Annotated in this window: 52 protein-coding genes (1 of these 52 running past the window's edge); 39 read left to right on the top strand and 13 right to left on the bottom strand. The window is 71.7% G+C overall.

All coding sequences use genetic code 11. The features are described from left to right. A protein-coding gene (locus ACIRQ7_RS00685) for an Lrp/AsnC ligand binding domain-containing protein (protein ID WP_401463423.1) crosses the window boundary here: on the bottom strand, nucleotides 1-180 show its 5' portion. The gene continues 54 nt to the left of window position 1, outside the view; the window shows 180 of its 234 coding nt (coding positions 1-180); the start codon lies at nucleotides 178-180; its stop codon lies off the left edge, out of view. 164 nt (nucleotides 181-344) lie between these two features. Here ACIRQ7_RS00685 and ACIRQ7_RS00680 point away from each other — a divergent pair, with 164 nt between their 5' ends. Beyond that, nucleotides 345-1313 carry a thiamine-phosphate kinase gene (locus ACIRQ7_RS00680; RefSeq protein ID WP_403666457.1) on the top strand — a complete coding sequence of 323 codons (969 nt, stop codon included), beginning with the start codon at nucleotides 345-347 and terminating at the stop codon, nucleotides 1311-1313. A 50-nt stretch (nucleotides 1314-1363) separates the two neighbouring features. Next, the gene (gene thiD, locus ACIRQ7_RS00675; protein ID WP_404258875.1) at nucleotides 1364-2173 is read left to right on the top strand and encodes a bifunctional hydroxymethylpyrimidine kinase/phosphomethylpyrimidine kinase; all 810 of its coding nucleotides are present in this window, start codon (nucleotides 1364-1366) and stop codon (nucleotides 2171-2173) included. A gap of 157 nt (nucleotides 2174-2330) precedes the next feature. Here thiD and rpmB read toward each other — a convergent pair whose 3' ends face one another. Continuing rightward, nucleotides 2331-2516, bottom strand: coding sequence for a 50S ribosomal protein L28 (rpmB, locus tag ACIRQ7_RS00670; RefSeq protein ID WP_018087178.1), 186 nt, complete (start codon nucleotides 2514-2516; stop codon nucleotides 2331-2333). A 232-nt stretch (nucleotides 2517-2748) separates the two neighbouring features. On the opposite strand from rpmB, the gene ACIRQ7_RS00665 reads away from it, so the two are divergent. From ACIRQ7_RS00665 to ACIRQ7_RS00620, 10 genes are all read left to right on the top strand, one after another. Further along, complete coding sequence (locus ACIRQ7_RS00665; RefSeq protein WP_404260032.1) at nucleotides 2749-4416, top strand: DAK2 domain-containing protein; 1668 nt, start codon at nucleotides 2749-2751, stop codon at nucleotides 4414-4416. A gap of 212 nt (nucleotides 4417-4628) precedes the next feature. Beyond that, complete coding sequence (locus tag ACIRQ7_RS00660) at nucleotides 4629-7778, top strand: helicase-related protein (RefSeq protein ID WP_404258873.1); 3150 nt, start codon at nucleotides 4629-4631, stop codon at nucleotides 7776-7778. A 263-nt stretch (nucleotides 7779-8041) separates the two neighbouring features. Continuing rightward, a complete protein-coding gene (gene rsmD / locus ACIRQ7_RS00655; protein ID WP_404258871.1) occupies nucleotides 8042-8641 on the top strand; it encodes a 16S rRNA (guanine(966)-N(2))-methyltransferase RsmD in 600 nt (199 codons plus the stop codon). Nucleotides 8642-8667: 26 nt separating this feature from the next. Continuing rightward, entirely contained in the window at nucleotides 8668-9150 is a 483-nt protein-coding gene (coaD, locus tag ACIRQ7_RS00650) for a pantetheine-phosphate adenylyltransferase (RefSeq protein WP_404260031.1), read from the top strand. A gap of 128 nt (nucleotides 9151-9278) precedes the next feature. After that, entirely contained in the window at nucleotides 9279-10442 is a 1164-nt protein-coding gene (locus ACIRQ7_RS00645; protein ID WP_404258869.1) for a cell division initiation protein, read from the top strand. Between the two features lie 185 nt (nucleotides 10443-10627). Further along, nucleotides 10628-11269: a YceD family protein gene (locus ACIRQ7_RS00640; protein WP_401463815.1), complete on the top strand. Its 642-nt coding sequence runs from the start codon at nucleotides 10628-10630 to the stop codon at nucleotides 11267-11269. 2 nt (nucleotides 11270-11271) lie between these two features. After that, nucleotides 11272-11445 (top strand): 50S ribosomal protein L32, encoded by a 174-nt coding sequence (rpmF, locus tag ACIRQ7_RS00635; RefSeq protein ID WP_052859918.1) that lies wholly within the window; start codon nucleotides 11272-11274, stop codon nucleotides 11443-11445. Between the two features lie 7 nt (nucleotides 11446-11452). Next, nucleotides 11453-12328, top strand: a complete 876-nt coding sequence (rnc, locus tag ACIRQ7_RS00630; RefSeq protein ID WP_401463437.1) for a ribonuclease III — start codon at nucleotides 11453-11455, stop codon at nucleotides 12326-12328. Between the two features lie 131 nt (nucleotides 12329-12459). Further along, nucleotides 12460-13398: a bifunctional DNA-formamidopyrimidine glycosylase/DNA-(apurinic or apyrimidinic site) lyase gene (gene mutM / locus ACIRQ7_RS00625; protein WP_404258867.1), complete on the top strand. Its 939-nt coding sequence runs from the start codon at nucleotides 12460-12462 to the stop codon at nucleotides 13396-13398. A 131-nt stretch (nucleotides 13399-13529) separates the two neighbouring features. Continuing rightward, nucleotides 13530-13754 carry a hypothetical protein gene (locus ACIRQ7_RS00620; protein WP_401463441.1) on the top strand — a complete coding sequence of 75 codons (225 nt, stop codon included), beginning with the start codon at nucleotides 13530-13532 and terminating at the stop codon, nucleotides 13752-13754. A 91-nt stretch (nucleotides 13755-13845) separates the two neighbouring features. On the opposite strand, the gene ACIRQ7_RS00615 is transcribed toward ACIRQ7_RS00620, so the two are convergent. Then, entirely contained in the window at nucleotides 13846-14784 is a 939-nt protein-coding gene (locus ACIRQ7_RS00615; RefSeq protein ID WP_404258865.1) for a CAP domain-containing protein, read from the bottom strand. Nucleotides 14785-14916: 132 nt separating this feature from the next. Between ACIRQ7_RS00615 and ACIRQ7_RS00610 the strand changes: the two genes are divergently transcribed. The 4 genes from ACIRQ7_RS00610 (at nucleotide 14917) to ACIRQ7_RS00595 (ending at nucleotide 21444) form a co-directional block, all read left to right on the top strand. Next, nucleotides 14917-15198: an acylphosphatase gene (locus tag ACIRQ7_RS00610; protein WP_401463445.1), complete on the top strand. Its 282-nt coding sequence runs from the start codon at nucleotides 14917-14919 to the stop codon at nucleotides 15196-15198. Between the two features lie 381 nt (nucleotides 15199-15579). Further along, complete coding sequence (locus ACIRQ7_RS00605) at nucleotides 15580-15783, top strand: hypothetical protein (RefSeq protein ID WP_404258863.1); 204 nt, start codon at nucleotides 15580-15582, stop codon at nucleotides 15781-15783. A gap of 283 nt (nucleotides 15784-16066) precedes the next feature. Next, nucleotides 16067-19804 (top strand): AAA family ATPase, encoded by a 3738-nt coding sequence (locus ACIRQ7_RS00600; protein ID WP_404258861.1) that lies wholly within the window; start codon nucleotides 16067-16069, stop codon nucleotides 19802-19804. A 221-nt stretch (nucleotides 19805-20025) separates the two neighbouring features. Then, nucleotides 20026-21444 carry a sugar porter family MFS transporter gene (locus ACIRQ7_RS00595; RefSeq protein ID WP_404258859.1) on the top strand — a complete coding sequence of 473 codons (1419 nt, stop codon included), beginning with the start codon at nucleotides 20026-20028 and terminating at the stop codon, nucleotides 21442-21444. A 115-nt stretch (nucleotides 21445-21559) separates the two neighbouring features. On the opposite strand, the gene ACIRQ7_RS00590 is transcribed toward ACIRQ7_RS00595, so the two are convergent. Next, nucleotides 21560-22546: an LLM class flavin-dependent oxidoreductase gene (locus tag ACIRQ7_RS00590; RefSeq protein WP_404258857.1), complete on the bottom strand. Its 987-nt coding sequence runs from the start codon at nucleotides 22544-22546 to the stop codon at nucleotides 21560-21562. 150 nt (nucleotides 22547-22696) lie between these two features. Beyond that, on the bottom strand, nucleotides 22697-24172 hold the full coding sequence (locus ACIRQ7_RS00585) for a purine-cytosine permease family protein (protein ID WP_404258855.1): 1476 nt from the start codon (nucleotides 24170-24172) through the stop codon (nucleotides 22697-22699). A gap of 334 nt (nucleotides 24173-24506) precedes the next feature. On the opposite strand from ACIRQ7_RS00585, the gene ftsY reads away from it, so the two are divergent. Further along, on the top strand, nucleotides 24507-25739 hold the full coding sequence (gene ftsY, locus ACIRQ7_RS00580) for a signal recognition particle-docking protein FtsY (RefSeq protein WP_404258853.1): 1233 nt from the start codon (nucleotides 24507-24509) through the stop codon (nucleotides 25737-25739). A 187-nt stretch (nucleotides 25740-25926) separates the two neighbouring features. Here the strand turns inward: ftsY and ACIRQ7_RS00575 are convergent, their stop codons facing one another. Next, a complete protein-coding gene (locus ACIRQ7_RS00575; RefSeq protein WP_404258851.1) occupies nucleotides 25927-26595 on the bottom strand; it encodes a bifunctional DNA primase/polymerase in 669 nt (222 codons plus the stop codon). A gap of 511 nt (nucleotides 26596-27106) precedes the next feature. On the opposite strand from ACIRQ7_RS00575, the gene ACIRQ7_RS00570 reads away from it, so the two are divergent. The 5 genes from ACIRQ7_RS00570 (at nucleotide 27107) to ffh (ending at nucleotide 34928) form a co-directional block, all read left to right on the top strand. Further along, a complete protein-coding gene (locus ACIRQ7_RS00570; protein WP_401463461.1) occupies nucleotides 27107-28591 on the top strand; it encodes a hypothetical protein in 1485 nt (494 codons plus the stop codon). A 315-nt stretch (nucleotides 28592-28906) separates the two neighbouring features. Further along, nucleotides 28907-30247, top strand: coding sequence for an ammonium transporter (locus ACIRQ7_RS00565; RefSeq protein WP_404258849.1), 1341 nt, complete (start codon nucleotides 28907-28909; stop codon nucleotides 30245-30247). Next, a complete protein-coding gene (locus ACIRQ7_RS00560) occupies nucleotides 30244-30582 on the top strand; it encodes a P-II family nitrogen regulator (RefSeq protein ID WP_401463465.1) in 339 nt (112 codons plus the stop codon). Before ACIRQ7_RS00565 ends, ACIRQ7_RS00560 begins: the two co-directional genes overlap by 4 nt. Before the next feature lie 180 nt (nucleotides 30583-30762). Beyond that, nucleotides 30763-33249, top strand: coding sequence for a [protein-PII] uridylyltransferase (locus ACIRQ7_RS00555; protein ID WP_404258848.1), 2487 nt, complete (start codon nucleotides 30763-30765; stop codon nucleotides 33247-33249). Nucleotides 33250-33377: 128 nt separating this feature from the next. After that, nucleotides 33378-34928 (top strand): signal recognition particle protein, encoded by a 1551-nt coding sequence (ffh, locus tag ACIRQ7_RS00550; protein ID WP_401463469.1) that lies wholly within the window; start codon nucleotides 33378-33380, stop codon nucleotides 34926-34928. A gap of 63 nt (nucleotides 34929-34991) precedes the next feature. Here the strand turns inward: ffh and ACIRQ7_RS00545 are convergent, their stop codons facing one another. The 7 genes from ACIRQ7_RS00545 to ACIRQ7_RS00515 form a co-directional block, all read right to left on the bottom strand. Beyond that, a complete protein-coding gene (locus tag ACIRQ7_RS00545; RefSeq protein ID WP_404258846.1) occupies nucleotides 34992-36155 on the bottom strand; it encodes an alanine racemase in 1164 nt (387 codons plus the stop codon). Between the two features lie 3 nt (nucleotides 36156-36158). After that, nucleotides 36159-37337, bottom strand: coding sequence for an aminotransferase class V-fold PLP-dependent enzyme (locus ACIRQ7_RS00540; RefSeq protein ID WP_404258844.1), 1179 nt, complete (start codon nucleotides 37335-37337; stop codon nucleotides 36159-36161). Further along, nucleotides 37334-38275, bottom strand: coding sequence for a phosphotriesterase (locus ACIRQ7_RS00535; RefSeq protein ID WP_404258842.1), 942 nt, complete (start codon nucleotides 38273-38275; stop codon nucleotides 37334-37336). The genes ACIRQ7_RS00540 and ACIRQ7_RS00535 overlap by 4 nt, the downstream gene beginning before the upstream one ends. A 59-nt stretch (nucleotides 38276-38334) precedes the next feature. Further along, a complete protein-coding gene (locus tag ACIRQ7_RS00530) occupies nucleotides 38335-39711 on the bottom strand; it encodes a YhfT family protein (protein WP_404258840.1) in 1377 nt (458 codons plus the stop codon). A gap of 76 nt (nucleotides 39712-39787) precedes the next feature. Next, nucleotides 39788-40147 carry a DUF2620 family protein gene (locus ACIRQ7_RS00525; protein WP_404258838.1) on the bottom strand — a complete coding sequence of 120 codons (360 nt, stop codon included), beginning with the start codon at nucleotides 40145-40147 and terminating at the stop codon, nucleotides 39788-39790. Beyond that, the gene (locus ACIRQ7_RS00520) at nucleotides 40144-40569 is read right to left on the bottom strand and encodes a transcriptional antiterminator (protein ID WP_401463481.1); all 426 of its coding nucleotides are present in this window, start codon (nucleotides 40567-40569) and stop codon (nucleotides 40144-40146) included. Before ACIRQ7_RS00520 ends, ACIRQ7_RS00525 begins: the two co-directional genes overlap by 4 nt. A 474-nt stretch (nucleotides 40570-41043) precedes the next feature. Next, complete coding sequence (locus tag ACIRQ7_RS00515) at nucleotides 41044-41910, bottom strand: methyltransferase domain-containing protein (RefSeq protein ID WP_404258836.1); 867 nt, start codon at nucleotides 41908-41910, stop codon at nucleotides 41044-41046. A 549-nt stretch (nucleotides 41911-42459) separates the two neighbouring features. Between ACIRQ7_RS00515 and ACIRQ7_RS00510 the strand changes: the two genes are divergently transcribed. The 17 genes from ACIRQ7_RS00510 (at nucleotide 42460) to ACIRQ7_RS00430 (ending at nucleotide 57224) form a co-directional block, all read left to right on the top strand. After that, nucleotides 42460-43050: a hypothetical protein gene (locus ACIRQ7_RS00510; RefSeq protein WP_401463485.1), complete on the top strand. Its 591-nt coding sequence runs from the start codon at nucleotides 42460-42462 to the stop codon at nucleotides 43048-43050. A gap of 156 nt (nucleotides 43051-43206) precedes the next feature. Beyond that, nucleotides 43207-43650: a 30S ribosomal protein S16 gene (gene rpsP, locus ACIRQ7_RS00505; RefSeq protein WP_401463487.1), complete on the top strand. Its 444-nt coding sequence runs from the start codon at nucleotides 43207-43209 to the stop codon at nucleotides 43648-43650. Nucleotides 43651-43652: 2 nt separating this feature from the next. After that, nucleotides 43653-43892 (top strand): RNA-binding protein, encoded by a 240-nt coding sequence (locus ACIRQ7_RS00500; RefSeq protein WP_003980229.1) that lies wholly within the window; start codon nucleotides 43653-43655, stop codon nucleotides 43890-43892. Between the two features lie 161 nt (nucleotides 43893-44053). After that, entirely contained in the window at nucleotides 44054-44599 is a 546-nt protein-coding gene (gene rimM / locus ACIRQ7_RS00495; RefSeq protein ID WP_401463489.1) for a ribosome maturation factor RimM, read from the top strand. Continuing rightward, on the top strand, nucleotides 44599-45408 hold the full coding sequence (trmD, locus tag ACIRQ7_RS00490; RefSeq protein WP_404258835.1) for a tRNA (guanosine(37)-N1)-methyltransferase TrmD: 810 nt from the start codon (nucleotides 44599-44601) through the stop codon (nucleotides 45406-45408). Before rimM ends, trmD begins: the two co-directional genes overlap by 1 nt. A 132-nt stretch (nucleotides 45409-45540) precedes the next feature. Next, complete coding sequence (rplS, locus tag ACIRQ7_RS00485; protein WP_401463493.1) at nucleotides 45541-45888, top strand: 50S ribosomal protein L19; 348 nt, start codon at nucleotides 45541-45543, stop codon at nucleotides 45886-45888. 95 nt (nucleotides 45889-45983) lie between these two features. Further along, nucleotides 45984-46748, top strand: a complete 765-nt coding sequence (gene lepB / locus ACIRQ7_RS00480; RefSeq protein WP_404258833.1) for a signal peptidase I — start codon at nucleotides 45984-45986, stop codon at nucleotides 46746-46748. Continuing rightward, entirely contained in the window at nucleotides 46741-47850 is a 1110-nt protein-coding gene (gene lepB / locus ACIRQ7_RS00475) for a signal peptidase I (protein ID WP_404258831.1), read from the top strand. Before lepB (ACIRQ7_RS00480) ends, lepB (ACIRQ7_RS00475) begins: the two co-directional genes overlap by 8 nt. Next, nucleotides 47783-48718 (top strand): signal peptidase I, encoded by a 936-nt coding sequence (gene lepB / locus ACIRQ7_RS00470; RefSeq protein WP_401463499.1) that lies wholly within the window; start codon nucleotides 47783-47785, stop codon nucleotides 48716-48718. The genes lepB (ACIRQ7_RS00475) and lepB (ACIRQ7_RS00470) overlap by 68 nt, the downstream gene beginning before the upstream one ends. 54 nt (nucleotides 48719-48772) lie before the next feature. Further along, on the top strand, nucleotides 48773-49510 hold the full coding sequence (gene lepB, locus ACIRQ7_RS00465; protein ID WP_404258829.1) for a signal peptidase I: 738 nt from the start codon (nucleotides 48773-48775) through the stop codon (nucleotides 49508-49510). A gap of 85 nt (nucleotides 49511-49595) precedes the next feature. Beyond that, a complete protein-coding gene (locus ACIRQ7_RS00460; RefSeq protein ID WP_404260029.1) occupies nucleotides 49596-50081 on the top strand; it encodes an NUDIX hydrolase in 486 nt (161 codons plus the stop codon). A 38-nt stretch (nucleotides 50082-50119) separates the two neighbouring features. Next, on the top strand, nucleotides 50120-50428 hold the full coding sequence (locus tag ACIRQ7_RS00455; protein WP_003980220.1) for a DUF2469 domain-containing protein: 309 nt from the start codon (nucleotides 50120-50122) through the stop codon (nucleotides 50426-50428). 948 nt (nucleotides 50429-51376) lie between these two features. Then, nucleotides 51377-51697, top strand: a complete 321-nt coding sequence (locus ACIRQ7_RS00450) for a YraN family protein (RefSeq protein ID WP_401463819.1) — start codon at nucleotides 51377-51379, stop codon at nucleotides 51695-51697. Next, complete coding sequence (locus tag ACIRQ7_RS00445; protein WP_404258827.1) at nucleotides 51697-53328, top strand: YifB family Mg chelatase-like AAA ATPase; 1632 nt, start codon at nucleotides 51697-51699, stop codon at nucleotides 53326-53328. Before ACIRQ7_RS00450 ends, ACIRQ7_RS00445 begins: the two co-directional genes overlap by 1 nt. A gap of 671 nt (nucleotides 53329-53999) precedes the next feature. Continuing rightward, nucleotides 54000-55382 (top strand): DNA-processing protein DprA, encoded by a 1383-nt coding sequence (gene dprA / locus ACIRQ7_RS00440; RefSeq protein ID WP_404258826.1) that lies wholly within the window; start codon nucleotides 54000-54002, stop codon nucleotides 55380-55382. A 361-nt stretch (nucleotides 55383-55743) separates the two neighbouring features. Continuing rightward, nucleotides 55744-56580, top strand: coding sequence for an RNA polymerase sigma factor WhiG (gene whiG / locus ACIRQ7_RS00435; protein ID WP_404258824.1), 837 nt, complete (start codon nucleotides 55744-55746; stop codon nucleotides 56578-56580). Between the two features lie 104 nt (nucleotides 56581-56684). Continuing rightward, on the top strand, nucleotides 56685-57224 hold the full coding sequence (locus tag ACIRQ7_RS00430) for a TetR/AcrR family transcriptional regulator (protein ID WP_404260027.1): 540 nt from the start codon (nucleotides 56685-56687) through the stop codon (nucleotides 57222-57224). The last annotated feature ends 191 nt before the right edge of the window (nucleotides 57225-57415 follow it).

Raw genomic sequence — 57415 nt, 5'->3', positions numbered from 1 at the left:
GACTTTGGCGACCACCATGCGACCCAGCTCATCGACCGTATCGGCCTGCGCGCGCACGATGACGTCGTAGGGACCCGTCACATCCTCGGCCTGCAGCACGCCGTGGATGCCGGCGATCACTTCTGCTACCGCCGAGGCCTTGCCGACCTCGGTCTGGATCAGGATGTACGCCTGTACCACGGGACCTCCAGGGCGGCTGGGGCTACGAGGATCATGTGGGAAGAAGGGACGCCACGGTACCGCGTCACCGAGCGGAGCGGGGAGACCCGCGCGGTGAACACGGCAAGTGCGGCGCAGTCGTCGACCAAGTACGGACCGTCCGTACGCATGGGAAGGGCAACAGCATGAAGGGCACCGTGGGCGAGTTGGGGGAATTCGGGCTGATCAGGGAGCTCACCTCCCGGCTCACCTCCACCCCGGCCGTACGGATCGGGCCGGGGGACGACGCCGCGGTGGTCACCGCGCCCGACCGGAGAGTCGTGGCCAGCACCGACATCCTCCTGGAGGGCCGGCACTTCCGCCGCGACTGGTCCACCGCCTACGACGTGGGCCGCAAGGCCGCCGCGCAGAACCTCGCCGACATCGCGGCGATGGGCGCCGTCCCCACCGCGATCCTGCTCGGCCTGGTCGTGCCCGCGGAACTCCCCGCGACCTGGGCGACCGAGCTGATGGACGGGCTGCGCGACGAATGCCAGGTGGCCGGTGCCGCCGTCGTCGGCGGCGATGTCGTACGCGGCGACACCATCACCGTCGCCATCACCGCCCTCGGCGACCTGCGCAACGCCGAACCGGTCACCCGGGGCGGCGCCCAGCCCGGTGACGTCGTCGCGGTCACCGGCTGGCTCGGCTGGTCCGCCGCGGGCCATGCCGTCCTCTCCCGCGGCTTCCGCTCGCCGCGCGCCTTCGTGGAGGCCCACCGCCGGCCCGAACCGCCGTACCACGCCGGTCCGGCGGCCGCCGGGCTCGGCGCCACCGCCATGACGGACGTCAGCGACGGACTGGTCGCCGACCTCGGGCACATCGCGGAGTCCAGCAAGGTCCGTATCGACCTGCGCTCCGCCAAGATCGACATCCCCTCGCAGATGTCCGACATCGGCACCGCCGTCGGCGTGGACCCGATGCAGTGGGTGCTCAACGGCGGCGAGGACCACGCGATCGTGGCCACCTTCCCGCCCGACGTGAAGCTGCCCGCCCGGTGGAAGGTCATCGGCGAGGTCCTCAACCCCTCCGCGCTGCCCCAGGTGACGGTGGACGGCGCGCCCTGGGCCAAGGCCGGCTGGGACCACTTCGGCGACACCGGGGACGACGACTAGAGCACGGGCGGGCGGCGGGCGCCCGGCCGCCGCCGAGTAGATTCGGCCGTATGCAGATACCTCCACGCGTCCTGACCGTCGCCGGGTCCGATTCCGGCGGCGGCGCGGGCATCCAGGCCGACCTGAAGACGATGCTGGCCCTGGGCACCCACGGCATGAGTGTGCTCACCGCCGTCACCGCACAGAACTCGCTCGGCGTCCAAGGCGCGTGGGAGCTGCCCGCCGAGGCCGTACGCGTACAGTTCCGCAGCGTCGTCGACGACATCGGCGTCGAGGCCGTGAAGACCGGGATGCTCTCCTCGCCCGAACTCGTGGAGACCGTCGCCGGACTGCTGGCCGGGCTGCCGGTACCGGTCGTCGTCGACCCCGTCGGCGTCTCCAAGCACGGCGACGCACTGCTCGCCGCCACCGCCCTGGACGCGGTCCGCACCCAACTCCTGCCGACCGCCACCGTCGCCACCCCCAACCTCGACGAGGTCGCCCAGCTGACCGGCGTACGGGTCGAGGACGAAAGCGGCATGCGCCGGGCGGCCACCGCGATCCTGGAGTTCGGGCCGCGCTGGGCGCTCATCAAGGGCGGCCATCTGACGGCCGGGCACGGGGACACCGCCGTCGACCTGCTCACCGACGGCACCGAGGAACACTGGCTGCGCGCGCCCCGCCACGACAACCGGCACACCCATGGCACCGGCTGCACCCTCGCCAGCGCCATCGCCGCGCAGCTCGCCAAGGGGGACACCGTCCCGCAGGCCGTCGCCGCCGCGAAGGAGTACGTCACCGGCGCCATCGCGGCCGGCTTCCGCCTGGGCGCGGGCATCGGCCCCGTGGATCACGGCTGGCGGCTGCGGCGCGAGGACTGAACGCCCGCGAGGACTGAACGCCGGGGCGGGCGGCGGGCGGAGCGCCGGTACGCCCGCCGCCGCACCGCAGCCCCGTCCCGGGAAAGGCGAAAGCCGGCCCACCTCTCGGTGGACCGGCTTTCCAAGCAACCGGCTGGGCTGCGCTACGGCTAAGACGTCAGCGCGAGACCTTGCCGGCCTTGATGCACGAGGTGCAGGCGTTGAGCCGCTTCGGCGTGCGCCCGATCACTGCACGCACCGTCTGGATGTTGGGGTTCCAACGACGGTTGGTACGGCGATGCGAGTGCGAGACACTCTTGCCGAAGCCCGGCCCCTTGCCGCAGACGTCGCAGTTGGCAGCCACGGGTCACTCCAAAGACTTCAGATGCACTTACGGTGAAATCCCGACGAGCCGAGTGCATTGACCGACCGGCTTCGCCAGGAGAGGAATGGCCCGATTTTCATCGGGCAACCGGAGCAGCATACAACGACCGCTCCCGTGGAACGAAACTACCACGGGTGCCCCGGCCCCCGCCCCGGCCTCCCCACCGGACCGCGGCTACTGTGCGGTGCATCCCGTGACCCAGGAGGACGACGTGCCGCACCCGCTCGACGCCACCGCGGTACGCGCCTGGTGCGGGCTGGCCCTTGAGGCGCTCGGCCGGGAACGCGAGCGGATCGACGCGATCAACGTCTATCCGGTGGCCGACGGCGACACCGGCACCAACCTCTATCTGACCCTCGAATCCGCCGCCCGCGCGGTCGAGGCCGCCTTCGACGGACACGCCTCCACCGGCACCGCCCCCCGCCTCACCGACGCGATGGGCGCCATGGCACACGGCGCCCTCATCGGGGCCCACGGCAACTCCGGCACCATCCTCGCGCAGCTGCTGCGCGGGATGACGGAGGTCCTCGCGGCGGCGGACGGTGCGGTGAACCCAGCGGCGGGCGCCGGTGCCGACGTGCTGCGGCGGGCGCTGCGCCGGGCCGCCGCCGCCACCTACGAGGCGGTCGCGCACCCGGTGGAGGGCACCGTGCTGACCGTGGCGGGTGCCGCGGCCGACGCGGCGGAGCGGGCCGGCGGCGACGTCTGCGAGGTCGCGCGGGCCGCCCACCACGGAGCGAGCGACGCCCTGCGGGCCACCCCGGGACAGCTCGCCGTCCTTGGCCGTGCGGGTGTCGTGGACGCCGGCGGCTGCGGACTGGTCGCGCTGCTGGGTGCGCTCGCCGACGCCCTCTCCGGCGAGGTCTGCGCGGCCCCCGTCACCGTACGGGCGGACGCCCCGCTCCCCGAGGCGGCCGGCTGTGAGGTCGCGGGCGGCGACGCGGCGGACGACTGCGGCGCTCCGGACGGGGACGGCCCCGCCTTCGAGGTGATCTACCTCCTGGAGGCCGACGACACCGCCGTGGCGCGCCTGCGCACCCGGCTCGACGGGCTCGGCGACTCCCTCGTGGTGGTCGGCGGCGACGGCCTGTGGAACGTCCACGTCCACGTCGACGACGCGGGCGCCGCCGTGGAGGCCGGGATCGAGGCGGGCCGCCCGTACCGGATCCGCATCACGCACTTCGGCGCCGCCACCCGCGGCAAGGAACCCGAGATGGCGGCACGGGCCGTCGTGGCGGTGGTGCCGGGCGCCGGGCTCGCCGGGCTGTGCACGGACGCGGGCGCCACCGCGGTGTCCGTACGCCCTGGGGAGCCGCCCGCCAGCGGCGAACTGGTGCAGGCGATCCGGCAGGCCCGCGCCCGCGAGGTCATGCTGCTGCCGAACGACCCCGAGCTGCGGCACACCGCGGCCGCCGCCGCGGAACAGGCCCGCACCGAAGGGGTCCGGGTGGCGCTCATCCCGACCCGGTCGGCCGTCCAGGGCATCGCGGCGCTCGCCGTGCACGAGCCCGCCCGCAGCTTCGACGAGGACGTCGTGGCGATGACGTCGGCCGCCGGCGCGACCCGGTACGCCGAACTGGCCGTCGCGGAGCGGCAGGCCTGGACGATGGCCGGGATCTGCCAGGCCGGGGACATCCTCGGGCTGATCGACGGTGATGTGGCGCTGATCGGAACCGATCTGACCCGGAGCGCGATGACGGTGCTGGACCGGATGCTCTCCGCGGGCGGGGAAATGGTCACGCTCGTTCTGGGCGCGGACGCTCCCGAGGCGCTGGGCGGGCGGCTGGAGCGGTATGTACGCGAGCGGTATCTCGCGGTGGACACCGTCGTCTACGCGGGCGGACAGCACGCGGCGCCCCTGCTCATCGGCGTCGAATAGCCGAAGGGTCGGATGGCGGAACAGCGGTGCGGGAGAGCCGTGCGGGCAGCTGGTGGCCCGCGGGCGGTCTCGGCTCCGCAGCCCGCGGCCGCGCCGGGCAACCGGCCGCAAAGCCGTAATTGCGGGCCGTAAGAGACGGATTTCCTTGATACGGGACCGGAAAAAGCGGGGAATCCGGTTCGTTGTCAGTGGCGTGGTGTGCAATGTAAGGCGTGGCAGCGCTCGACGAACCCCTGAAGAAAATCCTCGGTGGCACCACCGCGAAGGTGCTGGCCGAGCATCTCGACCTGCATACGGTCGGGGATCTCCTGCATCACTACCCGCGGCGCTATGCCGAGCGCGGTGAGCTGACCCGCCTCGCCGACCTGCCCCTGGACGAGCACGTCACGGTCGTCGCGCAGGTGGCGGACGCCCGGGTGCTGAAGTTCAACCACGGCCGGGGCCAGCGGCTCGAAGTGACGCTCACCGACGGCAGCGGCCGGCTGCAACTCGTCTTCTTCGGCAAGGGCATCCACAAACCCCACAAGGACCTGCTGCCCGGCCGCCGCGCGATGTTCGCGGGCAAGGTCTCCGTCTTCAACCGCAAACTCCAACTCGCCCACCCCGAATACGAACTGCTCGACCGCGAGGCCGACACCGGCGCCGAGGCGGCCTCCGCCTTCGCCAATCAGCTCATGCCGATCTATCCGGCCTGCCAGCAGATGGCGTCCTGGAAGCTCTCCAAGGCGGTCGACGCGGTGCTGCCCAGCGCGCAGGACGCCATCGACCCGCTGCCGGACGCGCTGCGCGAGGGCCGTGCGCTGGTCCCGCTCCCCGAGGCCCTGCTGAAGATCCACCGGCCGCGCAGCAAGGCCGACATCGCGGACGCGCGCTCCCGGCTGAAGTGGGACGAGGCGTTCGTCCTCCAGGTCGCGCTCGCCCGGCGCCGGCTCGCCGAGACCCAACTCCCGGCCACCCCGCGCCCGTTGGTGGCCGGCGGCATCCTCGACAGCTTCGACGCCGACCTCCCCTTCACCCTCACCGACGGCCAGCAGAAGGTCAGCCGGGAGATCTTCGACGACCTCGCCACCGACCATCCCATGCACCGCCTGCTCCAGGGCGAGGTGGGCTCCGGCAAGGCGCAGCCGCTGGACGCACTGGTGCTGACCCCGCACGGGTTCCGGCCCATGGGCGAGATGACCGTCGGCACCGAGGTGGTCGTGCCGTCCGGTGAGCCCGCCTTGGTGGACGGAGTCTTCCCCCAGGGGGAGCGCGAGGTCTGGCGGCTGGTGCTCTCCGACGGCAGCACGGTCGAATGCGACGACGAACACCTCTGGATCGTCGGGCGCAACGCATCCGGGGAGCGGCCGCCGGGCGCACCGGGACCCGGCCGGCACACCACGCAGGTGCTGACGACCCGCGCGCTGCGGGCCCGGCTCCGGGACGCCGACGGCCGCCCCCGCTGGTCCATCGCCCCGGTCACCCCGGTGGACCTCGACGACGGCGCCCACCGGCCGCTCGACCCGTATCAGCTGGGCCTCTCGCTGGGCGCGGACGCGGGAGCCGACCTGTCCGCCGACCCGGGCGGCGAGGCGGACACGGCCGCGTCCGGCAGCGGGACGGACCGCGCGCGGCGGGTGCCGGACGCCTACCGCAACGCCCCGGTGAAGGACCGGCTGGCGGTGCTCCAGGGCCTGATGGACGCCGCGGGCACGGCCACTCCCCAGCTCGCGTTCCCCGGCGCGCCCGCCGCGCTGGCCGACGACCTCGCCTGGCTGGTGCGCTCCCTGGGCGGCCGCGCACACCTGCGGCCCGCAGCGACCGGGGAACGGCCCATGGCGTACGACGTCCCGCTCACCCTGCCCGACGGCTACCCGCCGTTCCGGCACCCGCAGGCGCCTGCGGTGGCCGCGCCGCCCGCGGGCGACGACCTCTTCCGGCGGGACGTGGTCGCCGTGGAGCACGCCGGGCGCAAACCCGTCCAGTGCATCAGCGTCGCGCATCCGGGCCACGCCTACATCACCGACCACTTCACGGTCACGCACAACACCATGGTCGCGCTGCGCGCCATGCTCGGCGTCGTGGACACCGGAGGCCAGGCGGCGATGCTCGCGCCGACCGAGGTGCTCGCCCAGCAGCACCACCGCTCGATCACCGAGATGATGGGCGAGCTGGCCGAGGGGGGCCTGCTGGGCGGCGCCGAACACGGCACGAAGGTGGTGCTGCTGACCGGCTCCATGGGCGTGGCCGCGCGCCGTCAGGCGCTGCTCGATCTGGTCACCGGCGAGGCCGGCATCGTCATCGGCACGCACGCCCTGATCGAGGACAAGGTCCAGTTCCACGACCTCGGCCTGGTCGTCGTCGACGAACAGCACCGCTTCGGCGTCGAGCAGCGGGACGCGCTGCGGAACAAGGGCCACTCCCAGGGGGAGAAGCGGGCGCCGCACCTCCTGGTGATGACCGCGACGCCCATTCCGCGCACGGTCGCCATGACCGTCTTCGGCGATCTGGAGACCTCCGTCCTGGACCAACTCCCCGCCGGCCGTTCGCCGATCGCCAGCCATGTGGTGCCGGCCAAGGACAAGCCGCACTTCCTCGCCCGCGCCTGGGAACGGGTGCGCGAAGAGGTCGAGGCGGGGCACCAGGGCTATGTGGTGTGCCCGCGGATCGGCGACGAGGAGGAAGCGCCCAAGGGGGCGAAGAAGGGGGCGGCCGGCGCCAAGGGGGCGGCCGCCAAGGAGAGTTCGCCGGAGGACGCCGAGGACAAGCGGCCGCCGCTCGCCGTGCTCGAAGTCGCCGAACAGCTCGCCAAGGGCCCGCTCGAAGGCCTCCGGGTGGCGGTGCTGCACGGCCGGATGGCCCCGGACGACAAGGACGACGTGATGCGCCGGTTCGCGGCCGGCGCGCTGGACGTCCTGGTCGCGACCACGGTCATCGAGGTCGGGGTGAACGTTCCCAACGCCACCGCCATGGTGATCATGGACGCGGACCGGTTCGGCGTCTCCCAGCTGCACCAGCTGCGCGGCCGGGTGGGCCGGGGCGCGGCACCCGGGCTGTGCCTGCTGGTGAGCGAGATGCCCGAGGCCAGCCCCGCCCGCGCCCGGCTCGCCGCCGTCGCCGGCACCCTCGACGGCTTCGAGCTCTCCCGTATCGACCTGGAGCAGCGGCGGGAGGGTGACGTCCTCGGGCAGGCCCAGTCCGGCGTCCGCACCTCGCTGCGCATGCTCTCCGTCATCGACGACGAGGACGTGATCGCAGCCGCCCGGGAGGAGGCCGCAGCGGTGGTCACCGCCGACCCCGAGCTGACCGGCCACCCCGACCTGCGGCTCGCGCTGTCCGCCCTGCTGGACGACGAACGGGAGCAATACCTCGACAAGGGCTGAACGAGTTCCCCGGGGACCGCCCGAACCGTCCCGGCACCCCGCCCCGGCCGTCCGGCATCCCGCCCCCACCGTCCCGGCACCCCGCCCACGTGAGATCGATCACCGCGCCGGGGGAGCCGGTGGACGGCCGGGCGGCGCCGACCGCCACCCGACGGAATATCGTGGGAGGGCGGGCCCGACCCGGCCCGCCACCGCCCACCTACCGCACCATCCCACCCACCGCGCGATCCACCCCGCGCCACGCACCACGTAAGGACGGGCCCATGACCCGCGTGATCGCCGGTACGGCCGGCGGCCGCCGACTGGCCGTACCACCGGGCAACGGCACCCGCCCCACCTCCGACCGGGCGCGCGAGGGCATGTTCTCGACCTGGGAATCGCTTGACGGGCCGCTGGCCGGCGCCCGGGTGCTCGACCTCTACGGCGGCTCCGGCGCGGTCGGCCTGGAGGCACTCTCCCGCGGCGCCGCGCACGTCCTGCTCGTCGAGGCGGACGCCCGCGCCGCCCGCACCATCCGGGACAACGTCCGCACCGTCGGCCTCCCCGGCGCCGAGGTCCGCGCCGCGAAGGCCGAGCAGACCGCCGCCGCCCCGGTCCCCGGCGAGCCGTACGACATCGTGTTCCTGGACCCGCCCTACGCCGCGACCGATGAGGATCTTCGCGAGATCCTGCTCACACTCCGTGGTCAGGGCTGGCTTGCGGAGGAGGCACTCGTCACCGTGGAGCGCAGCACCAGAGGCGGCACGTTCCCATGGCCGGACGGTTTTGCAGCGATCAGGTCCCGTCGCTACGGCGAGGGGACGCTTTGGTACGGTCGCGCCGCTTCGACGTCCACCGAAACGACGTCAACAAGCGTGTCATGACCGGATCGGAGAGCGAGGAACCGAAGTTGCGCCGCGCCGTCTGTCCGGGGTCATTCGACCCCATCACCAACGGGCACCTGGACATCATCGCCCGTGCTTCCAAGCTGTACGACGTCGTCCACGTCGCAGTGATGATCAACCAGTCCAAGCAGGGGCTGTTCACGGTCGAGGAGCGGATCGACCTGATCCGCCGGGCCACCGCCGAATACGGCAACGTCGAGGTCGAGTCCTTCCACGGCCTGCTCGTCGACTTCTGCAAGCAGCGCGACATCCCCGCCATCGTCAAGGGGCTGCGGGCCGTCAGCGACTTCGACTACGAGCTGCAGATGGCCCAGATGAACATAGGGCTCTCCGGCGTGGAGACCCTGTTCGTCCCCACCAACCCCACCTACAGCTTCCTCTCCTCCAGCCTCGTCAAGGAGGTCGCGGCCTGGGGTGGCGACATCGCCCACCTCGTCCCGCCCTTCGTCCTCGACGCCCTCACCGAGCGCCTGAAGAAGGACCGGTGACGCGGCGCGACGCCCACTGAGCCCGGCGTCGGACTGATGGGACGTCAGCAGGTGTCGGGCCGAGGGCCGGTGGCCGTACAGTCGTCCCGTTCCCTCGTTCCATCCCTTCAGAGAGTGGCGAGTCCAAGGTGGACGTGCAGAAGAAGCTCGACGACATCGTCGAGACCATCGGCAGCGCCCGGTCCGTGCCCATGTCGGCCTCGTGCGTGGTCAACCGCGCCGAGCTGCTCGCCCTGCTCGAAGAGGTGCGCGCAGCGCTGCCGGGGTCGCTGGCACAGGCACAGGAGCTGATCGGCGGCCGGGAGCAGATGGTCGAGGAGGCGCGGGCCGAGGCGGAGCGGATCATCGAGTCCGCGCACGCCCACCGCGGTTCCCTGGTCTCCGACACCGAGGTCGCCCGCCGGTCCCAGGACGAGGCGGACCGGATCCTGGGCGAGGCCCGCCGGGACGCGGAGGAGATCCGCGCCGAGGCCGACGACTACGTCGACAGCAAGCTCGCCAACTTCGAGGTCGTCCTCACCAAGACCATCGGATCCGTCGACCGCGGCCGCGAGAAGCTGCTCGGCCGGGGCCCTGGTCTCGACGAGCAGGGTTACGCGGACAACGAGGCGCCCGAGCGCAGTGCCGACCCGGAGACCCTCAAGCAGCGCGCCGACACCTATGTGGACGCCAAGTTCGGCGCCTTCCAGGCGGTGCTGACCAAGACGCTGGAGGCCGTCGGCCGCGGCCGGGACAAGCTCCAGGGCGCACGGGAGACCGACGAGCTCGGACTGCACATGGCCGCGCTGGGCGACCCGCAGGGCGGCCGGCACCAGGCCGACGCCGAATATCTCGCCGGTCTGGCCGACATCGGCGCCGACCAGGGCACACAGCAGCCCCAGCCGGTCGAGGCGCCCCAGATGCCTCAGATGCCCCCGGCGCAGCCGCAGCCTCAGGAGCAGCACCCGCAGTACGCCGATCACCAGCAGTCACTGCAGCCTCAGTTTCAGCAGCAGCCGCAACAGGGCTACTACACCGACCCGGGGTATCAGCAGCAGGACGCCTACGCCTACCAGCAGGCCCAGTACGCCCAGCAGCAGGACCCGTACGGCTATGACTGGCAGCAGCAGGCCGCCCAGCAGGCCCAGCAGCAGGGCTACGACCCGAACGCCGGGTACCTCCCGCAGCAGATGCCCCAGCAGCCCCAGCAGGGCCAGGGTGCCCAGCCCGGCGCCCTCGACGAGACCAGTCTCTTCGACACCAGCATGATCGACCTGGACCAGCTCCGGGCGTACGAAGAGGGCCGCCAGTAGGCCCCGAGCAGGCCGTCGGCGGAGGGCCGGCCGCGGATTGGGCCTATCGGGGCCCGTCCAGTATCCTGGCTCTTCGGTCGCGTGTGTGCCTTCGGCATGACTTCGTATACGTCCGCGATCTTGGTCGCCCGTCCATCGTCTCCGGTGGCGAGCGGCTCGTACCGCAGTACAGAAAGCAGGAAGCCATCAACGCCCGCCTAGACCACCGTTCTCCGCTCGTGTTCGATACACGCGAGCTGGGTCGTCGTCCCGGCACGCTCAAGCGGCTGTCCCGCACCGCCGAGGCCCCCCGGGACCTCGGCAATGAGGTCATCGGAGTGCCCGAGGGCGCGCCGATCGAGCTCGACCTCCGCCTGGAATCGGTCATGGACGGGGTGCTTGTCACAGGCACCGGCCGTGCAACCGTGAAGGGGGAGTGCGTAAGGTGTCTGGAGCCGCTGGAGCGACAGCTCGACGCGGACTTCCAGGAGATGTTCTCCTACCCCGACGCCGACGCCCGGAACCGCACCGCGGATTCCGACGACGACGCCGAGGACGAGGAGGACACCCTCTTCCTCGAGGACGACTTGTTCGACCTCGAACCCGTGCTGCGGGACGCGGTGGTGCTTGCACTGCCGCTGCAGCCGGTGTGCCAGGACGACTGCCCGGGACTGTGCTCCGAATGCGGAGTGCGGCTCGCGGACGACCCGGACCACCACCACGATGCCGTCGACATTCGGTGGGCGGCACTGCAGGGACTCGCCGGGACCAACCAGGACGGCGAGAAGGACAACATGAGCGGCGACGCGCCTCGATCAGCGCACGTCGACGAGAAGCAGGAGAAGTAGCCGTGGCTGTTCCGAAGCGGAAGATGTCGCGCAGCAACACGCGCCACCGCCGGTCGCAGTGGAAGGCTGCGGTCCCCACCCTGGTGTCGTGCGAGCGCTGCCATGAGCCGAAGCAGCAGCACATCGCGTGCCCGAGCTGCGGCACCTACAACAAGCGCCAGGTCCTCGAGGTCTGAGCGGCTGGTGACAGGCAGCGTGTCTAGCCCAAAGAAGGCGGAAGACGCCCATTCGTCTTCCCGCAAGCGCGGGGAAGAACCGACACCGGCGGACACAGCCTCGTCCCACACGCTTCTGGAAGGGCGGCTCGGCTACAAGCTCGAGTCCGCCCTTCTGGTGCGTGCACTGACGCACCGCTCGTTCGCGTACGAGAACGGCGGTCTGCCCACCAACGAGCGGCTCGAATTCCTCGGGGATTCGGTGCTCGGCCTGGTGGTCACGGACACGCTGTACAACATCCACCCCGACCTGCCGGAAGGCCAACTGGCCAAACTCCGGGCCGCGGTGGTCAATTCGCGTGCGCTTGCCGAGGTGGGCCGCGGCCTCGACCTCGGCGCCTTCATCCGCCTCGGACGGGGCGAAGAAGGTACGGGCGGCAGGGACAAGGCCTCGATCCTCGCCGACACCCTTGAAGCGGTGATCGGCGCGGTCTATCTCGACCAGGGTCTCGACGCGGCAGGGGAGCTGGTCCACCGGCTCTTCGACCCGCTCATCGAGAAGTCCTCCAGCCTGGGCGCAGGCCTCGACTGGAAGACGAGCCTCCAGGAACTCACCGCGACCGAAGGTCTCGGCGTCCCGGAGTACCTGGTCACCGAGACCGGCCCCGACCACGAGAAGGTCTTCACTGCTGCTGCCCGCGTCGGTGGTGTCTCGTACGGCACCGGCACCGGCCGCAGCAAGAAGGAAGCCGAGCAGCAGGCGGCGGAGTCCGCGTGGCGTGCGATTCGCGCCGCGGCGGACGAAGCGGCCAAGGCCGGGGAGCAGGTCGCCGACGACAGCACGTCGCCGGCCTCCGAGGACCCGGCTCCGGCTTCCGACGACAGCACGTCGTCGGCACACTGAAGCACCTCTTCTGACCCTGTCCGGACGGCCCGCCGCCCGGACAGGGTCAGAAGTGTTTCCGCGGGCCCGAGGAGGACCGCGGTGAGCACCGCGCAGACCACCGTGACGAGGACCGAGAAGGAGCGCCCCCCGTGCCCGAGCTGCCCGAGGTCGAGGTCGTACGCCGCGGACTGGAGCGCTGGGTCAGCGGCCGGACGGTCGACGCCGTCGAGGTCCTGCACCCGCGCGCGATCCGCCGCCACACCGCCGGCGCGGCCGATTTCGCCGCCCGCCTCAAGGGGCTGCGCTTCGGTGCGGCGTGCCGCCGCGGCAAGTACCTCTGGATCCCGGTGACCGGCGGCGGCCCGGCCGCGCAGACCGCCGCCGAGGGCATCGGCCCGATGATCGCGCCGTCCGTCACCCACGGCCTGGCGGTCCTCGCCCACCTCGGGATGAGCGGCCAGTTGCTGGTCCAGCCGCAGGACGCCCCCGACGAGAAGCACCTGCGGGTCAGGATCCGCTTCGCCGACGCCGTGGACACCGAACTCCGCTTCGTCGACCAGCGCACCTTCGGCGGCCTCTCGCTGCACGACACCGTGCCCGGGGCCGCCGACCACCTCCCCGACGTCATCGCGCACATCGCCCGCGACCCGCTGGACCCGGCCTTCGACGACGCCGCCTTCCACGACGCGCTGCGCCGCCGCCGGACCACCGTCAAGCGCGCCCTGCTCGACCAGTCCCTGATCAGCGGCGTCGGCAACATCTACGCCGACGAGGCGCTCTGGCGCGCGAGGCTCCACTACGACCGGCCGACGGCCACCTTCACCCGCCCGCGCACCGCCGAATTGCTCGGCCACATCCGGGACGTGATGAACGCCGCGCTCGCCGTCGGCGGCACCAGCTTCGACAGCCTCTACGTCAACGTGAACGGCGAGTCCGGCTACTTCGAGCGCTCGCTGGACGCGTACGGCCGTGAGGACGAACCCTGCCGCCGCTGCGGCACCCCCATGCGCCGTCGGCCCTGGATGAACCGTTCCAGCTACTTCTGCCCCCGCTGCCAGCGCCCGCCCCGGCCGACCCGCCTCGGCTGAGGACGGGGCGGGGGCGGCTTCGCGGTACGGCGTCGAGCAGCGTCCGGCCACGGCCGCGCGGGCCGCAGTCCGATAACTACCTGCACGTAGCCGGTGACCGGGGCGGAGGGCACCGGGTAGGTTCTGCGCCCATGACAGAGGATGGCACGGGGATCGACCGGCAGCAGCTCCTGGCGCAGTCACTCCAGGACTTCGGCTCGCGCACCGACGATCAGTTGGACTGGATACTCGGTCTCGTCAGACATCGCCTCGGGGCCGCGCGGCGCCTGGGTGTGGCCGTGCCGGAGGACTTGGCCGGCCGGGTCTCGCGGCTGTCCGCGAAGCGCGGCTGGACGGACGACCAGCCCTGCCCCTGAGCGCGGCGGCACGGTGTGCCCCCGCCCGCCTCCCGGGAACCGCCTCCGACGGCGGCCGGTCACTGACACGGCAGGTCCCGGTGCCCGCGTCTCAGAACCCGAAGTCCTGCGTCCACCAGGGGCCGCCCGCACCGAAGTGGACGCCGACGCCGAGGGTCTTGTACTCGCAGTTGAGGATGTTCGCGCGGTGGCCGGGGCTCTTCATCCAGGAGTCCATGACGGACTGGGCGTTCGCCTGGCCCTTGGCGATGTTCTCGCCGCCCAGATTGCTGATGCCCTGGGCACGGGCGCGGTCCCAGGGGCTGCGGCCGTCCGGGTCGGTGTGGTCGAAGAAGTCCCGCTGGGCCATGTCGTCGCTGAACCGTTGCGCCAGCGAGCCCAGTTCCTGGTCGGCGGTCACCGGGGAGCAGCCGGCCTGCGCACGCTCCTGGTTGACCAGCGACAGCACCTGGGACTCGGCCGACGACTGGGTGTCCGGGGCCTTCGACGGGGTCGCCGACCGCTTCGGCGCGGCGGTGGCCGGCCGGTCGGTCTTCTCCGGGGCCTGCGGTGAACCGGTCGTCGCGGCGGAGGACTTGGACGGCTTGTCCGGTGATGGGGAGGCCGAAGAGGTGCCGGGGGAGGAGTCGCGGCCCGTGCCGGCGCCGGGAGCGGTGGGGCGGTCGCTGCTGCGGCTCGCCGCCTCCGTCGCCCGGTCCGTGGGCGTCACGGACAGCGAACCCCGCGGCTCGGCGTCCGGCAGCGAGTCGGCGCGTACCCGCTCGCCGCTGCCGCTGCCGCCGCCGACATCGAACTGGCTGCTGCCGGGGACCAGTCCGGAGGCGACCGCCACGGCGCCCATGGCCACGGCGGCGGAGGCGCCGAGCAGTCCGGTGCGCACCGGCGCCATCCGGCGGCCGCGCGCCGCACGGTGGCCGTGGTGGCGCGTGGCAGTGGCCCGCGCGGCCGGTGATGCCACGGCCGGGGCCTCAACAGGCGGCGTGCCTATGGGTTCGGGCGCTTGGGGAGCAGAGCGTCGATGGCGGCCCATCCGCTGACTTCCTTCCGTCCTCAGCGTCAATAACTCTCACCCGAAAGAGTGAGTTTCGTTGTCGGGGGACTGTACGCCATGACGTACGAGGCGGAAGTGACTGCTGAGCAATTGGCCGGTTAGCGTGCACACATGAACGAAGATGTCCGCGTCACGGCCTGGGTGCGGGGCCGGGTGCAAGGAGTTGGCTTCCGCTGGTTCACCCGCGCGAACGCCCTGCGTATCGGCGCACTCGCCGGATTCGCCGTCAATCTCGGCGACGGCCGCGTCCAGGTGGTCGCCGAAGGCCCGAAGGATCACTGCGAACAGTTGTTGGACTGGCTGCGCACGGGGGACACGCCCGGCCGGGTCGACGGAGTCACTGAGATCTGGGACACGCCCCGGGGCGGATACGACGGCTTCGAGATCCGCTGAGCGGCCCTCGCGAAACCCTCCGCACGGCCACCCGGCATGATCTTGCCAAGGCGCCTTCGTCACCTGGTCACAGGAGATATCGGCAGGTGGTTGCCAACTCGGCCGACCCGTGCAAGGCTGCCGCTGTACGGATGATCTCCACGCCCCGCGGGACCTTTCTGGAGAGTCTGCGCCGAGCCTTCGCGGCCGCGCACTCTCAGGTGCCCGAGGATACGGGGTGTGATCGTGTTGACCCTCAAACCTTTTGGTGAGACTCTGGAATCCCCGCGCACCTTAGCTGTTTGGCATTGAGTGCACCAGATAATGACAAGCACCGCGGGTGCGAATCCCTCACGACCCACACCGCTTCGGTCGGTCACTCATTGTGGAGGACCATCCATCATGGCAAAGGCGCTTCTCGGTTACGTCGGCGGCTCCGACCCCCGAGTCCACTCCGAGATGCGACGGCTTCAGCAGCGCGTCCAGGACCTGGAATCCGAGCTGATTCGGATGCAGGCCCAAAACGACATGCTGTCCGCTGCCGCACGGCACGACGACTCGATGCTCGACATCGACGTACCCCAGGCGGAGCCCGCGCTCACCTGACCCCAACCCGAGGGACGGTGGGCTGCTCGTCAGCTGCTTGAGGCACCGCTCTCTTCAAGATCTGCAAGGGACGCTTCGGCGTCCCTTCGTCATTCCCCGTCCTGTCGGTGCCTTTCGCGCCACTTCTGGGCTACCGACTTCCTTACCGCATGATGTGCCCTGCACTTTCCCCGGTGAAACCGAAAATGAACGCCGTGACATACCCGGGGGCCGTAAGCGTGCCGTGGCGGGCGACGGAATGTTGGGGCCGCCCGCCGGCCGGTGCCCGGTAGAGTCCAAAGGCGTGCATCTCAAGAGTCTGACCCTGCGAGGCTTCAAGTCCTTCGCCTCCGCCACGACGCTGAAGTTCGAGCCCGGCATCACCTGCGTCGTGGGCCCCAACGGTTCCGGCAAGTCCAATGTGGTGGACGCGCTGTCCTGGGTCATGGGAGAGCAGGGCGCCAAGTCGCTGCGCGGCGGCAAGATGGAAGACGTCATCTTCGCCGGGACGACCGGACGGCTGCCGCTGGGCCGGGCCGAGGTGTCGCTCACCATCGACAACTCCGACGGTGCGCTGCCCATCGAGTACGCCGAAGTCACCCTCACCCGGATCATGTTCCGCAACGGCGGCAGCGAATACCAGATCAACGGCGACACCTGCCGGCTCCTGGACATCCAGGAGCTGCTGAGCGACTCCGGCATCGGCCGCGAGATGCATGTGATCGTCGGGCAGGGGCAGCTCGACGGGGTGCTGCACGCCGACCCCATGGGGCGGCGCGCCTTCATCGAGGAGGCGGCGGGCGTCCTCAAGCACCGCAAGCGCAAGGAAAAGGCGCTACGGAAGCTCGACGCGATGCAGGCCAACCTCGCCCGCGTCCAGGACCTCACCGACGAGCTGCGCCGCCAGCTCAAGCCGCTGGGGCGGCAGGCCGCCGTCGCCCGGCGGGCCGCCGTCATCCAGGCCGACCTGCGGGACGCCAGGCTGCGGCTGCTCGCCGACGACCTCGTCACCATGCGCCGGGCACTGGACGCGGAGATCGCGGACGAGGCGGCGCTCAAGGAACGCAAGGAGAGCGCGGAGGCACGGCTGCGGACCGCCCAGCAGCGCGAGGCGGTGCTGGAGGAAGAGGTCCGTACGCTGACGCCGCGCCTGCAGCGCGCCCAGCAGACCTTCCACGAGCTGTCGCAGCTCGCCGAGCGGGTGCGCGGCACGATCTCGCTGGCCGAGGCGCGGGTCACGAGCGCGTCGGCGGCCCCGCCGGACGAGCGGCACGGGCGCGACCCCGAGGACATGGAGCGCGAGGCGGCCCGGATCCGCGAGCAGGAGGCGGAGTTGACGGCCGCGCTGGAGGCGGCGAGCCGGGCCTTGGAGGACACCGTCGAACACCGCGCCGGGCTGGAGCGTCAGTTGGCGGACGAGGAGCGGCGGCTGCGGGATGTGGCCCGCGCCATCGCCGACCGGCGTGAGGGACTGGCCCGGCTCAGCGGACAGGCCACCGCGGCCCGCGGCCGGGCGGCCTCGGCGCAGGCGGAGATCGGCAGGCTGGCCGAGGCCCGGGACGACGCCCGGCAGCGGGCGGCCGCGGCCCAGGAGGAGTACGAGCAGCTCAAGGCCGAGGTCGACGGGCTGGACGCGGACGACGAGGAGGCCGGCGCGCGGCACGACGCGGCCCGCCGCGAGCTGGCCGGTGCCGAGACCGCACTGACCGCCGCCCGCGAGGCGCTCACCACGGCCGAGCGTGAGCGCGCCGCGACCGCCGCCCGGCACGACGCGCTGGCGCTCGGGCTGCGCCGCAAGGACGGTACGGGCGCGCTGCTGGCCGCCGCCGACCGGATCGGCGGTCTGCTCGGGCCGGCCGCGGAACTGCTGACCGTCACCCCGGGTTTCGAGATCCCCGTGGCGGCGGCTCTGGGCGCGGCCGCCGACGCCCTCGCGGTCACCGGCCCGGCCACCGCCGCCGAGGCCATCCGCCTGCTGCGCGAACAGGACGCCGGCCGGGCGGCGATGGTGCTGGGGTCGGCGGGGCCGGCCGGCGGCTTCGGGGATGAGGGTGCGGAGCACGCGGGTGCGGCCCGGGTGCCGGGCCCGGCGCGGGCCGCCGAGGCGGCCGAGCGGATCGGCGCGGGGCCGGGCCGTACGGCGGTCGGAGCGCAGGCGACACGCGGGGAGGGGGCTGCGGTCGCGCCCGCGGTGGATGCGGCGCAGACGCCGCGTGTCCCCACTCCGCGCTGCGGGCCCGTACGCGCGGCTGAACTGGTGCGCGGGCCGGAGGAATTGACGGCGGCGGTGGCCCGGCTGCTGCGGGATGTGGTGGTGGTCGGGACGCTGGAGGAGGCGGAGGCCCTGGTGGCGGCGCGGCCGGAGCTGACGGCCGTGACCGGTGAGGGCGATCTGCTGGGGTCGCATTTCGCGCAGGGCGGGTCGGCCGGTGCGCCGAGTCTGCTGGAGGTGCAGGCGTCCGTCGACGAGGCGGCGGCCGAGCTGGAGGAACTGGCGGGGCGCTGCGAGGCGCTGGCGGGGGAGCAGCGGGCCGCGCAGGAGCGGCGTACGGAGTGTGCCGCACGGGTCGAGGAGCTGGGGGAGCGGCGCCGGGCCGCCGACCGGGAGAAGTCGAAGGTCGCCGGTGACCTGGGGCGGCTCGGCGGGCAGGCGCGGGCCGCGGCGGGGGAGGCGGAGCGTTCCGGGGCGGCGGCGGCCAAGGCCGAGGAGGCGCTGGCGCGGGCCACCGAGGAGGCCGAGGAGCTGGCGGAGCGGCTCGCGGTGGCCGAGGAGGAGCCGGGCGTCGGCGACGAGGAGCCGGACACCTCCGTACGGGACCGGCTGGCCGCCGACGGGGCCAATGCGCGGCAGACCGAGATGGAGGCCAGGCTCCAGGCGCGTACGCACGAGGAGCGGGTGAAGGCGCTTGCCGGGCGGGCGGATGCGCTGGACCGGGGAGCGCGCGCCGAGCGTGAGGCGCGAGCGCGGGCGGAGCAGCGGCGCGCCCGGCTGCGGCACGAGGCGGAGGTGGCCGCAGCGGTCGCCTCCGGCGCGCGGCAACTGCTGGCACATGTCGAGGTGTCGGTGGTGCGGGTGGAGGAGGAGCGCGGCGCGGCCGAGCGGGCCAAGGCCGAGCGGGAGCAGGCGCTGGTGGCCGAGCGGAACGCCGGCCGGGGGCTGGCGTCCGAGCTGGACAAGCTGACGGACTCGGTGCACCGGGGGGAGGTGCTGGGTGCCGAGAAGCGGATGCGGATCGAGCAGCTGGAGACGAAGGCGCTGGAGGAGCTGGGCGTGGAGCCGGCCGGGCTGATGTCCGAGTACGGCCCCGACCGGCCCGTACCGCCGTCGCCGGCCGCCGAGGGCGAGGAGCTTCCCGAGGACCCGGAGCATCCGCGCAACCAGCCCGTGGCCTATGTGCGGGGGGACCAGGAGAAGCGGCTCAAGGCGGCCGAGCGGGCGTATCAGCAGCTCGGGAAGGTGAACCCGCTGGCGCTCGAGGAGTTCGCCGCCCTGGAGGAGCGGCACAAGTTCCTCAGCGAACAGCTTGAAGACTTGAAGAAGACCCGGACCGACCTGCTGCAGGTGATCAAGGAGGTCGACGAGCGGGTGGAGCAGGTCTTCACCGAGGCCTACGAGGACACGGCGCGGGAGTTCGAGGGGGTCTTCGCGCGGCTCTTCCCGGGCGGCGAGGGGCGGCTGATCCTGACCGATCCGGACAACATGTTGACGACCGGGGTGGATGTGGAGGCACGTCCTCCGGGCAAGAAGGTCAAGCGGCTCTCGCTGCTGTCCGGTGGCGAGCGGTCGCTGACGGCCGTGGCGCTGCTGGTGTCGATCTTCAAGGCGCGGCCCAGTCCGTTCTATGTGATGGACGAGGTCGAGGCGGCGCTGGACGACACGAATCTGCAACGGCTGATCCGGATCATGGTGGAGCTGCAGGAGAGCTCCCAGCTGATCGTGATCACCCATCAGAAGCGGACGATGGAGGTCGCGGACGCGCTCTACGGGGTGTCGATGCAGGGTGACGGCGTATCGAAGGTCATCAGTCAGCGGCTGCGCTGATCACGTAGCGAGCTTGAGGACGCAACTGTTCATAACTTGAACGAAGTGTCTCGCGAGGGGCCGGGGAACGAATTTGTTACGGCCTATTGACTTCGAAACTTGAAGGCATAGTCTCGGCAACGTTGCTTTTACCTTCAAGTGGTGGGTACCCCCAACCTATGCGCCACTGGAAGGGCCAGCCCCCTACGCCCGGCAGCGCAGCCGGGCCACTGGAGTACACGTTGACCAGCACCGCGCAGCCGACGGAAGGCCGCAAGGCCCACCCCGACCATCTCGGCCATGTCATCTTCATCACCGCGGCTGCCGCAATGGGCGGCTTTCTTTTCGGATACGACAGTTCCGTCATCAACGGCGCCGTCGAGGCCATCCGCGGCCGTTACGACGTCGGGTCCGCCGTCCTCGCCCAGGTGATCGCCATCGCGCTGATCGGCTGTGCCATCGGTGCCGCGACCGCCGGCCGGATCGCCGACCGCATCGGCCGCATCCGCGTGATGCAGATCGCCGCGGTGCTGTTCACCATCAGCGCCGTCGGCTCCGCCCTGCCGTTCGCCCTCTGGGACCTGGCCATGTGGCGGGTGTTGGGCGGTATCGCGATCGGTATGGCCTCGGTCATCGGCCCGGCCTACATCGCCGAGGTCTCACCGCCCGCCTACCGCGGCCGCCTCGGCTCGTTCCAGCAGGCCGCGATCGTTGTCGGCATCGCCGTCTCCCAGCTCGTCAACTGGGGCATCCTCAACCTCGCCGACGGTGACCAGCGCGGCGACATCGCCGGCTTCGAGGCCTGGCAGTGGATGCTCGGCGTGATGGTCGTGCCCGCCATCCTTTACGGGCTGCTGTCCTTCGCGATCCCCGAGTCGCCGCGCTACCTCATCTCCGTCGGCCAGGCCGCACGCGCCAAGGAGGTGCTCGGCGAGGTCGAGGGCCACACCGTGGATCTCGACGTCCGGGTCGCCGAGATCGAGGACGCGATGCGGCGCGAGCACAAGTCGACCTTCCGCGACCTGCTCGCGGCCGGCAGCAAGATGCGCTTCCTGCCGATCGTCTGGGTCGGTATCGGCCTGTCGGTCTTCCAGCAGCTGGTCGGCATCAACGTCGCGTTCTACTACTCCTCGACGCTGTGGCAGTCCGTCGGCATCGACCCGAGCAGCTCGTTCTTCTACAGCTTCACCACGTCGATCATCAACATCATCGGCACCGTGATCGCGATGATCTTCGTCGACCGGATCGGCCGCCGGCCGCTCGCGCTGATCGGCTCCGCCGGTATGGCCGTCGCCCTCGCGCTGGAGGCCTGGGCCTTCTCCGCCAAGACCGCGGCCGGCACCCTGCCGACCACCGAGGGCACCGTGGCGCTGATCGCCGCCCACGTCTTCGTCCTCTTCTTCGCCCTCTCCTGGGGCGTCGTGGTCTGGGTCTTCCTCGGTGAGATGTTCCCGAACAAGATCCGCGCCGCCGCGCTGGGCGTCGCCGCCTGTGCGCAGTGGATCGCCAACTGGGCCATCACGGCGAGCTTCCCGAGCCTGTCGGACTGGAACCTGGCCGGCACCTACGTGATCTACACATTCTTCGCTCTGCTCTCGATCCCCTTCGTGCTGAAGTTCGTGAAGGAGACCAAGGGCAAGGCGTTGGAGGAGATGGGCTAACCCCCCCCGCCAGCCCTTCTCCTCAGTTCTGGGCGCTGCCCCGGCTCATCCGAGAGCCGGGGCAGCGCTCTGTTCCGTACCGGCCGCTCCCCCTGTTCGTCCGCCGGGGCCCACCTCACTCCTTCAGGCGCGGCAGCACCCGCTCCGCGAAGAGGTGGAGCGAGCGCCAGCCCTCGTCGACGGGCATCCCGCCGCACAGCGGATGCAGCACCAACGAGCCCTGGGCGCCCGCCTCTTCGGCGAGCCGCACACACTCGTCCGGGGTGACGATGCGGTAGACGCCCTCCCGGCGCAGCTCCTCGGCGTCCTCGGCGGTGGAGCGCACCGCGGAGCGGATCCCGGCGGACTGCCAGGACGCGTAGGTACGCGCCTCGTGCAGCAGATGCGCGCCGTGGTCGGCCCAGGTGCGGTCCGGGTCCTCGGAGACGTGCAGCAGGCAGGTGCGTTCCTGCGGCAGCATCACCCAGCCGTCGGTGCCGAACTCGGCCCGCTGCGCGTGGTAGTACGCCTCCAGTTCGGGGAGGTGGGCGCTCGGGAACAGCGGCAGCCCCAGCCGGGCCGCGCGCCGGGCCGCGGGCCGCGAGCTGCCGCCGATCAGCAGCAGCGGATGCGGCTGGGTGTACGGGCGCGGGGTGACGCGGACCGTACGGCCCCGGTAGGTGAAGGGCTCGCCGGTCCAGGCGTCCAGCAGGGTGCGCAGCACCTCGTCCTGGAGCGCGCCGCGCCCCTGCCAGTCCTTGCCGTGCGCCGCGTACTCCTCGGGCCGGTAGCCGATTCCGGCGACGGTGACGAGGCGGCCGCCGCTGAGCAGGTCGAGCGAGGCGATGTCCTCGGCCAGCCGCAGCGGGTCGTGCAGCGGGGTGATCAGCGCGGAGACGGTGACGCCGATGCGCCGGGTGGCGCCGAAGACGGCACCGGCGAAGGCGAGCGGGGAGGGCATCCAGCCGTTGGTGGTGGCGTGGTGCTCCTCGGTCTGGATCATGGTGATGCCGCGGTCGTCGGCGAATGCCGCCATGTCGACGGCGGCCCGGTAGCGCGCGGCGAGCGTGGTGGGGGTCGGTGCGGGGTCGACGAGATTGAAGCGCAGGACCGTGACGGGCATGACGGACGTCCCCTTCGCCAGGCGGTTGGCGGAGGGGACGGTAGTTGACGAAGCGTCAGATAACCAGGGGTGGAGTGCCCTTGTGTGCGGCCGGTACGTGCGGCGCGGCCGTACGCGGGGACACCCCGGGTACGGCCGCGCCGTCCGCGGTCAGGAGACCTGCGACGGCTGCCGCGCCTCGGTGGCCGGGGCCGCGCCAGTGGTCGGGGCGGTCTCCTTCGGCCGCGGGAGGACCGCGAAGAGCAGCGCGGCGATCAGGATCGTGGCCGCCCAGCCCAGACCGTTCTCGCCGATCCAGGTGGTGGCCAGCGGGCCGGTGAACCACTGCACCTTGGTGAAGCACAGCCCGGCGACGAGCGCGGCCGCCCAGGCCGTCATCGCCTGCCAGCAGTAGCCGCCGGCGTACCAGTAGCGGCTGCCCCGGCCGGTGTTCATCAGGCTCTCGGCGTCATAGCGGACGGCGAGCTTGCGGCGCCGGGCCATGTCGATGCCGTAGACGCCGATCCAGGCGGAGAAGGAGACCGCGAGCAGCGTCAGGAAGGCGATGAACTGGCCGATGAAGTCCTTGGCCACCAGCATCATGAACAGGCCGCCGACCAGGCTGATCACGGCGTTGATGCTCACCGCCATGGCGCGCGGCAGCTTGACGCCCATCGTCTGGGCGGTGAAGCCCGCGGAGTACATCGAGAGGCTGTTGATCAGCACCATCCCGACCAGCGCGGTGACCAGGTACGGCACCGCGAGCCAGGTCGGCAGGATGGTGCCGAGGAAGGACATCGGGTCGGTGTTCTGGCCGGCCAGCTTGGGGTTGGAGACCGCCATCACCCCGCCCATCATGACCATCGGGAGCAGCACCAGGGCCGCGCCGGAGATGGTCGTGCCGACGATCTTGCGGCCCGACGCGGAGTGCGGGAGGTAGCGCGCGAAGTCGGGCCCGGTCGGGACCCAGCTGATGCCGCCGGCCGCGATCGTGCCGATGCCCGCGATCACCATCGCGGTGGTGCCGGCCTTCTTCGAGAAGACGGCGTCCCAGTCCATGGTGGCGATCAGATAGACCAGCACCATGATGCTGAACAGGCCGAACAGATACGTCGAGTACTTGTTGCAGACGTTCAGCGCCTTCCGGCCCATGCCGCTGACCAGGAACGTCACGGCCACGAACGCCAGCAGCGTGACGACGACCAGGACGTTGTTGCTCCGGACGCCGAACAGCAGATTCAGCACGGTCAGCACGGCATACGCGCCGGTGACGGCGTTGATCGTCTCCCAGCCGAAGCGGGCCACCCACAGGATCGCGCCCGGGAAGTAGTTGCCGCGCACGCCGAAGGCCGCCCGGGAGAGCAGCGCGCCGGGCGCCCCGCCCCACTTCCCGGAGACCGACAGCACGCCGACCATGCCGAAGGCGACGGCCGCGGCGATCGCCGCCACGAGCACGACCTGCACAAAGTTCAGGCCGTTGTTGACCACCAGCGAGGCGCCCATGGTGAGCAGCAGCACGCTGATGTTGGCGGCGACCCAGGTGGGGAAGAGTTCGCGGACGCGGCCGTGGCGTTCGCTGTCGGGGACGGGCTCGATGCCTCGTGTCTCGACGGCGCCTTCGGTTTCTGGAGCGGACGTGGTGCCCATGGTGCAGGTGTCTCCGTGCGCGGGTTCTGGGAGGCACCCCCGGGGAGGAGGTGCAGGCAGCGGCTGTGGTGCCCGGCCAGCTTGATTGCCAGGACTCTACGCGCGTTGCGTGGCCGTGGACCATCGTACTTTGATCCAACTTCTGGCTGTACGTCCCGTTGGGTTCCCCGACGAGTACGGGCCGCGCACGCACTCGTCGGGGCATCCAGCCACCAGGCCATGACCGGCGTCGTACGGCCCGCCGGCGGCCCCGGCGGGCGAACGGCGGGGCGCGCCAACCAGGTCCGGCGCGTGCAGTCCCCAGGGGCCGGGCGTGACTGATACTGGAGGGGTTATGGAAATCGTCATCCTTGCTGTAGTCATCGCCGTGGTCGTGCTCGGCGCGATCAGCGGGCTCGTCGTCAGCAGCCGCAAGAAGAAGCAGCTGCCGCCGTCCCCGCCGGCTGCCCCCGAGCCCACCCTCACCGCGCCCCCCGCCGAACCGCAGGTCGGCGAGGAGGCCGAGACCCCACGCGACGAGGAACGTCGCACCATCGAAGAAGTCGGACTGCCGACCGCCGAGGCTCCCGAGGCCGAAGCGCCGCCGGCCGAGGCCGCAGCGCCTCCGGCCCCGGAGATCGAGGTCCCCGAGCCCACCGCCGGACGGCTCGTCCGGCTGCGCTCCCGGCTCTCGCGCTCGCAGAGCTCCCTGGGCAAGGGCCTGCTCACGCTGCTCTCCCGCGAGCACCTCGACGAGGACACCTGGGAGGAGATCGAGGACACCCTGCTGACCGCCGACGTCGGCGTCGCCCCCACTCAGGAGCTGGTCGAACGGCTGCGGGAGCGGGTCCGGGTCCTCGGCACCCGCACCCCCGAGGACCTGCGCGCGCTGCTGCGTGAGGAACTGCTCACGCTCATCGGCACCGAAGCGGACCGCACCGTCCACACCGACAACGGCATCGGCAACGGCGGCGAGGAGATCCCCGGCGTCGTCATGGTCGTCGGCGTCAACGGCACCGGCAAGACCACCACCACCGGCAAGCTCGCCCGCGTCCTGGTCGCCGACGGCAAGTCCGTCGTCCTCGGCGCGGCCGACACCTTCCGTGCCGCCGCCGCCGACCAGCTGCAGACCTGGGGCGAGCGGGTCGGCGCCCGCACCGTACGCGGCCCCGAAGCCGGCGACCCCGCCTCCGTCGCCTTCGACTCGGTGAAGGAAGGCATCGCCGAGGGCGCGGACGTCGTCCTCATCGACACCGCCGGCCGGCTGCACACCAAGACCGGCCTGATGGACGAGCTCGGCAAGGTCAAGCGGGTCGTCGAGAAGCACGGCCCGGTCGGCGAGGTGCTGCTCGTCCTGGACGCCACCACCGGCCAGAACGGCCTGGTCCAGGCGCGGGTGTTCGCCGAGGTCGTGGACATCACCGGCGTGGTGCTCACCAAGCTCGACGGCACCGCCAAGGGCGGCATCATCGTCGCCGTCCAGCGTGAGCTCGGCGTGCCCGTCAAGCTCGTCGGCCTGGGCGAGGGGGCGGACGACCTCGCGCCCTTCGAGCCCGAGGCATTCGTCGACGCGCTGATCGGCGACTGACCCCCCGGGGCGCCACGCCCCGGCCCGTCATCGGCCCCCGGACCCGCATACGGCGGGCGCCGGGGGCCGACGTCGTGGGGCACGGGGAGGGTATGGCCGGATTTCGCGTCCACCGCAGGCACGGCGGGCACCCAGGTGGTGGTTTCTGACGCGGTCCCGTGACGCACCTGGGATCACGGGACCGCACTCACCCCACCGAGCGGTGGCAGACGTACGCGAGCGTGCCCAGCAGCAGCCGGGCCTGCGGCGGGCACCCCGCGCTCTCCAGGGTGGGCGGGCGCAGCCAACGCATCGGGCCCCGGCCGCCGAGGTCGGACGGGGGTGCGGTGATGTGGTCGCCGTCGCCCAGCGGGCGCAGGTCGAGGCCGGTGTCGTCCCAGCCGGTGCGGTAGAGGAGGCCGGGCAGGTCGGCGGCGGCACCGGGGGCGACGAAGAACAGCGCCCGGCCGGTCGGGGTGGCGGCGACCGGGCCGAGCGGCAGGCCCATCCGCTCCAGCCGCGCCAAAGCGCACCGCCCCGCAGCCTCCGGCACGTCGAGGATGTCGAACGACCGGCCCACCGGCAGGAGCACGGCAGCACCCGGGGTCTCCGCCCAGGCCGCGGCGGCCTTCTCCAGCGTCGCGCCCGCCGCCAGCTCCAGGCCGTGGCCCAGAGGATGGGCGCCGGGGGAGGGGCAGTCGGCGGCGCCGCAGGAACACTCCGTACGGCCGCCGCCGGCCCGGACCGCGCGGGCGCCGGGGACGACGTCCCAGCCCCACAGTCCGGTGTACTCCGCCACCGCCGTGCTCTCGGGCGAGCGGGCGCGGCGCCGCGTGCCGGATCGAATCTCCCGGATGCCGCCGATCGTGAAGCCCATGCCCCCTCCAACGGGTGGTGCGTGTCTGTGGTTACGAAGCGCAGGGTTGACGGGCCCGCCGGCCGAGCGCAACGCCGGGTGGGTGACGCTCCGTTGGCGGTGTGCGGCCGCCAGGGGTGTGACGGGGTGTGATGTGCTGCGCCAGGGGGTGCGGCGGCGCGCGCACGCCCTCGCGCACTCCGCTCCACCCGGCCGTTCTCCACCTGTGTCAAGTCAATCGTGAGAGCCCGTTGGGGAGTTCATTCGTAGGGGTGGCGAATGGTGGCGTTTCCGCGATCGCCCTCGCGAGGAGCGTGATCGTAGGATTACTTTCGGTACACGAACTCCGGAGGGGCATCGTTCGCACGGGTATGCCGATGGCAATGCACCAGCCGCGCACCGGCCGGAGGTGTGGACGGAATCCGTGATCGGGTAGATGTACCCCGGACAGGCGTCGCAACAGGCGGCATCCTGCGGGTGGTTCGCAACGAGTGCGCAAATCGGGGGCGACAAAGGGAGTGGGGGCGTTCCAGTGGGCGGCAACGGCGGTACCGCCGGATCCGACGGCGCGGACGGCACCGATGCCGTCAAGCGTCCGAACGCGCAGTTGGGTTCGTGGTTCGTGCGCAGCGGCTGGTCCAAGGGCGAGCTGGCGCGCCAGGTCAACCGCAGAGCGCGCCAGATGGGCGCTCACCACATCAGCACGGACACCTCGCGGGTGCGCCGCTGGCTCGACGGTGAGCAACCGCGCGAGCCCATCCCGCGGATCCTGTCCGAACTGTTCTCGGAGCGCTTCGGCTGCGTCGTCGGCATCGAGGAGCTGGGACTGCGCTCCGCGCACCAGTCCCCGTCCGTCTCCGGCGTCGACCTGCCCTGGGCCGGGCCGCAGACCGTCAGCCTGATCAGCGAGTTCTCGCGCAGCGACCTGATGCTGGCGCGCCGCGGGTTCCTCGGCACCTCGCTGGCCCTGGCCGCCGGCCCCTCCCTCATCGAGCCGATGCAGCGCTGGCTGGTGCCGATGCCCGCCGGGCAGGCCGCCGGCGAGGCGCAGCCGGACCGCTCCCGGCGGCCCGCCCGGCTGTCCGGCCCGGAGCTGGACCTGCTGGAGTCGACGACCGCGATGTTCCGGCAGTGGGACGCGCAGTGCGGCGGCGGTCTGCGGCGCAAGGCGGTTGTCGGCCAGCTCCACGAGGTCACCGACCTCCTCCAGGAGCCGCAGCCCGGACCGGTCGCCAAGCGGCTCTTCAAGGTCGCCGCCGAGCTCGCCGAGCTGGCCGGGTGGATGAGCTACGACATCGGGCTGCAGCCGACCGCGCAGAAGTACTTCGTGCTGGCGCTGCACGCCTCCAAGGAGGCCGGCGACCGCCCCCTCGGCTCGTACATCCTCTCCAGCATGAGCCGGCAGATGATCCACCTCGGCCGGCCGGACGACGCGCTGGAGCTGATCCACCTCGCCCAGTACGGCAGCCGCGACACGGCCACCGCGCGCACCCAGGCCATGTTGTATGCGATGGAGGCCCGCGCGTACGCCGGGATGGGCCAGCCCGGCAAGGTCAAGCGGGCCGTCCGGATGGCCGAGGACACCTTCTCCGACACGCTGCCCGGCGAGCCCGACCCCGACTGGATCCGCTTCTTCTCCGAGGCCGAGCTGAACGCCGAGAACGCCCACTCCTACCGCGACCTCGCCTACGTCGCCGGCCGCAGCCCCACTTACGCCTCGCTCGCCGAGCCCGTGATGGAGCGGGCCGTCGACCTCTTCGGCAAGGACCCCGAACACCAGCGGTCGTATGCGCTCAACCTCATCGGGATGGCCACCGTACGGCTGCTCCAGAAGGAGCCGGAGGCCTGCGCGGAGATGGCGCAGCAGGCGATCCCGTTCGCCAAACAGGTCAGGTCCGAGCGGGTCAACACCCGGCTGCGCAAGACCGTCGACACCGCGGCCCGGGAGTTCGAAGGCGTCGCCGAGGTGATCCGGCTGAGCGACGAACTCTCCCGGCAGCTGCCGGAGGCCGTCTGAGCGCAGCCCCCAAGCCCCCGGCCGCGGCCACCACCCCGTACAGCCCGACTCGGCTCCCCCGCGCCAGGTCACGAGGGTGGCAGCCGCGGCCGGGCTGTTTGTCGGGGAAGGGAGGGGGCGGCCCGTTTCGGCGGGTTGAACAGGCGGTGCCGCACCGACCTGGGAGTTCACCGGGGCGTAACACTGGTGCGGCCTTCGTCACTGCGGTGAAACACCGGCAAGGTTTGGCCGAAACCACGCTGCGACAACCTCATGGCGAAGTCGGCCCACCGGATCACACCCGCAGGTGGCCGCATCGACGACGAGGAGACGCCGATGCCCCCAGGCATCCTGACGATCGCAGCGGAGAAGGCAACACTGAGCCCGGCCAACACCGGGTTCATGCTGATCTGCTCCGCACTGGTGATGATCATGACCCCCGGACTCGCCTTCTTCTACGGCGGCATGGTCCGGGTCAAGAGCGTGCTGAACATGCTGATGATGAGCTTCATCAGCCTGGGCATCGTCACCCTGCTGTGGGTCTTCTACGGCTTCGGCCTGGCCTTCGGCGACGACGCCGGCGGCTTCATCGGCTGGAACGGTGACTTCGCCGGCCTCAGCGGAATCGGTGTCACCGAGCTGTGGGGCAGCACCACCATTCCGGTCTATGTCTTCGCGGTCTTCCAGCTGATGTTCGCGGTGATCACCCCCGCGCTGATCAGCGGTGCCCTCGCCGACCGGGTGAAATTCACCGCCTGGGCGCTGTTCATCGCCCTGTGGGTCACGGTCGTCTACTTCCCCGTCGCCCACTGGGTGTGGGCCGAGGGCGGCTGGCTCTTCAAGCTGGGCGTCATCGACTTCGCCGGCGGCACCGCGGTGCACATCAACGCCGGCGCCGCGGCCCTCGGCGTGATCCTCGTCGTCGGCAAGCGCATCGGCTTCAAGAAGGACCCGATGCGGCCGCACTCGCTGCCCCTGGTGATGCTCGGCGCCGGCCTGCTGTGGTTCGGCTGGTTCGGCTTCAACGCCGGCTCCTGGCTCGGCAACGACGACGGCATCGGCGCCGTCGCCTTCGTCAACACCCAGGTCGCCACCGCGGCCGCGATGCTCGGCTGGCTCGCCTACGAGAAGATCCGGCACGGCTCGTTCACCACTCTCGGTGCGGCTTCCGGCGCCGTCGGCGGCCTCGTCGCCATCACCCCCGCCTGCGGCGCCGTCAGCCCGCTCGGCGCCATCGCCATCGGAGTGATCGCCGGTGTGCTGTGCGCCATGGCCGTCGGCCTGAAGTACCGGTTCGGCTACGACGACTCCCTCGATGTCGTCGGTGTCCACCTCGTCGGCGGCATCGCCGGATCCCTGCTGATCGGCCTGTTCGCCACCGGCGGCGTGCAGAGCAAGGCCAAGGGCCTCTTCTACGGCGGCGGCTGGGACCAGCTCGGCAAGCAGGCCGTCGGCGTGGTCTGCGTCCTGCTGTACTCCCTGGTCGTCTCGTACGTCCTTGCCAAGCTCATCGACCTGGTGATGGGCTTCCGCATCGACGAGGACGAGGAGATCACCGGCATCGACCAGGCCGCACACGCGGAGACCGCATACGACTTCGCCGGCGCCGGCGGTGGCGGGCTGGGCCGCAAGGGCCCGGCGCTCGGCGAGACCCCGACAAAGAAGGTGGACGCGTGAAGCTCATCACGGCAGTAATCAAGCCGCACCGGCTCGACGAGGTGAAGGACGCCCTGCAGGCGTTCGGTGTACACGGCCTGACGGTCACCGAGGCCAGCGGCTACGGCAGGCAGCGCGGGCACACCGAGGTCTACCGCGGCGCCGAATACACCGTCGACCTCGTCCCCAAGGTCCGCATCGAGGTCCTCGTCGAGGACGCGGACGCCGAGGAACTGGTCGAGGTCGTCGTCAAGGCCGCCCGCACCGGCAAGATCGGCGACGGCAAGGTGTGGAGCGTCCCCGTCGACGAGGCGGTCCGCGTACGGACCGGCGAGCGCGGCCCCGACGCCCTGTGACACCCCGCCCCGGCCTCCGGCACCACCCGCCGCCGGAGGCCGGGGCCCGGCGGGCACCACCGGCGCCGCCCGCGGCGCGCGCAAGGGACGCCCGAGCGGCGGATAGCCGCGCCCCCCGCCGCACCCCAGACTGAACCGGGGACATACGGGCGGGGACAACACGACCAAGGAGCGCCCGAGTTGACGGAGAGCGTCGAGGACACGGCAGAACCGGCCGGCACCCACGGACCGGGCGGAGGCGGCTACTCCGCGGCCCGGCTCCGGCTCCTCCGGGGCGACACCCCCGCGGGCACCGACCGCCGCGCCGCCCTCGCCCGCCTCACCGACGACTGGCTCGCCGGCCTGATGACCGAAGCCGCCACCGCGGCGGACGTCCCCGGCGCCGCCCTCGTCGCCGTCGGCGGCTACGGCCGCGGCGAGCTCTCCCCGCGCAGCGACCTCGACCTCCTCCTGCTGCACGACGGCAGCGCCGACCGCGGCGCCGTCGCCGCCCTCGCCGACCGCCTCTGGTACCCCGTCTGGGACCTCGGCCTCGACCTCGACCACTCCGTACGCACCCCCGCCGAGGCCCGCAAGGCCTCCCACGACGACCTCAAGGTGCAGCTCGGGCTGCTCGACGCCCGCCACATCGGCGGCGACGCGGCCCTGACCGCCGCACTGCGCACCGCCGCCTACGCCGACTGGCGCGCCGCCGCCACCAAACGGCTGCCCGAACTCCACGACCTGTGCCAGGAACGCGCCGAACGCCAGGGCGAACTCCAATACCTCCTCGAACCCGACCTCAAGGAGGCCAGAGGCGGACTCCGGGACGCCACCGCGCTGCGCGCCATCGCCGCCTCCTGGCTCGCCGACGCGCCGCGCGGCGGCCTGGAAGCCGCCCGCACCCGGCTCCTCGACACCCGTGACGCCCTCCACCTCGTCACCGGCCGCGCCACCGACCGGCTCTCCCTCCAGGAACAGGACCAGGTCGCCGAGGCCCTCGGCGTCCTCGACGCCGACGCCCTGCTCCGCCAGGTCTACGAAGCCGCCCGCACCGTCTCCTACGCCGCCGACGTCACCTGGCGCGAGGTCGGCCGGGTGCTGCGCGCCCGCTCCGTCAAACCCCTGCTGCGCGGCCTGCTGCACGGCCGCACCGCCGGCAAGGGCGAACGCACCCCGCTCGCCGAAGGCGTCGTCGAACTCGACGGTGAAGCCGTACTGGCCCGCTCCGCGCGCCCCGAACGGGACCCGGTGCTGCTGCTGCGCGCCGCGGCCGCCGCCGCCCAGGCCGGACTGCCGCTGTCGCTCCACGCGGTCCGCCGGCTCGCCACGGCCGCCGCGCCACTGCCCGTACCCTGGCCGGCCGAGGCCCGCGAGCAGCTGGTGACGCTCCTGGGCGCCGGCACGCACGCCGTCCCCGTATGGGAGTCCCTGGAGGCCGAGGGTCTGGTGACGCGGCTGCTGCCCGACTGGGAGCGCGTCATCTGCCGCCCGCAGCGCAACCCCGTCCACACCTGGACCGTCGACCGGCACCTCGTCGAGACCGCCGTCCGGGCCTGCGCCCTGACCCGCCGGGTGCACCGCCCCGACCTGCTGCTGGTCGCCGCCCTGCTGCACGACATCGGCAAGGGCTGGCCCGGCGACCACTCCGTCGCCGGCGAGACCATCGCCCGCGACATGGCGGCCCGGATCGGCTTCGGCGCCCGCGACGTCGACGTGATCGCCACCCTCGTCCGGCACCACCTGCTGCTCATCGACACCGCCACCCGCCGCGACCTGGACGACCCGGCGACCGTCGGCGCGGTCGCCGACGCCGTCGGCTCCGCCGGCACCCTGGAACTCCTGCACGCGCTGACCGAAGCCGACGCGCACGCCACCGGGCCCGCCGCCTGGAGCGCATGGCGCGGCGGCCTCGTCGCCGACCTCGTCAAACGCGTCGCCGCGCAGCTCGCCGGGGAAGCGGTGCCCGACGGGACGGCGGACGAGCCGACCGCCGAACAGGAGCGGCTGGCCATCGAGGCCGCCCGCACCGGCGGCCCCGTCCTGGCCCTGCACACCGGGGGCGGGGCCGCCGCCCCGGCCGAGGACGCCGACCCGCAGGCGCCCGCCACCGGCGACCGCGAGCCCGTCGGCGTCGAACTGCTCATCGCCGTCCCGGACCAGCCCGGCGTCCTCGCCGCGGCCACCGGAGTCCTGGCGCTGCACCGTCTCACCGTCCGCGCCGCCGACCTGCGCGGCCTCGACCCCCTCGGTGAGGGCCCGGTCCTGCTGCTGAGCTGGCGGGTGGCCGCCGAATACGGTTCGCTGCCGCAGGCCACCCGGCTGCGCGCCGATCTCGTACGGGCCCTCGACGGCTCCCTGGACATCCCCGCCCGCCTCGCCGAACGCGAACGCGCCTACGCCCGCCGCTCGCGCGCGGTCCTCGCCCCGCCGCCCCGGGTGACCGTCGCCCCCGGCAGCTCCCGCACCGCCACCGTCATCGAGGTCCGCGCCCAGGACGCGCACGGCCTGCTGCACCGCATCGGGCGGGCCCTGGAAGCGGCCGGGGTGCAGGTGCGCAGTGCGCACATCAGCACGCTGGGAGCGAACGCGGTGGACGCCTTCTACGTGACCGACACGAAGGGCGCCCCGCTGCCCGCCGAGCAGGCCACGGCCGTCGCCCGCGCGGTGCAGACCGCCCTGGAGTGAGGGGCCCGCGCCGCTCCCGCGACCGCCCGCCGGCCGCCGGGGAGGCGGGCAGCGACGGCGCGCTTGCCGGGCCGGATACCCTAGGAGGCGATTGTCTCCGCCCCCGACCCCGAGGATCGACGACCGCCGTGTTCGATACGCTTTCCGACCGCTTGGCGAGTACCTTCAAAAACCTCCGGGGCAAGGGCCGCCTCTCCGAGGCGGACATCGACGCCACGGCGCGCGAGATCCGTATCGCCCTGCTGGAGGCCGATGTCGCGCTGCCCGTCGTCCGCGCCTTCATCAAGCAGGTCAAGGAGCGCGCCACCGGCATCGAGGTCTCCCAGGCGCTGAACCCCGCCCAGCAGGTCATCAAGATCGTCAACGAGGAGCTCGTCGGCATCCTCGGCGGCGAGACCCGCCGGCTGCGCTTCGCCAAGACCCCGCCCACCGTCATCATGCTGGCCGGCCTCCAGGGCGCCGGTAAGACGACCCTCGCCGGCAAGCTCGGCCGCTGGCTCAAGGCCCAGGGGCACGCCCCGCTGCTGGTCGCCTGTGACCTCCAGCGCCCCAACGCCGTCAACCAGCTCTCCGTCGTCGCCGACCGCGCCGGCATCGCGATCTTCGCGCCGGAGCCGGGCAACGGCGTCGGCGACCCCGTCAAGGTCGCCCAGGACTCCGTCGAGTTCGCCCGCGGCAAGCAGCACGACGTCGTCATCGTCGACACCGCCGGCCGCCTGGGCATCGACCAGGAGCTGATGCAGCAGGCCGCGGACATCCGTGACGCCGTCAGCCCCGACGAGATCCTCTTCGTCGTCGACGCGATGATCGGCCAGGACGCGGTCAACACCGCCGAGGCGTTCCGCGACGGCGTCGGCTTCGACGGTGTGGTGCTCTCCAAGCTCGACGGTGACGCCCGCGGTGGTGCCGCGCTCTCCATCGCGCATGTCACCGGCAAGCAGATCATGTTCGCCTCCAACGGCGAGAAGCTGGACGACTTCGACGCGTTCCACCCGGACCGCATGGCGTCCCGCATCCTCGGCATGGGCGACATGCTGTCGCTCATCGAGAAGGCCGAGCAGACCTTCAGCCAGGCCGAGGCCGAGAAGATGGCGGCCAAGCTCCAGAAGGGCCCCAAGGAGTTCACGCTCGACGACTTCCTGGCCCAGATGGAACAGGTCCGCAAGATGGGCTCCATCTCCAAGCTCCTCGGCATGCTGCCGGGCATGGGCCAGATGAAGGACCAGATCAACAACCTCGACGAGCGCGAGGTCGACCGCACCGCCGCCATCATCAAGTCGATGACCCCGGCCGAGCGCCACGAGCCGACGATCATCAACGGCTCGCGCCGCGCCCGTATCGCCAAGGGCTCCGGTGTCGACGTCAGCGCCGTCAAGGGCCTCGTCGAGCGGTTCTTCGAGGCCCGCAAGATGATGTCGAAGATGGCCCAGGGCGGCGGGATGCCCGGCATGCCGGGGATGCCCGGCATGGGTGGCGGCGGCGCCAAGAAGAAGAAGCAGGTCAAGCAGGCCAAGGGCAAGCGCAAGAGCGGCAACCCGATGAAGCGCAAGGCCGACGAAGAGGCCGCGGCCGCCCGCCGCGAGGCCGCCCAGTCCGGCAACCCGCTGGGCCTGCCGCAGGGCAGTGACGAACCGCAGAACTTCGAACTCCCCGACGAGTTCAAGAAGTTCATGGGCTGAGCCACCCGGCAGCCCGCCGCGAGCCCCCGGTCACCGCTTCGGCGGCCGGGGGCTCGCGCACGCTCACCCCCAAGGACGGCCCCACGCGTCATAGCAGCCCGTCAGCCGCGGCACACCGGCCGACAGACCGGACACCACCGCGACCGTGCTGCGGGTCACGAACACCTGCGTACGGAAGGCCAGCACCGCCGTGTCGCCGACCCGCGCGTCCCCCGGCTCCAGCAGCCGGTAGTAGTCGATGTGCCCGGCGGCCGCACCACGCACCGCCAGCCGCGCCCCGGTACGCGGAACCAGCGCGGAGGCGACACCGGCCCGGGGGTAGAAACCCCCGCCGAACAGCGCCGGACTGCCGTCGGCGAGAGTGTGCGCGACCTCGCTGACGTAGACGTACGCGGGCCGCTCCGGCTGCCGCCGGTCCACCGCGTGCAACGGGGTCGTACCGGTCAGCGCATGACCGGGCTCCCCGTGCGTCGCGCCCAGCCGGGCCAGCAGCGGCAGACTCGCCACCGACGTCGCACCGGGCGCACTCAGCAGCAGCCGCGACGGCCGCACCCCGGCCCGCGCCGCCAGCACCTCCCGCGCGGACACCGCCAGGGCGGCATTCGCGGTCGGCTGCGGCCGGCCCGTCCCCGGCGCGCACCGCACACACGGGAAAGCCGTGACCCCCGCGATACGCACCCCCGCCAGCCGCTCCACCGCCCCGGCGAACGCGTCCAGACCGGCGAGCGGCACCCCGCCCTCCTGGCCGGGGAACACCGCACCCGGCGCGCCCTCGACCCGCACCAGGATGTCCTGCACGAACCCCAGCCGCCCGGCCGCCTCCGACACCGCCCGCGCGTTGGCCAGGTCGTAGACCGTCACCGCCGCCGGGCGCCAGGCCAGCATCCCCGGCAGCGCGCGGACCGGGATCTGCACCAGATGCCCCAGATTCCCGGCCCGCGCCCCCGCCGCGCGCAGCACCCGCGCCTCGGGCGGGTCGATCGCGGCGAACTCGGGGATATGACCGGCCACCGCGCGGATCAGCTCAGGGTTGCGGCCGAACTGCTTGGCCACGAACCACAGTGACAACCCCAGCCGCCGCGCCCCGGCGGCCAGCAGCGCGGCGTTCTCCCGCACCGCGTCCAGGTCCATGACATACGTGTCCGGCGCGATGGCGCCGCCCTCGTGCAACTCCGTGGCGAAGGCGACCAGCCGCGGATTGCGGGCCAGCACGGTGTCCAGGAACATCCGTCAGCCCTCCGCGGCGAGCGGCCGCCGCCGGTCCTGCCGGGCCCCGCCCCCGTCGCCCGCCGCGCCCAGATCGTCCAACGCCCGCCGCAGAATGCCCAGGACGAGATCCGCACCGGCCCGCATCGGGTTGATCCGAACCGCCCAGTCGGCGAGCTCGGGGGCATCGGCCAGCGCCGAGCCGGACAACCGGTAGAAGAGCGGCGCGATCTCGTAACGGGAGTTGGCGCCCACCGGATACGCCGCCGCCCCGTGCCGCGCGGCCGCCGCCGGCAGCCCGCGCGCCAACGGCCGCTCCAGCCGCACCAGCAGACACCGGTCCTGAACATTGGCGAGCGCCACCTCCGCGACGCCCGGCACCTCACCCGCCGCCAGCCGCCCGGCGGCCTCCGCCGCCACCCGCGACTGCACCGCCCACATCACCGGCACATGGGTCAGCGCCCGCAGCGCGTCCAGCGCCTGCCCGCCCTGCACCTGGCCGCCGCCCGAGTAGTTGTCCCGGCGCACCCGCTCCACCACCTCCGCGGCCCCGACGACCGCCCCGACCCCCTCCGGGCCGTGCAACTTGAACAGCGAGAAACACGAGACGTCCCCGCCCAGCTCCACCCCGCACGCCGGGACCCGCAGCACCGCGTAATTGTCGTCCACCACCGTCCGCACCCCCGCCGCCCGGCACGCCGCGAGCACCGCCGCCGGCTCGTACGAGTCGCCGAGCCGCTGCCGGGTGTGCTGGACGTACGCCCACCGAAAACGCCCCGACGCCAGCGCGCCCTCCAGCGCCCGCGGATCGTTGAAATCCGCCTCGGCCACCCGCACACCCAGACCGCGCAGGGTCTGCGCCGTCGTGCGGTAGACCGGCGCCCGGTGCACCAGCAGCGGATCGCCCGCCGCGAGCACGGCGCCCAGCGCCGCCCGGATCGCTCCGGTCCCCGCGCCCTGCACCAGCGCCGCCGCCCCCGCCCCGAAGAAGTCCGCGAGCACCGCCTCGACCCCCGCGGTGCTCCGCGGCCGCCCCAGCCCCGGCACCACCCCCACGTCCGCCGCGAAGAGCTGCTGCCCCTCGAAATGCCGGGCGGTGCACTCCAGCAGACGGAACTGACGCCGCAGCGCACCGTCCCACGACACCGTCGCGAGCGGGAACGTCGGCGGAAGGACCGGCGGGCCCGACGCCGCCCCGGTCATCCCCGTGCCCCCTCCTGCCCGGTCAGGAACCGCAGCGGATTGCGCCGCGTCAGCCCGTCGATCATGTCGTCGTCCACCCCGGCCGCCCGCAACCGCGGCAGGAACGACCGGAACAGATGCCCGTAGCCCCAGCCGCCCTCACTCACCAGATAGCCGTGCCGCGAGATGTCGCAGCTCAGCAGCACCCGGTCCGCATGCCCCGACTCCAGCAGCGCCAGCAGCAGCCGCAGCCGCACCGAGTCGCTCTGATACGCCTCCTTCCCGACCGTGTCGAAGGCGATGTACGCGCCGGTCGCCGCCAACTCCCGGTGCACCGCCGGATCGTCCAGCAGATCCTGATGCCCGATGCTGATGCGGTGCGGCGGCAGCCCGGCCGCCGTCAGCAGCTCCAACTGCGCATGCCCGCCCCGCCCGAACTGCGCATGGGTGGCCACCGACAGCCCGGTCGCCACCGCCGCCTGCGCGGCCGCCGTCAGGCTCTTCACCTCCTGCCCGCTGGGCACGTCACCGTGGCTGCCGACCTCACCGATCACCCCCGGCCGGATCCCCGTACCGCCCGCCCCCCGCTCGATCTCCCCGACCAGCGTCCGCGCCAGCCGCTCGGCGCTCGTATGACTCAGCTCGCGCGGATGGTACGGCTCGTAGTACCAGCCGGTCGCCGCGACGACCGCGACCCCCGACCGCTCCGCGATCCGCGCCAGCCCGTGCACATCCCGGCCCATCCCGCGGCAGGTCAGCTCGATCACCAGCGCCAGCCCGAACTCCTCACGCAGCGTCGCGAGTTCCTCGGCGATCGCCGCCCGGTGCCCCGGCGTCAAGGTCGCCGACTGCCCGGCGCCCCGCGTCAGATCGAGGGCCAGATGCTCGTGCGCGAGCACCGGACCGCGCACGGAGGACGCGGACAGCGGGCCCGAAACGGTGTGCAGCAGGTCGTTCATGACTACCTTCCCGGCCGTGCAGGCACGGCCGTGTCCCGCCCGGAACGTCGTACCCGAGCTCAGGTGGTGACAGGGGTGAACAGGTCCAGCCAGTACAGGACGTTGAGGACGACACCGCCGACGACCACCGCGGCCGGGCCGGCGGCCATCCGCACCACCACCCGGCCCATCGCCTCGTTCAGCAGATACAACCCGCCGACGATCAGGATCCCCGGACCACCGCCCATCACGTTCGCCGCCATCAACGACCCGAAAACGATGGCCAGTTGCAGGGTCTCGCCGATCGCACCCCGCAGCCGCTCCGAGGAATCACGCACCGACGGCAGCCTGCCCAGCACCTTGCCGATCGCACTGAGCGCCAGCACCTCGACGGCGAACACCAGCGCCCCGCACACCGCCGCAAGCCACGGAGAAGGCAGCAGATAACCGATCGGATAGACGAACGTGAAGCCCGCGATGCCATACGCACCGGAGGCCAGAGCCGTGGTGGCGATCAGCGGCAGGAACCCGAACGCTCGGTAGAAATCGACCTGCGCCGCCTCCGCGTACTTCCCCTTGGCGATGAGGAAGCTGGTCGCCTCACCGCCACCGAATATGTGCAGCTGCGCCAGCACGCACACCCCGGCGCCCAACGCCATGAACAACGGCAGGAACCGCCGCAACCGCGCCGCACTCGCCCCGAACAGTGACGCCACCGGATCCACCGCCCCGGCTCCGCCCTCCTCCTCGGCGCCCCCGGCCCGCACCGGCTCCCGCGCCGTCTCCCGCCCGTCCGCCCGCCGCGCCCGCAGATCCCTGACCACCGCGAACCCGATCAGCAACAGCACCCCGGCCGCCATCGCCAACGCCCCCGCGAACACCTTCGGCCACAGCTTCATCGTCAGCACGACCAGGGCCAGCTCCAGGACACCCGCGAGCGCACCCCGCAGCCGCCCGAACTGCCGGGTGATCGCCAGCACCGGGAACAGCGCGAACAGGAACAGGATCGGCGTCGACATCTGCTGCATCGCCGTCAGAAAATCCACCGGCAGCTCATGCGCCGCCTCATTGGCGCCCTTCAGCCCGAACACCACCACCGCACCCCAGGCACCACCCAGCAGCGGCGCCAGCCACTTGCGCGGCGCGAGAATCCCCAGGATGTCCGTCGGCAGGAACACCAGCCACGGATTGAGCACCCCGGACGACAACGCCATCGGCGCCCCCAGCCCGAAGATGAACCCCGCCGAAAGACCGAACGAGACCGCCGTCGTCGCGCCGCGCGTCGTACGCCCCTGGACGAAATCCAGCATGAAGGGCCGCACACCGTCGTTGAAGACCGCCAGCGCCAGATGCGAGACGAACGCGGCCAGCGCGCACAGCCCCACCACCGTCAACTGCTGCGGCAGCGAGAAGACGAGCCCGGCCGCGGCGGGCCCGCCGGCGAGAAGGGTGCTCACGGATCACTCCTTGGTGCCGTGGCGGACAAGCGGCCGTGCCGCACGGCCGCCCCCGGTCAGGTGCGGTCAGGTCCGGTCAGGACGTACGGGCCGCGATCGCGCGGGCGAGCGCCGGCGTGACCGTGTCCAACTGGTCCAGGGCGAAGCCGAACACCCGCTTGCCCTCGTCCAGCAACGCCTCGATCTGCTCCGCACCGGGCACCGCACGCCCGAAGGTGTGACAGGCCGCCGAACCCATCAGCCCCACCAGCACCCCCAACGACGCACCCGCACCCGTGTGACAGGTCCCCAGGAAGTAATCGGCCTGCCCGGCCCGCAGCGCCAGGGCCGCGTCCATGTCATTGCTGACGACGACCTCGACACCCGGCAGCCCGAGCCCCGTCACGGCGCCCGCGACCTCGGACTTGCCGACGCCACCGGTCAGGATCTTCGTCATGGGATGTCCCTTCGCGACGAGGCGTCCGCCCGCGCGGGCGGACCTGCGGGCAACGGCCCGCCGCCGTACAGCACGGCGAGATGCAGGGCCAGGAAACGGATCTCCGACTCGGGCAGCGCGGCCCCCAGCTCACGACCGGCCCGCAGCGCCACCACGCGGGCCCGGGACACCGCCTCCGGACACCCCGCGAGCTCCGCGGCCACCGCCGCATCCGTACGGAACTCCGCCACGGCCTCACCGTCCAGCAGCCGCGTCAGCGCCATCAGCAGATGGCTGGTGAGCATCCCCGCGCTCTCCTCGGTGACGCGGCACCCCTCAGCGGCCAGCGCCACCAGCTCCGCCGTCACGAACGACGCGACCTCCGGCCGTACCTGACCGCTCTCACGAAAGAGCCGGACACGACGGGCGAGCGGGGAGTCCATGGCCGTGCGTCCTTCCTCCCGGGGCAGGAAAAGCAACAGTAACCAGGAACCTGGATTCTTCCTCTCAGGCCGACACCACTATTTCGCCGCCGCATTTCGCCGCCGCATTTCGCCGACGCAATGCGCGCCCGCATTCCGCCGGCCGGGGCCCGGACCGGCCTTCCCCGCCGACAGCGCGGCCACCCGCTCCGCCGCCCCCTCCACGTGACCTTGAAAACACACGGGACCCTGGACGCTCGCAAGGCATGAACGGCGCCACCACCAGGGACGACGCCGCACCCCCAACGCCCGCCCGCCACCTACCGATTGCGCACGCCCCCCATGCCGTCCGCCCACGGGCGCTGCTCACGGGCGCTGCTCATGGGCACTTCTGACGGGCCGTTCACGCGTCCGCCCATGGGCGCCGCCAGGGCATCCGTGAGCCGGACCGCAAGACGGCGTCCGCTTTACGACGTCCGCTTCACGACGTCTGCTTCACGGCGTCCGAGCGATCAGATACCGGAACACATTCGGCATCCAGACCGTCCCGTCCGCCCGCTCATACGGATGCAGCGCCTCCACCAGCTCCTTCTCCACCTGCCGCTGCTCGACCCCCTCCAGCGCCGCATCGAACAACCCCGTCGACAACAGCCCGCGCACCGCACTCCCCATGTCCGCATAGCCGAACGGGCAGGCCACCCGCCCCGACCCGTCGGGCCGCAACCCGGCACGTTCCGCCAACTCCTCCAGATCGTCCCGGCCGCTGAGCCGCCACCCGGCAGAACCGGCCGCGAAATCGATCGGCCCGTCCGCCAGCCGCTGCGCCCCCCGCAGCACCCCGGCCGTCGCACACCGCTCGACCGGCCCCCAGCCGCCCAGCACCACGGCACTGCCGCGCTCCACCAGCCCCGCCGCCGCGGACAGCACCGCCGGCAGCCCCTCGACCGAGCCCCCGCACCCCACCGGGTGGAACGCCGTCACCACATTGAAGGCCGCACCGCCCGCCGCAGCGGCCTCCAGACCGCCGCTGACCAGCCGCGTCGCCTCCGCCCCACCGCCCGGCGTCAGCCGCTCACGCGCCAGCTCCAGCCGGCACTCGTCCGCATCCACACCGCTGACCTGCGCGCCGCGCGTCGCCGCGAGCAGCAGCGCCAGCCCGGACCCGCAGCCCAGCCCCAGCAGCCGGGAGCCCGCACCGACCCCCAGCCGGTCGTACGCCGCCTCATACAGCGGCACCAGCATCCGCTCCTGGATCTCGGCCCAATCCCGGACGCGATCCCGCGAGCCGGCCGCCACGGGAGGTTCGTCGCCGTCCATGGATCCGGAGGCAGGAAGCTGGTGCCGCACGAGCGTGGGTGACATCGAAAGCGCCCCTATTCGCCGAGAACCCGAAGCTGTTCCGTACCGATCGCCCCCGTTTTCGCGCGTCGTGCGCCCCCCGCATCCCAGACAACTGCGCATCCGTCCGGCCGTCCAGGGGTGCGCCGGGGTTGTCTCCCGCGCGCCCCCGTATGCGCCGGGGCCCGCACCCTGGAGCGCCGTTCCAGAGTGCCCCGGCCCGCGCCGATCCGCCACGGCAGCGCCCGCACCCGTGCCACCGCCGTGCGTTCACCCACCGAAGGGGCCCTACGGTGGGTGATGCCATGGCGCACCGGGGCCGGGCCCCGGTGGCGGAGCGTGCCGATACCCCCCGTAGCATCGCCGCCGCCGACCTTGCCGTCGTACGCCCGGCCTACGCCGTGCGGCGTACGCGGGGGTACGTACCGGCTTGGCCGCCGCTGGGCGCCTTCTCCGCAGATCGGCGCACCCGGCCCTCGGCATAACCCATGACCAGAAACTGACTGGTACGTGCAAATTATTTGAGATGCCCCGGAATCGGAACACTGGGCGACCCCGGCTCGTTGTCACGACGTGAGCACGACACCGCCTGTTCTCGCCGCCGAGCTGGCGCTCGCGTGGGCCGATATTCAACGGCACCACCCCGAGCTGCCGGACCTGGCCGCGCCCGAGTCCCTGATCGGAGAGTCCTCGTCCGCCTGTGGCGCCGAGCTCTCCTTCGAACGGCTGCTCCATGAGGCAGTTCACGGCATCGCCGCCGCCCGCGGCATCCGCGACACCTCCCGCGCAGGCCGCTACCACAACCGCCGGTTCCTGACGATCGCCGAGGAACTGGGCCTGGACCACGTCGACGAACCGCATCCCAGCAGCGGCTTCTCGCTGGTCACGCTCAACCCGGAAGCCAGGAGGCGCTACCGCCCCACCATCGAGCGACTGGCCCGCGCCCTCAAGGCGCACACCATGGCCACCGCCACCGACACCACCCGCAGCTTCCGCGGCCCCGCCGCCCGGCACGGCTCCTCCGGAGGCGGCGTCCGCGTCAAGGCCGTCTGCGACTGCGGACGCAACGTCCGCGTCGTCCCGTCGGTGCTGGCCCAGGCCCCCATCGTCTGCGGCGGCTGCGGCAAGCCCTTCCGGATCCCCGAAGTAGCCGCGGTCGGCTGACCCGGAGGCGTGTGGCACAATGGCTAGCTGTACTCGACAGTCGCACAGGACCCCTCTCTCCTCCGGCTGACGCGTCCATCGGGCATACCGAGTACCGCAACCCCACGTGGCATCCCGTTGTGCCCAACCACGTCAAGACCAGGAGACACCACTTCCGTGGCAGTCAAGATCAAGCTGAAGCGTCTGGGCAAGATCCGCGCGCCTCACTACCGCATCGTCATCGCCGACTCCCGTACCCGCCGCGACGGCCGGGCCATCGAGGAGATCGGCCTGTACCACCCGGTGCAGAACCCCTCGCGCATCGAGGTCGACTCCGAGCGTGTCCAGTACTGGCTGGGTGTCGGCGCGCAGCCGACCGAGCCCGTCACGGCCATCCTCAAGGTCACCGGCGACTGGCAGAAGTTCAAGGGCCTCCCGGCCCCGGCGCCGATGAAGGTCGCCGAGCCGAAGGCCGACAAGCGCGCCCTCTTCGAGGCCGCTGCCAAGGACTCCGGCAACGAGCCCAAGGGTGAGGCCATCACCCCGAAGGCGAAGAAGGCTGACAAGAAGGCGGACGAGGCTGCTGAGGCCGAGTCCACCTCCGAGTCGACCGAGGCCTGAGCATGCTCGAGGAAGCCCTCGAGCACCTCGTCAAGGGCATCGTCGACAACCCCGACGACGTGCAGGTAGCCTCGCGCACCCTGCGCCGCGGGCGCGTGCTTGAGGTCCGGGTCCACCCCGACGACCTCGGCAAGGTGATCGGCCGCAACGGCCGTACCGCCCGCGCCCTGCGGACCGTCGTGGGCGCCATCGGCGGACGAGGCATCCGCGTCGACCTCGTCGACGTGGACCAGGTTCGCTGAAGAAGTTGCACACCGGCACGGGCCGGGGAGGGCTTTCGAGCCGTCCCCGGCCTTTGTCGTCCGCAACCATCGATCCCGAAAACCATCACCTGAGGAACCAAGACGGACCTCAGCCACCGCCCGCGAAAGCGGCGGCGGCTGCGCCGCAAAGAGGAGCGCAAGTGCAGCTGGTAGTCGCACGGATCGGCCGCGCCCACGGCATCAAGGGCGAGGTCACCGTAGAGGTGCGTACCGACGAGCCGGAGCTGCGGCTCGGCCCTGGAGCCGTCCTGGCCACCGAACCGTCCTCCGTCGGACCGCTCACCATCGCGACCGGCCGGGTGCACAGCGGCCGCCTGCTGCTGCGCTTCGAGGGCGTCAAGGACCGCACCGGCGCGGAAGCGCTGCGCAACACCCTGCTGATCGCCGAGGTCGACCCCGAGGACGTCCCGGAGGACCCCGAGGAGTTCTACGACCACCAGCTGATCGACCTCGACGTCGTCACCCGCGACGGCACTGACGTCGGCCGCATCGCCGAGGTCTCCCACCTGCCGTACCAGGACCTGCTGATCGTCAAGCGGCCCGACGGCAGCGAGGTCATGATCCCCTTCGTCTCCGAGATCGTCCCGGAGATCGACCTGGAGGAGCAGCGCGCCGTCATCGACCCGCCGCCCGGCCTCCTCGACGACAGCCAGGCAGAGGTCGCGACGGACCGCGAGGACAGCTGATGCGGCTCGACGTCGTCACGATCTTCCCCGAATACCTCGAACCGCTGAACGTCTCCCTCGTCGGCAAGGCCCGCGCCCGCGGACAGCTCGACGTACGCCTCCACGACCTGCGGGACTGGGCGCACGACAAGCACAACACCGTCGACGACACCCCCTACGGCGGCGGCCCCGGCATGGTCATGAAGCCCGAGCCGTGGGGCGAGGCCCTCGACGAGGTGCTGGCATCCGGCGACGGCGAACCGGTGATCGTCGTCCCCACTCCGAGCGGCGAACCCTTCACCCAGCAACTGGCCGTCGAACTCTCCGCCAAGGACTGGCTGGTGTTCACCCCGGCCCGCTACGAAGGCATCGACCGCCGCGTCATCGAGGAGTACGGCGACCGCGCCGACGTCCGTGAGGTCTCCATCGGCGACTACGTCCTGGCCGGCGGCGAGGCCCCCGTCCTCGTCATGGTCGAAGCCATCGCCCGGCTGCTGCCCGGCGTCCTCGGCAACGCCGCCTCCCACCAGGACGACTCCTTCGCCCCCGGCGCGATGGCCGACCTCCTGGAAGGCCCCGTCTACACCAAGCCTCCCGAGTGGCGCGGCCGCACCATCCCCGACGTGCTGGTCAGCGGCCACCACGGCAAGATTGCCCGCTGGCGCCGCGACGAAGCCTTCCGCCGCACCGACCTCAACCGCCCCGACCTGATCGAGCGCGCCGACCCCGCGGCCTTCGACAAGAAGGACCGCGCGATCCTCGCCGCCCTGGGCTGGTCGGCGGGCGAGGACGGCCGATTTGGGCGGACGACCGAGGCCGTGGAAGAATAGGCCGCTGCTGTGTGCGTCCGGCGCGCGCCCCTGCCACAGGGGGAACGACGCCCGCCCGACGGAACAGCATCCGAAACATCATTCCGATATCCCGTTGATGACCTGTGGCATCAGCGAAGAAAGCAGTAGGTCATGAACCTTCTCGACTCCGTCGACTCCGCATCGCTGCGCGACGACGTCCCCGCGTTCCGCCCGGGTGACACCGTCAACGTCCACGTCCGCGTCATCGAGGGCAACCGCTCGCGTGTCCAGCAGTTCAAGGGCGTAGTCATCCGCCGCCAGGGCGCCGGCGTCCGCGAGACCTTCACGGTCCGCAAGGTCAGCTTCTCCGTCGGCGTCGAGCGCACCTTCCCCGTGCACACCCCGATCGTCGAGAAGATCGAGGTCGTGACCCGCGGTGACGTCCGCCGCGCCAAGCTCTACTTCCTCCGTGAGCTCCGTGGCAAGGCCGCGAAGATCAAGGAGAAGCGCGAGCGCTGAGTCTGCCGCCCCGGACCGCGATTTTTTGCGCCGGAGCAACGCAAACCCAAGCTCAGGTCCGGCGTCCGGACCCGGCCGGATAGGCTCAGGGTCCGATGGACACCGACGCACAGCACACGGAGCGCGACCACTCTCCCGCCCCCGACCAGGGGCCGGAGCAGCGGTCGCGCTTCGCGCGTTTGCGCACCGCGACCGCGAACCTGCACCGCCGCCCCGCCACCCTCCTCGCGCTGTGCCTGGCCTTCCTCCTCCTGCTCAGCGCCTTCGTGATGCAGCCCTTTCTGATCCCCAGCTCCTCCATGGAGAACACCCTGCGGATCGGCGACAGAGTGCTGGTCAACAAGCTGGCGTACCGATTCGGCGGCGAGCCGCGAAGGGGCGATGTCGTGGTATTCGACGGCACGGGGTCTTTCGTTCACAGCGACTCGGGGGAGAATCCCGTCACGGCCCTGGTGCGCGGGGCCGGCGCGGCGCTGGGCCTGGCCCGGCCCGCCGAGACCGATTTCGTCAAGCGCGTGATCGGCGTCGGCGGTGACCGCGTGACCTGCTGCGACAAACGGGGGCGGATCAAAGTGAACGGTGAGCCCGTGACCGAGGGCTATCTCCACCCGGGGAACGCGCCGTCCTCGGTGGACTTCGACATCGTGGTGCCCGAGGGGAAGCTGTGGGTCATGGGGGACCACCGCGCCAGATCCAGCGACTCCCGCGACCACCTCGGCGAACCGGGCGGCGGCACCGTCCCGGTCGACAAGGTGATCGGCCGGGCCGACTGGATCTCCTGGCCCTTCAGCCACTGGACCACCCTCGACCACCCACGGTCCTTCGACGCGATACCGGCGCCGGCAGGCACCCATGGGTAACCGCGGACGCCCCCGGCACGGCCACCAGGGCACCTCAGGAACCGACCGGCCCGGTGGCCACCGGGCCCGGGGAACACACACCGACGGCACCGTCGATCCGTCCGCGGACAGCGGCACCGGGGAGCCCGGCGGACCGCGCAGCGCCCGCAACGGCCGGCCGGCGACCGGCGGGCGCGCCGAACGGCGCCGCCAGGCCCGGCGCATCAAACGCCGCAGGCAACGCTCCTACATCAAAGAAATCCCCATCCTCATCGGCGTGGCCCTCGCCATCGCCCTCGTCCTGAAGACGTTCCTGGTGCAGGCGTTCGTCATCCCGTCGGGCTCCATGGAGGAGACGATCAGGATCGGCGACCGGGTACTGGTCGACAAACTCACCCCCTGGTTCGGCTCGAAGCCCGAACGCGGCGACGTCGTCGTCTTCAAGGACCCCGGAAACTGGCTCCCCAAGGAAGAGAAGCAAGCGCCTTCCGCGGCGGGCATCAAACAGTTCAAGGAGTTCATGACCTTCATCGGCCTGCTCCCCTCGGCCGATGAACAGGACCTCATCAAGCGCGTCGTCGCGGTCGGCGGTGACACCGTCAAATGCTGCGACAAGCAGGGCCGCGTCACCGTCAACGGCACCCCGCTGACCGAACCGTACGTCCACAAGGGCAACCCGCCCTCCACCCTGAAATTCACCGTCAACGTCCCCACCGGGCGGATCTTCGTCATGGGCGACCACCGCTCGGACTCCGCGGATTCGCGCTTCCACCTTGACGAGCCGTACCGTGGCACGGTCTCGGAGGAGAACGTCGTGGGACGGGCCGTCGTGATCGCCTGGCCCTTCGGCCACTGGCGGCGCCTCGAAGAGCCCGACACCTTCGGCACTGTGAGCGACGCGCCGGGCGCGCGGGCAGCGGCCACAGGAACGCCGCATAGGCTGTCCCCCGAGAGTTTGGCTGTACTCCCGACCCCTGCGGAACTCCCGCTCGTTATGGGAGTGGTGGGCCTGCACCGGTTGACGGGCAGGCGTGAGCGTGGAGTAAGGAGCAGATGTGGGGGACTTGGCGGTCGGCGCGCGGTCCGGTACCGAAGAGCCCGAAGAGCCGGCAGGGCACGATGAGCCCCCGCAGCAGGCGTCGGGCGATGCGCAGCAGTCGCAGCCGTACGGATCACCGGCGTCGGAACGGTCAGCGGCCGAGGAGGAGAGCGGCAGCGTGAAGAAGGGCAAGAAGCCTCGCGCCTTCTGGAAAGAGCTGCCGATTCTCATCGGCATCGCCCTGGTCCTCGCGCTGCTGATCAAAACGTTTCTGGTGCAGGCGTTCTCCATCCCGTCCGACTCCATGCAGGACACCCTGCAGCGCGGGGACCGGGTCCTCGTCGACAAGCTGACCCCGTGGTTCGGCTCCAAGCCGGAGCGCGGCGAGGTCGTCGTCTTCCACGACCCGGGCGGCTGGCTCAACGAAGCACCCACCCCCGAGCCCAACCCCGTCCAAAAGGTCCTCAGCTTCATCGGCCTGATGCCGTCCGCCGAGGAGAAGGACCTGATCAAGCGGGTCATCGCGGTCGGCGGCGACACCGTCGAGTGCCACGGCACCGGCCCGGTCAAGGTCAACGGGAAGGCCCTCAAGGAGGACTCCTACGTCTTCCCCGGAGCCACGCCCTGCGGCGACCGCGCCTTCGGCCCGATCCACGTCCCCAAGGACCGGATCTGGGTGATGGGCGACCACCGCGACGACTCCCTCGACTCCCGCTACCACCAGAACCTCAAGGGCAACGGCACCGTCTCCGTCGACGAGGTCGTCGGCCGCGCCTTCACCATCGCCTGGCCGATCGACCGCTGGTCGACCCTCCCGGTGCCCGACACCTTCGACCAGCCCGGGATCAATCACGCCATGTCGGCCGCTCCCGCCGCACTCGGTCTCGTCGGCGCCGTGCCGATCGTGCTGTGGCGCCGCCGGAGGCTGACCGGAGCGAGTAACCCCAGGTAAGGTGCCGTCCCAGATCTTCGATGCGGGCCGCGCCCGCGGGGCGGGAGCGCTGGGATGAGCAGCAGTACGCAAAGCCGGACACCACAGCACATTGACCGCGGTCGGACCACGGGCAGTGTGCTGTCCGGTCTTGCCGTGGGCCTCGGCTGCGTGCTGTTCCTGGGTGGCTTCATCTGGGGAGCACTGATCTACCGCCCCTATACGGTGCCCACCGACTCCATGGCGCCGACCATCGCGGTCGGCGCCCGGGTCCTGGCCGAAAAGGTCGACGGCAGCGAGATACGCCGCGGCGACGTCGTCGTCTTCCAGGACAAGACCTGGGGGGACCTGCCCATGGTCAAGCGCGTCGTCGGCGTCGGCGGCGACAAGATCGCCTGCTGCAGCAAGGACGGCCGGATGACCGTCAACGGCACCCCGGTCGACGAACCGTATCTGCAGGGCGACGGACCCGCCTCACCCATCGGCTTCAAGGCCAAGGTCCCCACCGGCCAGCTCTTCCTCCTCGGCGACCACCGCAGCGACTCCCTCGACTCCCGCGTCCACCTCTCCGACGGCCACCAGGGCTCCGTACCCCGTGGCGCCGTCACCGCCCGCGTGGACGCCCGCGCCTGGCCGATCGGCAGCGTCGGCGTGATGCAACGCCCCGACGGCTTCGCCGACCTCCCCGGCGGCACCTCGCAGCCCGGCCCGATCCGGCCCATCACCTTCGCCGTCGTCGCCGGCGCAGTGCTCATCCTCGGCGGCGCGGCCTACGGGCCCATCGCCCGGCGCAAGGCCCGCACGCGTGCCTGAGGGCGCCCCCGGCAGCCGGCCCGGCGCCGACCCCCAGCTCCCGCCCCACGGCCCGTCCGAACGCCCGGAACCCGCCGCCGGCCCGGTGGCCGAGGTGCGCCAGACCTCCCGCATCGTGCTCCTCGATCCGGACAACCGGATCCTGCTGCTGCACGGCTTCGAACCGGACCGGCCCGCCGACACCTGGTGGTTCACCCCCGGCGGCGGCCTGGAAGGCACCGAGACCCACGAGGAGGCTGCCCACCGGGAACTCGCCGAGGAAACCGGCATCACCCACGCCGTCCTCGGCCCCGTCCTGTGGAAGCGCCGCTGCGCCTTCCCGTTCGACGGGCGCCGCTGGGAGCAGGACGAGTGGTATTACCTGGGCCGAACCGACCGGACTGCAACCGACACCGGCGGGCAGACGGACCTGGAGCGACGCAGCGTCTCGGGACTGAGGTGGTGGACTTCAGAGGAACTGTCAGCGTCGCATGAGACGGTGTATCCGACCAGACTCGCCGAGCTGCTGCGCACGCTGCTCGACGAAGGGCCCCCAAGTGCGCCGGTGCTCCTGGAGACCGAGAGGGTCTGACGCACAATAGGGGGACGCACGGCTGAAGGGGATCTGCCATGAGCGCCGAGGACCTCGAGAAGTACGAGACCGAGATGGAGCTGAAGCTCTACCGGGAGTACCGCGACGTCGTCGGGCTGTTCAAATACGTGATCGAGACCGAGCGTCGCTTCTACCTCACCAACGACTACGAGATGCAGGTGCACTCCGTTCAGGGTGAGGTGTTCTTCGAGGTCTCGATGGCCGACGCCTGGGTCTGGGACATGTACCGCCCGGCCCGCTTCGTGAAGCAGGTGCGCGTACTCACGTTCAAGGACGTGAACATCGAGGAGCTCAACAAGAGCGACCTCGACCTCCCGGGAAGCTGAGGGGGCCGAGGGCGGGCGCGGGGGCGTGGGGCGGGGCGCTGTGCCGCGTGGCCGCTGCGGGCGGTCGCCTGGGCGGGCACTGGCTCGTATTCGTGCGGGGGCACCGGTCGTATGCGTCGGGGTGGGGCGCTGACGGAGGGCTAGCACCGGTGATCGCCGTGAGCCGAGATCGACGTGATCCGTGACTTGTCTCGGCGGCTGACTCGTGGCGTTGACGTGGGGGATCGCGGCGGTGGTGGGCGCTCGGTGGGGCCGGGTGGCTCCCGGCCGATGGTCCGGCCAGTGCTCCCTTGCCAGTGGTGCTTGATCAGCGGAGTCGGTACCACGCACGGGTGACGGAGTTATCCACAATCGACACGTTGTCCACCAAGATCCAACAGCTCTGCGCACCGGCATCACAGTCGGTGCCGGAGGTGGTGCCGCATGAACGCCATGCAGGCCGGCCGGCAGGCCAGCGACGCAACACCGTGCGGGGGCCGCACACGCGCCGACGACGGCACACGGGCACGACGGCCCGGCACAGCAACGGGAACGCCCCGAGCAGACAGCACACAGCTCCCGGCAGGGACATGCCTCAGGGGCGGCGCGAGTCCCGCTACGGACAGTACGGGGAGCGTGCCCGGTCAAGGGCAGGCGCCGAACGCGGGGCGGGGGAGCGAGCCCGAAACCAATCGCCGACCTCACCCCCGACCCCGATCGCGGCCTCGGCGTGAGGGCGAGCCCCGACTTCCGCGTGACGCCGATCCCCAGCCTCAGCGCGAGAACGAGCCTGAGAACCGATCCCCGGTCCAGGCGGTGAAGCGCCGGCCGGCCGCTGCTGCCAAGACGACGAGGGCTGGGGCCGGGGCGGCTGCGCCCGGGGCAGGGGGCGGCTCCGGAAATGGCAAAGCCCGCCCCTCCGCCAAGACAACCGATCCCCGGCGCGCCCTCGGACGCTACGGTGAGGATCTGGCCGCCCGACGGCTCATCGAAGCCGGGATGCGGATCCTGGACCGCAACTGGCGCTGCCGGGACGGCGAGATCGACATCGTGGCCGCGGACGGCGACGCGCTGGTCGTCTGCGAGGTCAAGACCCGTCGCGCGGGCTGGTACGAACACCCCATGGCGGCCGTCCGCGCCGACAAGACCCAACGCCTGCGACTGCTGGCGGAACGCTGGCTGGAACGGAACGGCGGCCCACCTCCCGGCGGTGTACGGATCGACGTGATCGGCGTACTGCTGCCGGCCCGCGGCGCACCCGTGGTCGAACACGCACGGGGGGTGGCGTGATGGGCTTCGCCCGTACCTGCTCCGTCGCCCTGGTCGGCGTCGAAGGAGTCGTCGTCGAGGTCCAGGCCGACCTCGAACCCGGCGTCGCGAACTTCACCCTTGTCGGGCTGCCCGACAAGAGCCTCGTCGAATCCAAGGACAGAGTGCGCGCCGCGGTCGTGAACTCGGGAGCCGAGTGGCCGCAGAAGAAACTCACCGTAGGTCTCAGCCCGGCATCCGTCCCCAAGAGCGGCAGCGGGTTCGACCTGGCGGTGGCCTGCGCGGTCCTCGGAGCCGCCGAGCGCCTCGACCCCCGGGAACTCACCGACCTCATGATGATCGGCGAACTGGGACTGGACGGCCGGGTCCGGCCCGTACGAGGAGTGCTGCCCGCGGTCCTGGCCGCGGCCGACGCCGGATACCGCCAGGTCGTGGTGCCGGAACGCACCGTCGCCGAAGCATCCCTGGTCCCCGGCATCTCCGTCCTCGGCGTCCGCAGCCTCCGCCAGCTCATCGCCGTGCTCACCGACGAACCGGTCCCCGATGAGGACGGCACACCGGAAGACGGCCGCCCCGACCCGCTGCTCGCCGGTCTGGTCGTCCCGGGCACCGGCGTCGGGGCGGGCCTGCCGCCCGGGGACCGCGCACTCGACCTGTCAGAAGTCGCCGGGCAGCACAACGCCCGCCGTGCTCTGGAAGTCGCCGCCGCCGGACGCCACCACATCTTCTTCAAGGGGCCACCCGGCGCCGGAAAGACGATGCTCGCCGAACGCCTCCCCGGCCTGCTCCCGCCCCTGACCCCCAAAGAGTCGCTGGAGGTCACCGCGGTCCACTCGGTAGCCGGCACCCTCCCGCCAGGACAGCCCCTGGTCGACCGCCCGCCCTACTGCGCCCCGCATCACTCCGCGACCATGTCCTCCCTCGTCGGCGGTGGCAGCGGGCTGCCCCGCCCAGGAGCCGTTTCGCTGGCCCACAACGGTGTGCTGTTCGTGGACGAGGCTGCCGAGTGCAGCGCACGCGTCCTGGACGCGCTACGCCAGCCCTTGGAGGCCGGACACGTCGTCGTCGCACGGGCCGCCGGCATGATGCGCATGCCCGCCCGCTTCCTCCTCGCCCTCGCAGCCAACCCGTGCCCGTGCGGGAGGCACGGGACGCTCGGTGGCGGCTGCGAATGCCGCCCGTCATCCATCCGCCGCTACCGAGCCAGGCTCTCCGGGCCCCTCATGGACCGCATCGACCTGCGCATCGCCGTGGAGCCCGTGGCACGGTCCGAACTGATCGCCCTCGGACGGGGCGCAGAATCCACCGCGGAAGTCGCCGAACGCGTACGCGCTGCCCGTGAACGTGCCGCAACGCGCTTCGCCGCCACGCCCTGGCACACCAACAGCGAAGTCCCCGGCCATGAACTGAGAACCCGCTGGCAAGTACACCCCGGTGCCCTGGGACAGGCCGAACGCGACCTGGAGTGCGGCCTGTTGACGGCCCGCGGTCTGGACCGAGTCCTACGGGTCGCCTGGACAGCCGCCGACCTCGCCGGCCGCGACCGCCCCACGGCGGAGGACGTCAACTGGGCCCTGGAACTCCGCACGGGCGTACGACGCGGTGCTCTGCCGGTGGGGGGACGCGAAAGAGGGGAGGTGGTGGCCTCTTAGGGCTCAGAGCTCAGGGCTTATGTCTTGGAGCAGGGGTGAGCGGCGAGGACCCTTGAAACCGCTGAGTCCCGACGAATCGGGGAATTGGTCGCTCGCCATCGCGGCCACCCTGCCCCCGTCCTCGTCCTCCTCCTTTTTCACGTCCCCGTCCTGGCCCGCGCACTCAGCTGCGGGCTTGGCGGATCCCTGCCTCCCGTTTTCCTTGAGGTCTCTTGTGAGCGCGATCGCGAGAGACCTGAAGGGGGCGCGCGGGAGGTGACCCAGGAGGATCGCGACCGCTTTCGCGAAGGCTGTGGCGAGAGCTGTGGCCACCCTGATCGAGAGGACGAGGGGGAAGACGAGCGGGAGGGCGAGGCGAGCGGGAGGGCGAGGCGAACGGGAGGACGAGGGCCGAAGGCGAACGGCGGCGGTGGGAGGGGTGGGGAGGGGCGGGGGAGAAGGGGTCAGGGGCGGAGAAAGGACAAGGTGGCGCCACACGAATCCGCCCCCCCACCGTGGCCACGCCGGAGCAACGGACCGCAGCAACGGACCGGAGCGCCACTGCAGAGCGCCAAGCCAGAGCACCGCACCGGAGCGCCAAGCCAGAGCACCGCACCGGAGCGGCAAGGCGGATCGCCACACCAATCGCGGTCGCGCGCTCGCGCGGCCGCCGTACGAGACGGGGGTCAGTGATGAACGGAATGGACGGTTGGGGTTTCGCCAAGCAGGCGCCGGATGAGGCAACCAGTGCCCGAAGGCGTAATGGCGATGCGGACGCGCGCGGCGACGTGGTGACGGCGCGACACCACACGACGGCCGACGAAGGGCAGATGGTGGCCGCCGAACACCACACGGTGGAACACCACCCCGTGGCAGACCGTCCCGTAGTGGAGCCGCCCGACCCTGCGGACCAGGCCCAGGCCACCGCGGATGGGACCGCGCAACGCATCGCGCGCGCCGCGCTCACGCGCATCCTCGAACCGGGCGACGAAACCGCAGGCCGCTGGCTGCGCGAAATGGGCCCGGTGGCGCTCTGGCGTGCTCTGTCCGGCGCGGCGGCCCCGCCCAGTGGCGCACTTACCAACAAGGTCAAGGGGTTGCGCCTGCGCGCCGTGCGCGCGGACCCCGAAGCGGACCTCGCCGCAGTGGCTGCGCTCGGCGGCCGCTTCATCTGCCCCGGGGACGAGGAATGGCCTCGCCAGTTGGACGACCTCGGTGACGCCCGCCCCGTTGGCCTGTGGGTCCGAGGGGCGGCGAACCTCCGGATCTGGGCGTTGCGCTCGGTGGCCATCGTCGGCGCGCGGGCCTGCACCGATTACGGTGCCCACCTCGCTGCCACCCTCGGCGCCGGCCTCGCGGACCGCGGCTGGGCCGTCGTGTCCGGGGCGGCGTACGGAGTCGACGGCGCAGCGCACCGTGGCGCGCTCGCCGCGGACGGAGCGACCGTTGCCGTACTCGCCTCCGGCGTCGACCATGCGTACCCCGCCGGGCACACCGAACTGATCGGTCGTATCGCCCAACAAGGCCTGCTCGTCGCGGAGTTGGCGCCTGGCGACCATCCGACCCGCAGCCGTTTCATTCAGCGGAACCGTGTGATCGCCGCCCTCACCCGGGGCACCGTCGTGGTCGAGGCCGAACTGCGCAGCGGCTCCCTTGTCACCGCCCGACGAGCGCTGGCCATGGGGCGGTTCACGATGGGCATGCCGGGGCCCGTCACCAGCGGCCTGTCCGCCGGAGTGCATCAACTGCTGCGCGGCGAGGCTGCTGTGGTCACCGATGCTGATGAGGTTGTCGAACTCGTCGGCAGTATGGGCGATCTCGCCCCTGAGAGGCGCGGGCCGATCCTCGCCCGCGACCTTCTGGACCCCGTTGCGGCCCGCGTCCTGGAAGCGCTGCCTGCCCGAGGGGGAGCGGATGCGGGGCGCCTGGCCCGGGAATCGGGCACGCCACGCGATGTCGCACTCGGCAAGCTCTTCGAGCTGCAGTCCCTCGGATTCGCTCAAAAGTGCGGTGATCGATGGGAGTTGGTGCGACGTGCCGACTCCACCCGCGGTCCTCGGCGAGGCGGTCCTTGACCTGGGGCGAACGGGTGAAAGGGTGAGGGGAATGACCGCAGAATCCAGGTTTGCCTTGCTTCGGTACACGGGGCCGCCCCGTCGGACCACGGCGCTGTGGCGCAACGGCCCTACAAGGTCCCACGCGCCGTGTCACCGCCCCCGTCCGCACGGTCCCGCGGCGGCTCGCGTCCGACACTGCGTCCGGGTGTCGGCACGCCGTACGAAGTAACCCTGAGGTGCGGGCAGCGGAACGTATCTGCGCACGCCCGAACCCCCCTTCCTCGCACACCGCGACGTTGCGGTCACGCTACGCTCACAGACAATTCAACCCTCACACATCCACCGACCAGTGTCTCGGCAGAACGGCTCAAGGCGACGAATGCCCCAGCACACCTCCGGGTCTGACCGTGCGGCAGTACCACCCGCCGCACGCGGCAGCGTGCGCCCCGCAGCGCCCACCGCGCTCGACGAGCTGTGGCGCTCCTACAAGGCATCGGGCGACGGCCGGTTGCGGGAGCAGCTGATCCTGCACTACTCGCCGCTGGTCAAATACGTCGCCGGACGCGTCAGCGTCGGACTTCCCTCGAACGTCGAACAGGCCGACTTCGTTTCCTCCGGAGTTTTCGGCCTGATCGACGCCATCGAGAAGTTCGAACCGGAACGCTCCATCAAGTTCGAGACCTACGCCATCACCCGCATCCGCGGCGCGATGATCGACGAGCTGCGCGCGCTCGACTGGATCCCGCGATCCGTACGTCAGAAGGCCCGCGCCGTCGAACGCGCCTACGCCACGCTCGAAGCGCAGCTGCGCCGGACACCGTCCGAGCCGGAGGTCGCCGGCGAGATGGGTATCGCGCTGGAGGAGCTCCACGGCGTGTTCAGTCAACTTTCCCTGGCGAACGTCGTGGCGCTCGAAGAGCTCCTGCATGTCAGCGGCGAGGGCGGTGAACGGCTGAGCCTGATGGACACGCTCGAGGACACGGCCGCCGACAATCCCGTCGAAATCGCCGAGGGCCGCGAGCTGCGGAGGCTCCTGGCCCGCGCCATCAACACCCTCCCCGACCGGGAGAAGACCGTGGTCACGCTCTACTACTACGAAGGCCTCACGCTCGCCGAGATCGGCAACGTCCTCGGCGTCACGGAGAGCCGTGTCAGCCAGATCCACACCAAGTCCGTACTCCAGCTCAGAGCGAAACTGGCCGACGTCGGACGCTGAGTCACGTCGATGGGTCGGCATGCGGAGTGCCACGGCGGGCACGCCATCCGTAGAGTGGTGGTGTGCCAAGGATTCGAGCGGCCTCTGTGGCCGAGCACCGGACAATGCAGCGCGGCGCCCTCCTGGACGCCGCCCGCACCCTGCTGTCCGAAGGCGGAACGGAAGCGCTGACCTTCCCCGCCCTCGCCGAGCGCACGGGACTCGCGCGCTCCTCCGTGTACGAGTATTTCCGCTCACGCGCGGCCGTCGTCGAGGAGCTGTGCGCCGTCGACTTCCCGGTGTGGGCCGCGGAGGTCGAGGCAGCGATGGAACGCGTCGATACGTCCGAGGGAAAGGTCGAGGCGTACGTGCGACGGCAGCTGGCCCTGGTCGGCGACCGGCGCCACCGCGCCGTCGTCGCCATCTCGGCCGGCGAGCTGGATGCAGGTGCGCGCGAAAAGATCCGTGCGGCTCACGGCGGGCTCATCGCCATGATCGTCGAGGCTCTCGCCGCGCTCGGCCATGAGCAGCCACGACTGGCGGCCATGCTGCTCCAGGGAGTCGTCGACGCGGCGGTCCGCCGTATCGAACTCGGCGCTGCCGAGAACCCCGACGAGATCACGGAGGCGGCGGTGGGCATGGCCCTCCGCGGCGTCAGCGGCTGACCGGAGGCCGGTTCTCTCCGCCCCGCCCCGCCCCGCCCCGGCCCCCGCCCCCCACCCCCCACCCCGCCACCACTCGACGCTCGTTGGCCCCGCAGCCCGCAGCCCGCAGCCCGCAGCCCGCAGCCCGCAGCCCGCAGCCCGCAGCCCGCAGCCCGCAGCCCGCAGCCCGCAGCCCGCAGCCCGCAGCCCGC

The sequence above is a fragment of the Streptomyces sp. NPDC101393 genome (assembly GCF_044767385.1).
Taxonomy (GTDB): domain Bacteria; phylum Actinomycetota; class Actinomycetes; order Streptomycetales; family Streptomycetaceae; genus Streptomyces.
Note: the sequence above shows the minus strand (reverse complement) of the source record. Positions and strands in the feature narration are given on the sequence as shown.

What these genes read in the sequence shown, in the direction of transcription:
- ACIRQ7_RS00430 (WP_404260027.1), top strand. Translation starts at nt 56,685, where the DNA reads ATGCAGCGCGGCGCCCTCCTGGACGCCGCCCGCACCCTGCTGTCCGAA.
- ACIRQ7_RS00540 (WP_404258844.1), bottom strand. Translation starts at nt 37,337, where the DNA reads ATGACCGGGGCGGCGTCGGGCCCGCCGGTCCTTCCGCCGACGTTCCCG.
- ACIRQ7_RS00585 (WP_404258855.1), bottom strand. Translation starts at nt 24,172, where the DNA reads ATGGGCACCACGTCCGCTCCAGAAACCGAAGGCGCCGTCGAGACACGA.
- ACIRQ7_RS00620 (WP_401463441.1), top strand. Translation starts at nt 13,530, where the DNA reads ATGACAGAGGATGGCACGGGGATCGACCGGCAGCAGCTCCTGGCGCAG.
- ACIRQ7_RS00610 (WP_401463445.1), top strand. Translation starts at nt 14,917, where the DNA reads ATGAACGAAGATGTCCGCGTCACGGCCTGGGTGCGGGGCCGGGTGCAA.
- ACIRQ7_RS00500 (WP_003980229.1), top strand. Translation starts at nt 43,653, where the DNA reads ATGCTCGAGGAAGCCCTCGAGCACCTCGTCAAGGGCATCGTCGACAAC.
- ACIRQ7_RS00455 (WP_003980220.1), top strand. Translation starts at nt 50,120, where the DNA reads ATGAGCGCCGAGGACCTCGAGAAGTACGAGACCGAGATGGAGCTGAAG.
- lepB (WP_404258833.1), top strand. Translation starts at nt 45,984, where the DNA reads ATGGACACCGACGCACAGCACACGGAGCGCGACCACTCTCCCGCCCCC.
- lepB (WP_404258829.1), top strand. Translation starts at nt 48,773, where the DNA reads ATGAGCAGCAGTACGCAAAGCCGGACACCACAGCACATTGACCGCGGT.
- ACIRQ7_RS00525 (WP_404258838.1), bottom strand. Translation starts at nt 40,147, where the DNA reads ATGACGAAGATCCTGACCGGTGGCGTCGGCAAGTCCGAGGTCGCGGGC.
- ACIRQ7_RS00520 (WP_401463481.1), bottom strand. Translation starts at nt 40,569, where the DNA reads ATGGACTCCCCGCTCGCCCGTCGTGTCCGGCTCTTTCGTGAGAGCGGT.
- ACIRQ7_RS00590 (WP_404258857.1), bottom strand. Translation starts at nt 22,546, where the DNA reads ATGCCCGTCACGGTCCTGCGCTTCAATCTCGTCGACCCCGCACCGACC.
- ACIRQ7_RS00575 (WP_404258851.1), bottom strand. Translation starts at nt 26,595, where the DNA reads ATGGGCTTCACGATCGGCGGCATCCGGGAGATTCGATCCGGCACGCGG.
- trmD (WP_404258835.1), top strand. Translation starts at nt 44,599, where the DNA reads ATGCGGCTCGACGTCGTCACGATCTTCCCCGAATACCTCGAACCGCTG.
- ACIRQ7_RS00545 (WP_404258846.1), bottom strand. Translation starts at nt 36,155, where the DNA reads ATGTTCCTGGACACCGTGCTGGCCCGCAATCCGCGGCTGGTCGCCTTC.
- whiG (WP_404258824.1), top strand. Translation starts at nt 55,744, where the DNA reads ATGCCCCAGCACACCTCCGGGTCTGACCGTGCGGCAGTACCACCCGCC.
- ACIRQ7_RS00615 (WP_404258865.1), bottom strand. Translation starts at nt 14,784, where the DNA reads ATGGGCCGCCATCGACGCTCTGCTCCCCAAGCGCCCGAACCCATAGGC.
- thiD (WP_404258875.1), top strand. Translation starts at nt 1,364, where the DNA reads ATGCAGATACCTCCACGCGTCCTGACCGTCGCCGGGTCCGATTCCGGC.
- ACIRQ7_RS00445 (WP_404258827.1), top strand. Translation starts at nt 51,697, where the DNA reads ATGGGCTTCGCCCGTACCTGCTCCGTCGCCCTGGTCGGCGTCGAAGGA.
- rsmD (WP_404258871.1), top strand. Translation starts at nt 8,042, where the DNA reads ATGACCCGCGTGATCGCCGGTACGGCCGGCGGCCGCCGACTGGCCGTA.
- ACIRQ7_RS00565 (WP_404258849.1), top strand. Translation starts at nt 28,907, where the DNA reads ATGCCCCCAGGCATCCTGACGATCGCAGCGGAGAAGGCAACACTGAGC.
- ACIRQ7_RS00535 (WP_404258842.1), bottom strand. Translation starts at nt 38,275, where the DNA reads ATGAACGACCTGCTGCACACCGTTTCGGGCCCGCTGTCCGCGTCCTCC.
- ACIRQ7_RS00515 (WP_404258836.1), bottom strand. Translation starts at nt 41,910, where the DNA reads ATGTCACCCACGCTCGTGCGGCACCAGCTTCCTGCCTCCGGATCCATG.
- ACIRQ7_RS00605 (WP_404258863.1), top strand. Translation starts at nt 15,580, where the DNA reads ATGGCAAAGGCGCTTCTCGGTTACGTCGGCGGCTCCGACCCCCGAGTC.
- lepB (WP_404258831.1), top strand. Translation starts at nt 46,741, where the DNA reads ATGGGTAACCGCGGACGCCCCCGGCACGGCCACCAGGGCACCTCAGGA.
- ACIRQ7_RS00680 (WP_403666457.1), top strand. Translation starts at nt 345, where the DNA reads ATGAAGGGCACCGTGGGCGAGTTGGGGGAATTCGGGCTGATCAGGGAG.
- ftsY (WP_404258853.1), top strand. Translation starts at nt 24,507, where the DNA reads ATGGAAATCGTCATCCTTGCTGTAGTCATCGCCGTGGTCGTGCTCGGC.
- dprA (WP_404258826.1), top strand. Translation starts at nt 54,000, where the DNA reads ATGAACGGAATGGACGGTTGGGGTTTCGCCAAGCAGGCGCCGGATGAG.
- rplS (WP_401463493.1), top strand. Translation starts at nt 45,541, where the DNA reads ATGAACCTTCTCGACTCCGTCGACTCCGCATCGCTGCGCGACGACGTC.